Annotated in this window: 41 protein-coding genes; 32 read left to right on the forward strand and 9 right to left on the reverse strand. The window is 60.2% G+C overall.

Annotated elements, in window-relative coordinates; translation table 11 throughout:
- The first annotated feature begins 114 nt into the window (after nt 1–114).
- The 6 genes from recC to PMI37_RS17890 all read left to right on the forward strand — a co-directional run bounded on the left by recC (nt 115) and on the right by PMI37_RS17890 (nt 11,817).
- Nucleotides 115–3,567, forward strand: a complete 3,453-nt coding sequence (recC, locus tag PMI37_RS17865; RefSeq protein ID WP_008083309.1) for an exodeoxyribonuclease V subunit gamma — start codon at nt 115–117, stop codon at nt 3,565–3,567.
- A complete protein-coding gene (gene recB / locus PMI37_RS17870; protein WP_008083311.1) occupies nt 3,564–7,253 on the forward strand; it encodes an exodeoxyribonuclease V subunit beta in 3,690 nt (1,229 codons plus the stop codon). The genes recC and recB overlap by 4 nt, the downstream gene beginning before the upstream one ends.
- Entirely contained in the window at nt 7,250–9,358 is a 2,109-nt protein-coding gene (gene recD, locus PMI37_RS17875) for an exodeoxyribonuclease V subunit alpha (RefSeq protein ID WP_008083313.1), read from the forward strand. The genes recB and recD overlap by 4 nt, the downstream gene beginning before the upstream one ends.
- A gap of 118 nt (nt 9,359–9,476) precedes the next feature.
- On the forward strand, nt 9,477–10,052 hold the full coding sequence (locus tag PMI37_RS17880) for a YfiR family protein (protein WP_008083321.1): 576 nt from the start codon (nt 9,477–9,479) through the stop codon (nt 10,050–10,052).
- Nucleotides 10,049–11,317 carry a diguanylate cyclase domain-containing protein gene (locus PMI37_RS17885; RefSeq protein WP_008083323.1) on the forward strand — a complete coding sequence of 423 codons (1,269 nt, stop codon included), beginning with the start codon at nt 10,049–10,051 and terminating at the stop codon, nt 11,315–11,317. Before PMI37_RS17880 ends, PMI37_RS17885 begins: the two co-directional genes overlap by 4 nt.
- Nucleotides 11,317–11,817: an OmpA family protein gene (locus tag PMI37_RS17890; RefSeq protein WP_177323320.1), complete on the forward strand. Its 501-nt coding sequence runs from the start codon at nt 11,317–11,319 to the stop codon at nt 11,815–11,817. Before PMI37_RS17885 ends, PMI37_RS17890 begins: the two co-directional genes overlap by 1 nt.
- On the opposite strand, the gene PMI37_RS17895 is transcribed toward PMI37_RS17890, so the two are convergent.
- Nucleotides 11,814–12,761 carry a LysR family transcriptional regulator gene (locus tag PMI37_RS17895; RefSeq protein ID WP_008083327.1) on the reverse strand — a complete coding sequence of 316 codons (948 nt, stop codon included), beginning with the start codon at nt 12,759–12,761 and terminating at the stop codon, nt 11,814–11,816. The two genes, PMI37_RS17890 and PMI37_RS17895, sit on opposite strands and share 4 nt — an antisense overlap.
- Nucleotides 12,762–12,910: 149 nt before the next feature.
- On the opposite strand from PMI37_RS17895, the gene PMI37_RS17900 reads away from it, so the two are divergent.
- Together PMI37_RS17900 and mmsB are read left to right on the forward strand one after the other, a co-directional pair.
- The gene (locus tag PMI37_RS17900; protein WP_008083340.1) at nt 12,911–14,437 is read left to right on the forward strand and encodes a CoA-acylating methylmalonate-semialdehyde dehydrogenase; all 1,527 of its coding nucleotides are present in this window, start codon (nt 12,911–12,913) and stop codon (nt 14,435–14,437) included.
- 9 nt (nt 14,438–14,446) lie between these two features.
- Complete coding sequence (mmsB, locus tag PMI37_RS17905; protein ID WP_008083341.1) at nt 14,447–15,334, forward strand: 3-hydroxyisobutyrate dehydrogenase; 888 nt, start codon at nt 14,447–14,449, stop codon at nt 15,332–15,334.
- A gap of 349 nt (nt 15,335–15,683) precedes the next feature.
- On the opposite strand, the gene PMI37_RS17910 is transcribed toward mmsB, so the two are convergent.
- Complete coding sequence (locus PMI37_RS17910; protein ID WP_008083343.1) at nt 15,684–16,028, reverse strand: cupin domain-containing protein; 345 nt, start codon at nt 16,026–16,028, stop codon at nt 15,684–15,686.
- A 567-nt stretch (nt 16,029–16,595) separates the two neighbouring features.
- On the opposite strand from PMI37_RS17910, the gene PMI37_RS17915 reads away from it, so the two are divergent.
- From PMI37_RS17915 to rfbA, 5 genes are all read left to right on the forward strand, one after another.
- On the forward strand, nt 16,596–17,567 hold the full coding sequence (locus PMI37_RS17915; RefSeq protein WP_008083346.1) for an acyltransferase: 972 nt from the start codon (nt 16,596–16,598) through the stop codon (nt 17,565–17,567).
- Complete coding sequence (locus PMI37_RS17920; RefSeq protein ID WP_008083347.1) at nt 17,564–18,814, forward strand: hypothetical protein; 1,251 nt, start codon at nt 17,564–17,566, stop codon at nt 18,812–18,814. The genes PMI37_RS17915 and PMI37_RS17920 overlap by 4 nt, the downstream gene beginning before the upstream one ends.
- A 22-nt stretch (nt 18,815–18,836) precedes the next feature.
- Complete coding sequence (locus PMI37_RS17925; protein ID WP_008083349.1) at nt 18,837–21,014, forward strand: prenyltransferase/squalene oxidase repeat-containing protein; 2,178 nt, start codon at nt 18,837–18,839, stop codon at nt 21,012–21,014.
- A 64-nt stretch (nt 21,015–21,078) separates the two neighbouring features.
- Complete coding sequence (gene rfbB / locus PMI37_RS17930) at nt 21,079–22,161, forward strand: dTDP-glucose 4,6-dehydratase (RefSeq protein WP_008083351.1); 1,083 nt, start codon at nt 21,079–21,081, stop codon at nt 22,159–22,161.
- A gap of 62 nt (nt 22,162–22,223) precedes the next feature.
- Nucleotides 22,224–23,147 (forward strand): glucose-1-phosphate thymidylyltransferase RfbA, encoded by a 924-nt coding sequence (gene rfbA / locus PMI37_RS17935; RefSeq protein ID WP_008083352.1) that lies wholly within the window; start codon nt 22,224–22,226, stop codon nt 23,145–23,147.
- 91 nt (nt 23,148–23,238) lie between these two features.
- Here the strand turns inward: rfbA and PMI37_RS17940 are convergent, their stop codons facing one another.
- Nucleotides 23,239–24,384 carry an LLM class flavin-dependent oxidoreductase gene (locus tag PMI37_RS17940; RefSeq protein ID WP_008083353.1) on the reverse strand — a complete coding sequence of 382 codons (1,146 nt, stop codon included), beginning with the start codon at nt 24,382–24,384 and terminating at the stop codon, nt 23,239–23,241.
- Nucleotides 24,385–24,540: 156 nt separating this feature from the next.
- Here PMI37_RS17940 and PMI37_RS17945 point away from each other — a divergent pair, with 156 nt between their 5' ends.
- The 7 genes from PMI37_RS17945 to PMI37_RS17975 all read left to right on the forward strand — a co-directional run bounded on the left by PMI37_RS17945 (nt 24,541) and on the right by PMI37_RS17975 (nt 33,707).
- On the forward strand, nt 24,541–25,416 hold the full coding sequence (locus PMI37_RS17945; protein ID WP_008083354.1) for an NAD(P)-dependent oxidoreductase: 876 nt from the start codon (nt 24,541–24,543) through the stop codon (nt 25,414–25,416).
- A 229-nt stretch (nt 25,417–25,645) separates the two neighbouring features.
- Nucleotides 25,646–26,803, forward strand: a complete 1,158-nt coding sequence (locus tag PMI37_RS17950) for an oxidoreductase (RefSeq protein WP_008083356.1) — start codon at nt 25,646–25,648, stop codon at nt 26,801–26,803.
- Between the two features lie 135 nt (nt 26,804–26,938).
- Nucleotides 26,939–28,039: an efflux RND transporter periplasmic adaptor subunit gene (locus PMI37_RS17955; RefSeq protein ID WP_008083357.1), complete on the forward strand. Its 1,101-nt coding sequence runs from the start codon at nt 26,939–26,941 to the stop codon at nt 28,037–28,039.
- The gene (locus PMI37_RS17960; RefSeq protein WP_008083358.1) at nt 28,036–31,113 is read left to right on the forward strand and encodes a MexW/MexI family multidrug efflux RND transporter permease subunit; all 3,078 of its coding nucleotides are present in this window, start codon (nt 28,036–28,038) and stop codon (nt 31,111–31,113) included. Before PMI37_RS17955 ends, PMI37_RS17960 begins: the two co-directional genes overlap by 4 nt.
- A gap of 10 nt (nt 31,114–31,123) precedes the next feature.
- Entirely contained in the window at nt 31,124–32,575 is a 1,452-nt protein-coding gene (locus tag PMI37_RS17965; RefSeq protein ID WP_008083359.1) for an efflux transporter outer membrane subunit, read from the forward strand.
- Nucleotides 32,576–32,703: 128 nt separating this feature from the next.
- Nucleotides 32,704–33,069, forward strand: a complete 366-nt coding sequence (locus tag PMI37_RS17970) for an ArsR/SmtB family transcription factor (protein ID WP_008083365.1) — start codon at nt 32,704–32,706, stop codon at nt 33,067–33,069.
- A gap of 77 nt (nt 33,070–33,146) precedes the next feature.
- Nucleotides 33,147–33,707, forward strand: coding sequence for a chorismate--pyruvate lyase family protein (locus PMI37_RS17975; RefSeq protein ID WP_008083382.1), 561 nt, complete (start codon nt 33,147–33,149; stop codon nt 33,705–33,707).
- A gap of 33 nt (nt 33,708–33,740) precedes the next feature.
- Here the strand turns inward: PMI37_RS17975 and PMI37_RS17980 are convergent, their stop codons facing one another.
- The 3 genes from PMI37_RS17980 to PMI37_RS17990 form a co-directional block, all read right to left on the reverse strand.
- Entirely contained in the window at nt 33,741–34,016 is a 276-nt protein-coding gene (locus PMI37_RS17980) for a LysR family transcriptional regulator (RefSeq protein ID WP_008083384.1), read from the reverse strand.
- A gap of 66 nt (nt 34,017–34,082) precedes the next feature.
- Nucleotides 34,083–34,589, reverse strand: coding sequence for a flavin reductase (locus tag PMI37_RS17985; protein ID WP_045123182.1), 507 nt, complete (start codon nt 34,587–34,589; stop codon nt 34,083–34,085).
- 195 nt (nt 34,590–34,784) lie between these two features.
- Entirely contained in the window at nt 34,785–35,666 is an 882-nt protein-coding gene (locus PMI37_RS17990; RefSeq protein ID WP_008083388.1) for a LysR substrate-binding domain-containing protein, read from the reverse strand.
- A 211-nt stretch (nt 35,667–35,877) separates the two neighbouring features.
- Here PMI37_RS17990 and PMI37_RS17995 point away from each other — a divergent pair, with 211 nt between their 5' ends.
- Nucleotides 35,878–36,642, forward strand: coding sequence for a sulfite exporter TauE/SafE family protein (locus tag PMI37_RS17995; protein WP_045123183.1), 765 nt, complete (start codon nt 35,878–35,880; stop codon nt 36,640–36,642).
- Here PMI37_RS17995 and PMI37_RS18000 read toward each other — a convergent pair.
- A complete protein-coding gene (locus PMI37_RS18000; protein WP_008083390.1) occupies nt 36,632–36,946 on the reverse strand; it encodes a putative quinol monooxygenase in 315 nt (104 codons plus the stop codon). The genes PMI37_RS17995 and PMI37_RS18000 overlap by 11 nt on opposite strands.
- 185 nt (nt 36,947–37,131) lie before the next feature.
- Between PMI37_RS18000 and PMI37_RS18005 the strand changes: the two genes are divergently transcribed.
- The 8 genes from PMI37_RS18005 (at nt 37,132) to PMI37_RS18040 (ending at nt 45,579) form a co-directional block, all read left to right on the forward strand.
- Nucleotides 37,132–37,722: an NAD(P)H-dependent oxidoreductase gene (locus PMI37_RS18005; RefSeq protein WP_008083391.1), complete on the forward strand. Its 591-nt coding sequence runs from the start codon at nt 37,132–37,134 to the stop codon at nt 37,720–37,722.
- Nucleotides 37,723–38,054: 332 nt separating this feature from the next.
- A complete protein-coding gene (locus PMI37_RS18010; protein WP_008083392.1) occupies nt 38,055–38,966 on the forward strand; it encodes a LysR family transcriptional regulator in 912 nt (303 codons plus the stop codon).
- A 103-nt stretch (nt 38,967–39,069) separates the two neighbouring features.
- Nucleotides 39,070–39,963 (forward strand): NAD-dependent epimerase/dehydratase family protein, encoded by an 894-nt coding sequence (locus tag PMI37_RS18015; RefSeq protein ID WP_008083393.1) that lies wholly within the window; start codon nt 39,070–39,072, stop codon nt 39,961–39,963.
- A gap of 89 nt (nt 39,964–40,052) precedes the next feature.
- Entirely contained in the window at nt 40,053–40,721 is a 669-nt protein-coding gene (locus tag PMI37_RS18020) for a Fic/DOC family protein (RefSeq protein ID WP_238552715.1), read from the forward strand.
- Nucleotides 40,722–41,373: 652 nt separating this feature from the next.
- Nucleotides 41,374–42,723 carry a GntP family permease gene (locus PMI37_RS18025; protein WP_008083397.1) on the forward strand — a complete coding sequence of 450 codons (1,350 nt, stop codon included), beginning with the start codon at nt 41,374–41,376 and terminating at the stop codon, nt 42,721–42,723.
- Between the two features lie 15 nt (nt 42,724–42,738).
- A complete protein-coding gene (locus tag PMI37_RS18030; protein ID WP_008083399.1) occupies nt 42,739–43,599 on the forward strand; it encodes a MurR/RpiR family transcriptional regulator in 861 nt (286 codons plus the stop codon).
- 1 nt (nt 43,600) lies between these two features.
- The gene (locus PMI37_RS18035) at nt 43,601–45,076 is read left to right on the forward strand and encodes an N-acyl-D-amino-acid deacylase family protein (protein WP_008083400.1); all 1,476 of its coding nucleotides are present in this window, start codon (nt 43,601–43,603) and stop codon (nt 45,074–45,076) included.
- A 134-nt stretch (nt 45,077–45,210) separates the two neighbouring features.
- Nucleotides 45,211–45,579 (forward strand): glyoxalase superfamily protein, encoded by a 369-nt coding sequence (locus PMI37_RS18040; protein ID WP_008083401.1) that lies wholly within the window; start codon nt 45,211–45,213, stop codon nt 45,577–45,579.
- A 105-nt stretch (nt 45,580–45,684) separates the two neighbouring features.
- Here the strand turns inward: PMI37_RS18040 and PMI37_RS18045 are convergent, their stop codons facing one another.
- Both PMI37_RS18045 and gliR read right to left on the reverse strand, forming a co-directional pair.
- A complete protein-coding gene (locus PMI37_RS18045) occupies nt 45,685–46,050 on the reverse strand; it encodes a DUF6124 family protein (RefSeq protein WP_008083403.1) in 366 nt (121 codons plus the stop codon).
- A gap of 512 nt (nt 46,051–46,562) precedes the next feature.
- A complete protein-coding gene (gene gliR, locus PMI37_RS18050) occupies nt 46,563–47,579 on the reverse strand; it encodes an AraC family transcriptional regulator GliR (protein WP_008083405.1) in 1,017 nt (338 codons plus the stop codon).
- Between the two features lie 209 nt (nt 47,580–47,788).
- On the opposite strand from gliR, the gene PMI37_RS18055 reads away from it, so the two are divergent.
- From PMI37_RS18055 to PMI37_RS18065, 3 genes are all read left to right on the forward strand, one after another.
- A complete protein-coding gene (locus PMI37_RS18055) occupies nt 47,789–49,384 on the forward strand; it encodes an FAD-binding oxidoreductase (RefSeq protein ID WP_008083406.1) in 1,596 nt (531 codons plus the stop codon).
- Between the two features lie 5 nt (nt 49,385–49,389).
- Nucleotides 49,390–50,985, forward strand: a complete 1,596-nt coding sequence (locus PMI37_RS18060) for a glycerol-3-phosphate dehydrogenase/oxidase (protein ID WP_008083409.1) — start codon at nt 49,390–49,392, stop codon at nt 50,983–50,985.
- A 20-nt stretch (nt 50,986–51,005) separates the two neighbouring features.
- A partial coding sequence (locus PMI37_RS18065) for an FGGY-family carbohydrate kinase (protein WP_045123184.1) occupies nt 51,006–52,535 on the forward strand: 1,530 nt, incomplete at its 3' end.

Below are 52,535 nucleotides of genomic sequence, written 5' to 3' on the forward strand. Positions count from 1 at the left end.
TTGTTTTGCCCGCAGGAAAGTTCTTACAGCATTCACGGACGCCGTCCGGCTGCTACAACCTGCCGACAATGCTAAGGTTCTGCCCTGGCTTTCGTACTTTCCAAGGAATCCTTTATGCCGGGCGCCCAGTCCCTCAACGCTGCATTCATGGTGGTCCAGAGCAATAGCCTGGACGAACTGCGCAGCCTTGTGATCAGCATAATGCGGCGTTATCCACTGGCGCCCCTGGAAAACGAAATAGCCCTCGTGCAAAGCAACGGCATTGCCCAATGGCTGAAATTGGCACTGGCCGAGGACCCCGAAGACGACGACCTCGGTGGTTGCGGTATCGCTGCAGCAATTGATGTGCAGTTGCCCGGCAGTTTCATGTGGCAGCTCTACCGGATGGTTCTGGGTCGTGAAGAGATTCCTGCCAAGTCCCTGCTCGATAAGGCCCCGCTGACCTGGCGTCTGATGCGCCTGCTCCCCCAGGTCATCGATCGCCCTCACTTTGAACCGTTGCAGCGCTTTCTTACCCACGACACTGATTTGCGCAAGCGCTATCAGCTGTCCGAACGTCTGGCGGATCTCTTCGATCAATACCAGGTATACCGGGCGGACTGGCTTGAAGATTGGGCGGAAGGGCGACACCAGTTGCGCAATGTCAGAGGTGAAATAAAGCCACTACCTCCGACCAGCTGCTGGCAAGCCGAGTTATGGCGAGCATTGCTGGGGGACGTCGGTGAACAAGGCATGGCGCAGAGCCGTGCCGGCGTCCATCAGCGGTTCATTGAGCGCATCAACAACCTCACCGAGGCGCCGGCGGGCCTGCCCTCGCGAGTCATCGTTTTCGGAATCTCTTCGCTACCAGCCCAGGTACTCGAAGCGCTCGCAGGGCTTGCGCGTTTCAGTCAGGTTCTGCTGTGCGTGCACAACCCTTGCCGTCACCACTGGGCCGATATCGTCGCCGACAAGGATTTGCTGCGTCACCAGTACAAACGGCAATCGCGCAAGAGTGGCATGCCCGTTGTACTCGACCCGGACACAATGCATCAACACGCCCATCCGCTGTTGGCTGCCTGGGGCAAACAAGGTCGCGACTACATCAACCTGCTCGACAGTTATGATGATCCCAACAGCTATCGCGCGGCTTTTCGCGATGGGCGCATCGACCTGTTCAGTGACACGCAGCCAGGCAATCTGCTCAATCAACTGCAGAATGACATCCTTGAGTTGCGTCCCCTCGACGAGACTCGCGATCATTGGCCGGCGGTTGATCTGGAACAGGACGATTCGATCCGCTTCCACATAGCCCACAGCGCTCAACGTGAAGTTGAAATCCTCCACGATCAGCTCCTGGCACGCTTCAGCGCCAACCCGGATCTGCGCCCGCGCGATGTCATCGTAATGGTTCCGGACGTCGACAGTTATGCCCCGCACATTCGCGCCGTTTTTGGTCAGCTTGATCGGCATGACCCGCGTTTCATTCCCTTCACACTGGCGGATCAGGGCCAGCGTGGTCGTGATCCCCTGTTGATCGCCGTCGAACACCTGCTCAAATTGCCAGACAGCCGCTTCCCGGTCAGTGAGATCCTCGACCTGCTTGATGTGCCTGCACTGCGTGCCCGTTTCGGTGTGGAAGAGCGCGATCTGCCGACGTTGCACCGCTGGATCGAAGGCGCGGGCGTGCGCTGGGGCATGAACGCCGAGCAACGTGCGGGCCTCGGATTACCTGAGGAGCTGGAGCAGAACAGTTGGCATTTCGGCATGCGCCGTATGCTGTTGGGGTACGCGGTCGGCAGCGCCGATGCCTGCGCGGGTATTGAGCCCTATGACGAAATCGGTGGCCTCGACGCGGCATTGATCGGCCCGCTGGTGGCCTTGCTGGATGCGCTGGAACTCGCTCATCAGCAGCTCACACAACCGACTCAACCCAAGGAGTGGGGCCAGCGCCTGCAAGCGCTGATGCAGTTGTTTTTCAAAGCCAGCAATGAGCACGACGATTATTTGCTGACCCAACTGGAAGAGCTTCGCGAAAACTGGCTGCAGACCTGTGAAGCGGTAGGTCTGGAGGATGCTCTGCCGCTCACCGTTGTACGTGAAGCCTGGCTCGCCGGACTGGATCAGGGTCGATTGTCTCAACGCTTTCTGGCCGGTGCGGTGAACTTTTGTACGCTGATGCCCATGCGCGCCATTCCGTTCAAACTGGTCTGTCTGCTGGGGATGAACGATGGTGATTACCCTCGCGCGCAACCGCCGCTGGACTTCGATCTGATGGGCAGCGACTACCGTCCGGGCGACCGCTCCCGACGTGAAGATGACCGTTATCTCTTGCTCGAGGCGCTCCTGTCGGCGCGCCATCAGCTCTACATCAGTTGGGTAGGCCGCAGCATTCGCGACAACAGCGAGCGACCTGCTTCGGTGTTGATCGGCCAGTTGCGCGATCACCTCGCCAGCGGTTGGCGACTGCACGATGAAAGCCAGGACCTGTTGAGCGCAATGACTGAAGAGCATCCGCTGCAACCGTTCAGCGCACGCTATTTCCATGAAGGTGATCAGTTGTTCAGCTACGCCAGTGAATGGCAGGTCTTGCATCAACAGCCTGTGCCACAAACCAGCGGGCAGTTGCTCACACCTTATGTTCAGGAGGAACCGCTGAGCCTTGCTCTGTTGCAGGACTTCCTGCGTAACCCGGTACGGCATTTTTTCACTCAGCGACTCAAAGTCTATTTCGAGGCGGCCGAAGCGCCGCTGGCCGACGAAGAACCTTTCGTGCTGGACGCGTTGCAGCGCTATACGCTCAGCGACAGCCTGCTCGAAGCAGCGCTGCGGCAACCGGATAACGTCGATCAGGCCCTCGAAGCTCAGGCTCGACGTTTGCAAAACAGCGGCTTGCTGCCGATGGCAGGCTTTGGTGAATGCCTGCAACGCGAATTGATAGAACCACTGCCGGACTTGCTGCAGCGCTATCAACAGCTTTTGACGTTGTGGCCGACCCCGCTGACCAGCGCCATCCCGATCAATCTCGAGTTGCAGGGTGTACGTCTTGAAGGCTGGCTCTCAGGCCTGCATCAGCGCGCCGATGGCGGCGTGTTGTCAGTCACGACCATTCCCAACAGTATCGGCTCGATCAAAAGCCGCAAATGGCATCGACTGACCAAGTCCTGGGTCAATCATCTGGTCGCCTGCGCCAGCGGACTTTCATTGAGCACCGCGCTGGTGGCCAGTGACGATACGCTGCTGCTGGAGCCCATGGCGCGAGACCGATCCGTGAGTTTGCTCGGCGATATGCTTCTCGCCTGGCAGGCGGGCATGCGTCAACCATTGCCAATCGCAGTGAAGACCGCATTTGCCTGGCTGTCGCAGACCGACCCGCTCAAGGCCGAAACCGCTGCCCGTAAAGCCTACGAAGGTGACGGTCAGACCAGCGAAGGCGAGCGCCGCGAAAGCCCGGCGTTGTCCCGACAATATGCCAACTTTGATGCCCTGCTCGAAGACGAGACGTTCACCGGCTGGTGCGACGCTTTGTATCGGCCTTTGTTTGAAGCGCCATGGCGCTCTTTGTCCAGTGAAGGGGCGCGCGCATGAGCAGCAAAACACCGCTCGCCCTAGCCTTCCCGCTGCGTGGCAGCCAGTTGATCGAAGCCAGCGCCGGCACCGGTAAAACCTTCACCATTTCTGCGCTCTATCTGCGGCTGATCCTGGGGCATGGCGGCGAATCGAGCGGGTTTGCCCGTGAATTGTTGCCGCCGCAGATCCTCGTGGTGACGTTCACCGATGCGGCGACCAAAGAACTGCGCGAGCGGATCCGTACACGCCTGGCCGAAGCCGCTCGCTACATGCGTGACGAAATCCCAGCGCCCGACGGCTTGATCGCTGAACTGCGCGATCAATTCGATCCTCAGCAATGGCCGGGATGCGCCAACCGACTGGATATCGCTGCGCAGTGGATGGATGAGGCCGCCGTCTCGACCATTCACAGTTGGTGTCAACGCATGCTGCGTGAGCATGCGTTCGACAGTGGCAGTCTGTTTACCCAATCCCTGGAAACCGATCACAGCGATTTGCTGGGCGAGGTGTTGCGCGATTATTGGCGGCTGTTCTGCTATCCGATGCACGGCGATGCGCTGAATTGGGTGCGCAGCAACTGGGGCGGGCCGGCGGCGTTGTTGCCTCGGGTACGCGGGCTGTTTGCCAGCGAACGTGACAGTGATGAAACCGAGTCTCCGGCCGAGCTGATCGAAGAATGTCTGCTGGAGCGTCGCGCGGCGTTGGTCGAGTTGAAAATGCCCTGGCGTCAGTGGGCGGACGAGTTGCTCGCCATCTGTCATCAGGGCGTTGCGAGCAAAACCGTCGACGGTCGCAAGATGCAGGCGCGTTATTTCGAACCGTGGTTCGAAAAGCTCAAGGCCTGGGCTGAAGACGAGACCCTCGAACAACTCGACATCGGCACTGGCTTCAGTCGGCTGACCCCCGACGGCATGGCGGAAGCCTGGAAGGGCCAGGCCCCGAGCCATCCGGGCCTGGATGCCATGCCCGGGCTCAAGTCGAGTCTCGATGCCTTGCCGACGCCCGACGCAGCTGTTTTGCAACACGCCGCCAAATGGGTCGGTGCGCGCTTCGAGGAAGAGAAGCGCCGTCGCGCTGAAATGGGTTTTGACGATATGTTGCTGCGCCTGGATGCGGCGCTGCAATCAGAGGGCGGCGAGCGTCTGGCGACGTTGATCCGCGAGCAGTTCCCGGTCGCGCTGATCGACGAATTCCAGGACACCGACCCGGTGCAGTACCGGATTTTCGAGAGCATCTACCGCATCGAAGACAACAGCCCAGACACCGGCCTGTTCCTGATCGGCGATCCCAAGCAGGCGATCTACGCGTTTCGCGGTGCGGACATCTACACCTACCTGCGCGCGCGTCAGGCCACCACCGGCCGGCTGCATACGCTGGGCACCAACTTCCGCTCCAGCCACGGCATGGTCAAAGCGGTCAATCATGTTTTCGAACGCGCCGAGTCCCGAGAACAGGGGCGCGGTGCGTTTTTGTTCCGGGAAAAAAACGGTGAGAATCCCGTGCCGTTTCAGCCGGTCGACTCACAAGGCCGCAAGGAAAAACTGCAGATTGCCGGGCAAGACGTTGCGGCGCTGAACGTCTGGCACTTGTCCTCTGATCAGCCACTCTCCGGCGCTGTCTATCGCCAACAATTGGCCGCAGCCTGCGCCAGTGAAATTACCGCGCTGCTCAACGGCGGACAAACCGCCAGCGCCGGATTCACTCAGGACGGTAAGGACTTCAGAGGGCTGCGGCCATCCGACATCGCGATCCTCGTCCGTGATGGCAAAGAGGCCCAGGCCGTGCGCGGTGAACTCGCCGCGCGCGGTGTACGCAGTGTCTATCTCTCCGACAAGGACTCGGTATTCGCCGCGCAAGAGGCCCACGACCTGCTGGCCTGGCTCAAGGCCTGTGCCGAACCGGATGTCGAGCGCTCGCTGAAAGCCGCACTGGCGTGCATCACCCTCAACCTGCCATTGGTTGAACTGGAGCGGCTGAATCAGGATGAGCGGGTCTGGGAAACCCGGGTCATGCAGTTCCGCGGCTATCGCGAACTGTGGCGCAAACAGGGCGTGTTGCCGATGCTGCGGCGTCTGCTGCATGACTTCCATTTGCCGCAGAGATTGATCGCGCGCACCGACGGTGAACGTGTGCTGACCAACCTTTTGCACCTGTCGGAGTTGATGCAGCAGGCCGCTGCGGAGCTTGATGGTGAGCAGGCGTTGATTCGTCATCTGGCCGAGCTGCTGGCGTTGTCCGGTCAAGCCGGCGAAGAGCAGATCCTGCGCCTGGAAAGTGACGAGCAGCTGGTCAAGGTCGTGACCATTCACAAATCGAAAGGCCTTGAGTACCCGTTGGTCTTCCTGCCCTTCATCTGCTCGGCGAAACCGGTGGACGGCAGTCGTTTGCCGCTGCATTACCACGACGCAGCAGGCAAGGCGCATGTCAGCCTCAAGCCGACGGCCGAGTTGATCGCGCAAGCCGATGACGAGCGCCTGGCTGAAGACCTGCGCCTTTTGTATGTCGCCCTGACCCGCGCGCAGCATGCCTGCTGGTTGGGCGTGACGGATCTCAAGCGAGGCAATAACAACAGCTCGGTGCTGCACCTTTCTGCGCTGGGCTATTTGCTGGGCGGCGGCGCATCGCTGGGTGAATCCAGCGGATTGCAGCGTTGGTTGCAAGACCTGCAACAGGACTGCCCGGCCATCAGCATCGGCGAGATGCCCGCGCCTGCCGACGAGCACTACCAGGCTCCGCGCAATGAGGCCATCCTCAGTGCCACGCTGCTGCCCAAGCGCAGGGCCAGCGAAAACTGGTGGATTGCGTCCTACAGTGCATTGCGCATCAGTGACGTGTTGAGTGTCGGCAGCGATGAAGCCCCGGACAGTCCGCAAGCGCAAAAGCTGTTCGATGACGAACGCCTCGACCCGGATGCGCCGCGAGAAATCATTGCTGGCGGAGCGGACATCCATCGCTTCCCTCGCGGCCCCAATCCGGGAACGTTTCTCCACGGTTTGCTCGAGTGGGCAGGGGATGATGGTTTTGCGGTTTCCCGTGAAGCGCTGGTCGACGCGATTGCCCGTCGCTGCAACCTGCGCGGCTGGGAAGGCTGGATCACGACCCTCAGTGACTGGTTGCAGCATCTGCTCAAATCGCCGTTGCCAGTCGGCAGCGGGCGAGTACCGGTGGTGCTTGAGCAACTCAAGCAATATCGCGTCGAGATGGAATTCTGGTTCGCCAGCCACAAGGTCGATGTGCTCAAACTCGACGAACTCGTGCGCCAGCACACGCACAATGGTGTGGCCCGTGTGGCGGCGGAACCGGTGCAACTGAACGGCATGTTCAAAGGTTTTATCGACCTGACGTTTGAACACGATGGTCGTTATTACGTGGCCGACTACAAATCCAACTGGCTCGGCGTGGACGATCTGGCCTACACCGAGCAAGCCATGGAAAAGTCGATCCTCGATAACCGCTACGACCTGCAGTACGTGCTGTACCTGCTGGCTTTGCATCGTCAGTTGAAGGCGCGACTGCCCGACTACGATTACGACCGGCATGTCGGTGGCGCGCTGTACCTGTTCCTGCGTGGCACGCGAGCCGACAGTCGCGGCGTGTATTTCGCCCGGCCGCCGCGCTCGTTGATCGAACGCCTGGACCGGATGTTCCAGGGCAAACCTGAACCCAAAGCCGAACCCGCATGGGAACAGGGAGTCCTGCTATGAGCCGTACCTTTGCCGATCTGCTGCCAACGCCTTTGACCGCCGATAGCCTGTCGACGCTCTCACCGCTGAGCAAAGCCGATGATTTGCTGTTGCTGCTCACGCGTTGGGTCGAGCGTGGCTGGCTGCGGGCGCTGGACAAGGCCTTGGTCGCGTTTCTTCACGAACTTGAGCCAGGCACTGATCCGCTGGTACTGCTCGCCGCAGCCCTGACCAGTCATCAACTCGGTCATGGCCACGTCTGCCTGGATCTGTTCGAAACCCTCAAAGCCCCGGATTTCGCGCTGTCACTGCCACCCGAAGGCGATGTGCAAGGTGGCGTGTTGTTACTGCCCTCGCAATTGCTTGAAGCGCTTGATGGCGTGCATTGGTGCAAGGCCCTGGCGAGCAGCGATCTGGTCGCGCTGGCGGCCGATACCCGGCCAGCGGCGCAGCAGCGTCCGCTGGTGCTCTGCGGAAAACGCCTGTATCTACGGCGCTATTGGGCCTACGAACGGCGCATCGATACGGCGTTGCGCCAACGTCTCACCCAGGCCGAAGCGACGCCGGCTGATCTGTCGCAACGGCTGAATGAGTTGTTTGGCTCAGCCACGGCGGGTGAAGTCATCGACTGGCAGAAACTCGCCTGCGCCCTCGCCACGCGCGGCGCTTTCAGCATTGTGACGGGCGGTCCGGGCACCGGTAAAACCACCACCGTGGTGCGGTTGCTCGCGTTATTGCAGGCGCCGGCCGTCGAGGCCGGTCAGCCACTGCGCATTCGTCTGGCCGCACCGACAGGCAAGGCCGCTGCGCGGTTGACCGAGTCCATCAGTCAACAGGTGCAGTCGCTGAAAGTCAGTGAAGAGGTGCGGGCGAAAATTCCCTGCGATGTGACCACGGTGCACCGTTTGTTAGGCAGCCGTCCCGGCACCCGGCACTTCCGTCACCATGCGGGCAACCGTTTGCCGCTGGATGTTCTGGTCGTCGACGAAGCTTCGATGATCGACCTGGAGATGATGGCCAACCTGCTTGACGCCTTGCCGCCTCATGCTCGGCTGGTGTTGCTGGGCGACAAGGATCAACTGGCCTCGGTTGAGGCCGGCGCAGTGCTCGGCGATTTGTGTCGTGATGCCGAGAGTGGCTGGTACAGCCCGCAAACACGCCAGTGGCTGGAGTCGGTCAGCGGCGAATCCTTGCAGGACAGTGGTTTGCACGAAGACCTCGATGGTGCGCATCCGCTGGCACAACAAGTAGTGATGCTGCGTCACTCGCGGCGCTTCGGCGAAGGCAGTGGCATCGGTCAGCTGGCGCGGCGGGTCAATCAGCAGTTGCCGGACGAGGCGCGTCAGCTCCTCGCGGCCGGGCACTACGCCGATGTGTTTTCCCTCGCGCTCAAGGGTGAACACGATCATCACCTGGAGCGCTTGCTGCTTGAGGGCCATGGCGACGGCCCGCAGGGCTATCGACACTATCTGAGCGTGCTGCGCGATCAGCGTCCGCCGCTGGGCAGACCGCTGGAACACCCGGACTGGATCAACTGGGCGCGTGAGGTCTTGCAGGCATTCGATACCTTCCAGTTGCTGTGTGCCGTGCGCAAAGGGCCGTGGGGCGTTGAAGGTTTGAATCAGCGCGTTACCGCCGCATTGCTCAAGGCGCGACTGATCGAAAACGACCAGCAGTGGTACGAGGGCCGCCCGGTGCTGATGACCCGCAACGACTACGGCCTGGGCTTGATGAACGGCGATATCGGCATCGCCCTCAAGTTGCCCGAGCGCGAAGGGCCTGACGCTGGCAAAGCGGTGTTGCGCGTGGCGTTCCCGCGCAACGACGGGCAGGGCGGGGTGCGCTTTGTATTGCCGAGCCGGCTCAACGATGTCGAAACCGTCTACGCCATGACCGTGCACAAATCCCAGGGCTCCGAGTTCGCCCACACCGCGCTGATCTTGCCGGACGCCTTGAATCCGGTGCTGACCAAAGAGCTGATCTACACCGGCATCACGCGCGCCAAGCATTGGTTCACCTTGATCGAGCCCCGCGCCGGGGTGTTTGAGGAAGCGGTGTTACGCAAGGTCAAACGCCTGAGCGGCCTGATGCTGGAACTGGAGGAAGGCGTCGAGCCTCAGCAGTGAAAACGCGCGGGGCCGGCGACGATTATTGACCAACCGGTCAGTGGTCGGCGCCTCGCTGGCGTTTAGCCGCTGTGCTATCGTTGCGGCATCATTTCGATAGATCCAAGAGAATCCCTGCATGAAGGTGTCTGTCTGGGCGACAGGGCGCGTAGTTGGCTGCCAACACGCGTTGCTTGGCGCTCTGCTCTGGTTGTTGACGGGCTTAGCCGTCGCGCAATCACAAGCGCCGACAGGCATGGCCGAACAACGTGCCAAATCTGTCACGCAGGTGGTTCTTGGCATCCTCAGCTATGCGCGCTGGCCGGTCGAACCTGCGCAGTTGCGTCTGTGCATCGTCGGCCCCACCGAATACACCGATGACCTGGTCAAAGGCACCACGCAGGCGACCGGTCGCCCGGTCATCGTGCGTCGGCTGTTGGCCGATAACCCGGCCATCGTCAGTGAATGCGATGCGGTGTACATCGGCAAACTCACCTCGGATGAACGCAGTCGCCTGTTCGCCTCGCTGATCGGCCACCCGGTGCTGAGCATCAGCGAAGGCGACGATCAGTGCACGGTCGGCAGTCTGTTCTGCTTGCGCGTGGGCGACGATCAAGTGTCCTTCGAGGTCAATCTCGACTCCGTTGCCCGCAGCGGCGTACGCATTCATCCAAGCGTGCTGCAGTTGTCGCGTCGCAAACCGGCGGCACCATGAGACTCTTTCGATCGAATACCCGCCCAACCCTGGGCTCGGTGCTAGGCCGTGGACATTTGACCGTCGCGCTAATGGCGGTGGCGATGGCCAGTGTTTCGCTGACGCTGTTAGGCGTTCTGGCGTTGCGCGTGTATGCCGATCACAACCTGCACCTGATTGCTCGCTCGATCAGCTACACCGTTGAAGCGGCAGTGGTGTTCAACGACAAGACGGCTGCCACGGAAGCGCTGGAGTTGATCGCGTCCACTGAAGAAGTGGCCGATGCGCAGGTGCTCGATGCACAGGGGCGGTTGCTGGCACGTTGGCAGCGACCAGAGAACGGCCTGTTCTCCGAGCTGGAAATGCTCATCACCCGCGCTTTGCTGGAGCGACCGATCAGCCTGCCGATTGTCCATCAGGACCAGGAAATCGGTCGCGTGCTGCTCATCGGACACGGCGGCAGCCTGATGCGCTTTCTGTTGAGCGGTCTGGCCGGGATTCTGCTCTGCACCGCCATCAGCGCGTGCGTGGCGATTTATCTGGCGCGGCGGCAACTGCGCGAAATCATCGGCCCGCTGCGCAGCCTCGCCACCGTGGCCCACGCTGCTCGCAGCGAACGGGCGCTGGACCGGCGCGTGCCGCCGGCGCAAATCGCTGAGCTGGACAACCTCGGCAACGACTTCAATGCCTTGCTCGACGAACTCGAGTCCTGGCAGAGCCACCTGCAGAGCGAAAACGAAACCCTCGCCCACCAGGCCAGTCACGACAGCCTCACCGGTCTGCCGAACCGCGCTTTTTTTGAGGGGCGACTGATCCGCGCTTTGCGCAGTGGCGGCAAACTCAACGAGCGAGTGGCCGTGCTGTTTCTCGACAGTGACCGTTTCAAAGGCATCAACGATAATTTCGGCCACGCCGCCGGCGATGCCGTGTTGGTGGCCATCGCCAATCGCATTCGCGCGCAATTGCGTGAGGAAGATCTGGTGGCGCGCCTTGGCGGTGACGAGTTTGCCGTGCTGCTGACGCCTTTACACAGGATCGAAGATGCCGAGCGCATTGCCGACAAGATCCTCGCCAGCATGGACATGCCCATCGCGCTGCCGGGGGATAGCAGTGTCGTGACGTCGCTCAGTATCGGCATCGCGGTTTTCCCCGATCATGGCGCCACCCCCGGTGCCCTGCTCAATGCCGCCGATGCGGCGATGTATCAGGCCAAGCGCCTGTCGCGTGGCGCCCAATTCACGGCTGGGTCGGAGCACTTGGTCGATCCCGTTCAAACCAGGAGCTGATGCCCGTGTTCACACTTCCAATCCGATTGTTTTCCGCGCTGTTGTTGATGGCGGCACTGGTCCTGACCGGTTGCCAGACTGCCCCACAAAAAGGCCTGACCCCGGCGCAAGTCGCCGTGCTCAAACAACAGGGCTTCGAGTTGACCGACGAGGGCTGGGAGTTTGGCCTGTCCGGCAAAGTGCTGTTTGGCAGCGACGTTGAAAGCCTGAATGCGCAAAGCACCGAAATCGTCGAACGCATTGGCAAGGCCCTGCTGGGTGTCGGCATCGAGCGCGTGCGGGTCGATGGCCACACCGACGCGTCGGGCAAGGAAACCTACAACCAGCAGTTGTCACTGCGCCGTGCCAAGAGCGTTGCCAATGTGCTCGGCACCGTCGGCATGAAACAGGAGAACATCCAGTTGCAAGGCCTGGGCAGCAGCGAGCCAGTGGCCTCCAACGCCACGGCGGCGGGCCGTACGGAAAACCGTCGGGTGGCGATTGTGGTCAGCGCCGATTAATCGGCGAACTGCATCTCACGGCTTTCGCCCATCAACAGCGCCTGATTACGCTCGGTCACCTCACGGATGTAATCCCACAACAGGGTGATCCGCTTCAACTTCCTCAGATCCTCCCGGCAGTACATCCAGAACTGCCGGGTGATGTTGATTTCCTCCGGCAACACGGGCAGCAAACGCGGATCCTGCGCGGCGAGGAAGCACGGCAGAATCGCCAGTGAACGCCCCTGCTGTGCAGCCACGAATTGCGCGATCACGCTGGTACTGCGCAAATTCGCGTGGGCACCGGGCAGCACGTTGGCCAGGTACAGCAGCTCCGAGCTGAACGCCAGATCATCCACATAACTGATGAATTGATGCTTGCTCAAGTCGGCCGGGCGGCGGATCGGTGGGTGTTGGTCCAGATAGTCCTGGGTTGCGTAGAGCTGCAAGCGGTAGTCGCAGAGTTTGCAGCAGACGTACGGCCCGTGTTCCGGGCGTTCGAGGGCGATGACGATGTCGGCCTCGCGCTTGGACAGGCTGATGAAGTGCGGCAGTGGCAGGATGTCCACCGAGATCGCCGGGTAGGCATCGACGAAATGGCTCAGTTGCGGGGTGATGAAAAAACTGCCGAAACCTTCGGTGCAGCCCATGCGCACATGCCCGGACAGCGCCACGCCAGAGCCTGAAACCTGTTCGCAGGCCATGTGCAATGTGCTTTCAATCGATTCGGCATAACCGAGCAGACGCTGACCTTCGGCGGTCAGCACGAAACCACTGGTGCGCGACTTTTCAAACAACAACGTGCCGAGCGCCGCTTCCAGCGAACTGATCCGTCGCGACACCGTGGTGTAGTCGACAGCCAGCCGTTTGGCGGCGGTGCTGGCCTTGCGGGTGCGGGCGACTTCGAGGAAAAACTTGAGGTCGTCCCAGTTCAGCGAACCTAGAGAGGTGATGTTTTTTTGCATGATGGACGGGCTTATATGTGCGTTCTTATTAGAAGTTTGCACATCTATACTCCAAAAACAGTCCGACAACCAATTCGTGACACACGCCTCATCTCAAGGCGAACCCTTCGCCTTGGCTCCTACGATAAAAACAAGTTTCGGAGACCAGCATGAACGCATCGCTTACGCCCAACGACACCACGCTGCAAAAGGTCAAACTGCTGATCAATGGTGAGTGGGTCGAATCGCAGACCACCGAGTGGCACGACATCGTCAACCCGGCGACCCAGCAAGTGCTGGCTAAAGTCCCGTTCGCCACTGCCGCTGAAGTCGATGCCGCCGTCAGCGCCGCACAGCGTGCCTTCCAGACCTGGAAACTGACCCCGATCGGCGCGCGCATGCGCATCATGCTCAAGCTGCAAGCGCTGATCCGCGAACACTCCAAACGCATCGCCGTGGTGCTCAGCGCCGAGCAGGGCAAAACCATTGCCGACGCCGAGGGCGATATTTTCCGTGGCCTGGAAGTGGTTGAGCACGCCTGCTCGATCGGCACTCTGCAAATGGGCGAGTTCGCCGAGAACGTCGCCGGCGGCGTTGATACTTACACCCTGCGCCAGCCGATCGGCGTGTGCGCCGGCATCACGCCGTTCAACTTCCCGGCGATGATTCCGCTGTGGATGTTCCCGATGGCCATCGCTTGCGGCAACACCTTCGTCTTGAAGCCTTCGGAACAGGATCCGCTGTCGACCATGCTGCTGGTGGAACTGGCGGTCGAGGCTGGCGTTCCGGCGGGCGTGTTGAACGTGGTGCATGGCGGTAAAGACGTGGTCGATGGCTTGTGCACGCATAAGGACATCAAAGCGGTGTCCTTCGTCGGTTCGACCGCTGTTGGGACTCACGTTTACGATTTGGCCGGTAAGCACGGCAAACGCGTGCAATCGATGATGGGCGCGAAAAACCACGCCGTGGTGCTGGCCGATGCCAATCGCGAACAAGCACTGAATGCCTTGGTCGGCGCCGGTTTCGGTGCGGCCGGACAACGTTGCATGGCCACTTCGGTGGTGGTGCTGGTTGGTGCGGCGAAACAATGGTTGCCGGATCTGAAAGCGCTGGCGCAGAAACTTACCGTCAACGCTGGCAGCGAGCCGGGCACCGACGTTGGCCCGGTCATCTCGAAGAAAGCCAAGGCGCGAATTCTCGAGCTGATCGAAAGCGGCATCAAGGAAGGCGCCAAGCTGGAACTGGACGGTCGTGACATCAAGGTGCCGGGTTACGAGCAAGGTAACTTTGTCGGCCCGACCCTGTTCTCGGGCGTGACCACCGACATGCAGATTTACACCCAGGAAATCTTCGGCCCGGTGCTGGTGGTGCTGGAAGTCGACACCCTTGATCAGGCGATTGCGCTGGTCAACGCCAACCCGTTCGGCAACGGCACCGGCCTGTTCACCCAGAGCGGTGCGGCGGCGCGTAAATTCCAGACGGAAATCGACGTCGGCCAGGTCGGCATCAACATCCCGATTCCAGTACCGGTGCCGTTCTTCAGCTTCACCGGTTCGCGCGGTTCGAAACTTGGAGACCTCGGCCCGTACGGCAAACAAGTGGTGCAGTTCTACACGCAGACCAAAACGGTCACGGCGCGCTGGTTCGATGACGACAGCGTCAACGACGGCGTGAACACCACCATCAACCTGCGCTGAGGAATGGCCATGAAAATCGCATTTATCGGGCTGGGCAACATGGGCGCGCCGATGGCGCGCAACCTGATCAAGGCTGGCCATTCGCTGAACCTGGTCGACCTGAACAAAACCGTGCTGGCGGAACTGGAACAACTGGGCGGCAGCATTCGCGCTTCGGCGCGCGAGGCCGCCGAGGATGCCGAGCTGGTGATCACCATGCTGCCGGCGGCTGTGCATGTGCGCAGTGTCTGGCTCGGCGAAGATGGCGTGCTGGCCGGCATCGGCAAAGGCGTGCCGGCGGTGGATTGCAGCACGATTGATCCGCAGACGGCGCGCGATGTCGCCGCCGCTGCCGCCAAGCATGGCGTGACCGTGGCCGATGCGCCGGTGTCCGGTGGCACCGGTGGCGCGACCGCCGGGACGTTGACCTTCATGGTCGGCGCCACCCCGGAACTGTTTGCCACCCTGCAACCGGTGTTGGCGCAGATGGGCCGCAACATCGTGCATTGCGGTGACGTCGGCACCGGGCAGATCGCCAAGATCTGCAACAACCTGCTGCTGGGGATTTCGATGGTCGGTGTCAGTGAAGCGATGGCGCTGGGCGATGCGCTGGGGATTGATACCTCGGTGCTGGCCGGGATCATCAACAGTTCGACCGGGCGTTGCTGGAGTTCGGAAATGTACAACCCGTGGCCGGGCATCGTCGAAACGGCACCGGCCTCGCGTGGCTATACCGGTGGTTTTGGTGCGGAGCTGATGCTCAAGGATCTGGGCCTGGCAACGGAAGCGGCGCGTCAGGCGCACCAGCCAGTGGTGCTCGGCGCGGTGGCGCAGCAGTTGTATCAGGCGATGAGTCAGCGTGGGGAAGGCGGGAAAGACTTCTCGGCGATTATCAACAGCTACCGGAAACCGCAGTAACTCTTCAAAAACCTGAGGTGAAAGGGCTTTTTGTGGCGAGGGGATTTATCCCCGTTGGGGTGCGTAGCAGCCCCCTACAGTGTGTCAGGTAAACCGAGTGCTCAGGTTTTGCGACTGCTGCGCAGCCGAGCGGGGCGGTGCGACGTTTCGCTGAATCCCCTCGCCACAGGGTTCCTGTTTCCACAGGGATCATTGGGGTAGGTTTAAAAATTTGCAGTAGGTGTTGCCGGGAAATCACGTCGGGTGATTTCCCGGCTTTTTTGTGCCAAAAAAAGATCGCAGCCTTCGGCAGCTCCTACAGGAAACGTATCTCTGTAGGAGCTGCCGAAGGCTGCGATCTTTTGCTTTATCAGGCGAACACGAAATACTTACGCACCGTCTCAACCACTTCCCACGTACCTTTCATCCCCGGCTCAATCACAAAGATGTCGCCAGCGCGCAGGTGGATCGGCGCCATGCCGTCCGGAGTGATCACGCAGTAGCCTTCCTGGAAATGGCAGTACTCCCACTTCACGTATTCGACGCGCCACTTGCCCGGTGTGCAGATCCAGGTGCCCATGATCTTGCTGCCGTCTTCGCTGGTGTAGGCGTTGAGGTTGACGGTGTGCGGGTCGCCTTCGAGTTTTTCCCATTTGCAGGCGTCGAGTACCGGCAGCGGGTGGGTGTCGCGCAGAACGGTGATAGGGGCGGACATGGTGGCTCCAGACAAAGGACGAGTTGAATCATCACCCTAACGTCTGGTGAAGCAGCCCAGATGTCTGGGGTCGACCTCGGGATGCTTAGGAGCGCTGAGCGGAAATTTCTCGTAACGCCGGGGATTTGCACCAATGCTGTGCATATATGACGAATTTAATACAGTCTTGCTCCATAAAAGTTCAATAAATTTTTAGACTAAAACGAGATAACCATTCGGACACCTATTGCAAAAGAAAATCGTCTGTACTATAACATTCGTACTAAAGGACATTCCCACCCTGATGGAGTTACACCTGAGTCACGGACAGACTTGAACTCGCTTTTTCTCGGACCGACAACAGACTTGGCGATTGGCCCAAGTGTGAACTTTCACCTGTCGTTAATGAATAACGATAATTGAATGGAACAGTCAGTTAATAAGTGGCGCAGGCGCAATGTCATGCGTGCTTTGAGATAAGCATTTAAATAAATCGTTAATGATTGATCTGCATTGATTGACGGCGTGCGCGGTATTTCTGCGCGCATAAAATCACTTGTGCTCGGCATCATGGAATGAGGCTAGATTGTGGACGACGTAAATGTAATTGAAGTTTCAACCTCCGTTGACAGTTGCAGTGTGCTCGGCCGGCATGTGTGGGTGCGAGCAGGCACTCGTCTGCAAAATGTTCAGGTGGCGGATGACTGTTTTATCGGTTTCCGCTGCGATGTGCAGTTTGCCTCGATCGGTCAATCCAGCATGTTGGCCACAGGTGTGCAATGCAGCGGCACCGCGCAGGCACCGATTCGCATCGCCGAAAATGTCTGGCTCGGCGCCAAGGTCGCCGTCAACGCAGGTGTCAGTATTGGTGCTGGCGCAGTGATCGCCGCCGGTGCCCTGGTGACGGCAGATGTATCGGCCGACGCCATCATGGTTGGGCGCCCGGCGCGCTTTATCGGCTTCCGTTCGGTGGTCGAGGACGGTCGCCCGAGCCCCCGGCAGGTGTTGGCGAAAGTGCGGGAAAGGGCCCGTTCCGGCTTGCCTTCGATGCTTGATCGCTCAACGCAGTCGGTCTCCCGGCTCAAATCGCTGAACCCCGACACCGCGACCTGGGAAATCAGCGACGAGGCTTTGATCGACGCGGAATTACGCGGTGGTGCGTCGGTGGAAATCGCCCGCGATTGCATTCTGATCGGGCGCAGCAGCCGTCAGGGCGGGATGTCGCAACTGGGCGGCATCGAACTCGGCACGGGTGTCCGGCTCGGCGAAGGTGTGGTCATCGAAGCCGCTGGCGGCGTGTCGATCGGCGTGTTCAGCGAAGTGGCGGACAACGTCACGATTGTGGCTTCAACTCACGACCATTCATTCCGCTCGCTGCCTTGGGAAGAAGCCCCGGTGCGGATTGGAAGTCGTTGCGTGATTGGTGAAGGCGCGCTCTTGGTAGGTCCACTGAATGTCGGTGATGGTGCAGTTATAAAGCCCCACTCAGTGGTTATAAGGGATGTATTGGAAAACACTGTGGTTCATGGCGTTGTTCAACTAATGGAGATTCAAGAATGATTTTATTTGCCCCCAATCCAACCGGCTCCGGTCATAACATGCGTGCGCTGTCGATCGCTCAGGCGATTAAAAAGCAGTGTCCGGCCATGCCCCTGACCGTGGCGCTGGCTTCGTTGCAGCCGACGTTTACACCGTTGTTTGAAAAGTCCGGTGTCGAGGTGGTGGATATTGCCGGTCGTTTGGTCGATTACTCGAAAAAGAGCAACTTGTCGAAAGAACTCGACTGGGCCAATTACATCGGCGGTTATATCGCCAATACCTTCTTGTCGGGTGAGCGAATTCTTTCTTATCTGGCGCTGATCGCCGAATACAAACCGACCGTGCTGGTCTCGGACTACAACATGGCGGCCTGTTTGGCGGCGATTTTCAGCGGTACGCCGCTGGTGTTCGTCACCGAGCGATATGACTTCACCCTCTGCCAGCTGGAAGACCATGACCTGGCCGACGGCGGCTTCGAGGTCAATGCGCTGGAAATGGCCCGGGCCCGCACCGCACTGCACAGCCAGTTCAACTGGATGATCAACCAGAGCCAATTGGTACTGACCGACAAGCCGTACGTGGCTTCTCTGGATCAGGGCACACCGGTCGCCGAAGCGCTGCTCAGCGGCAAGGCGCACTTTGTCGGGCCGATGATTCGCGACATCAATGTGCAGAGCGGCCTGAACGTGCGCGAGCAACTGAACCTTGGCGATTCGCCGTTCATTGTCGCGTCGATCAGCGGCACCACCATGTTTGCGCAAAACAAGGATGCGTTGCTCGCCGCGTATCTGGACAGCTTCAAGGTCCTGCGCGAACGCAATCCGGATCTGAAACTGGTGTTGCTCGGCCGTCAGGATATCGCCGCCCAGGACGGTGTGGTGTGCGTGCCTTACTACCCCGACTGGATGGGCCTGTTGCGCGAAGCCAGCCTGCTGATTTCGGCGCCGGGATGGATCACCGTCACCGAAATTGCCGCCCTGCACATTCCGACTTTGTTCGTGCTGCCGTCCAAGTCCGAGTACCACGAGCTTGAAGCCCTGCGTCGTCTGGAGCTGCTCGGTTTTCCGACACACCTGGGACACGATCGCGACCGCCTCGTCGAACTGGTGCAAAGCGAGCTGGAGAAAGACACCCAGTCGGCGGCGTACTACGCGCCCCATCAACAGGTCGCTGCACCGGACGGCGAAGGCGCGGCCCGTGCTGCAACGCGCATCATCGAATTGTGCAACGGCGCTGTTGTGCCATTGACCGAAAGCAAAGCGGCTTAACCTCAAGGAAGAGGGATTCACCATGGCGCTGCATCCGCAGTTTCTATTTGATCAAGGTCTCAAGGACATCGAGTTCGGTGGTTTTTTTGCCGTCACCGATGCCAGTGGGCAGGTCGCGATTTCCAGCGACAAGCAGTTGCAGGATCAGATCGACGCAACGCTGTATCAGGCCGAACACGGCGATGACGCACAACTGCGTTTTGCCCATGCCGGGCTGATGCATCTGCACGATGCTCTGAACGCAGGTTTTCACGAACTTGCCGATCGCTACTGGACGCCGCATGGCTCCGGTCGCTGCAGAACCCTGGCGCTGCAACTGGATGCGCTGGCGGCATTGATCGCCTATCAACGGCGGGTGCCGGAAGACGTCACCAACCGCGCGGCGATTGCCGGTCTGCTGGAGCAGATCGAAGCGCTTTATGCCCGGTCTACCGTCGCTGGCGTGTACAGCAGCGACTGGTCGACGCCGCTGGAACTGGCGACCTCGATCGACCTCGACATCAGCGCCACGGCACTGCTGGCGCACATCGGTAACGAGCCTTTGGGCCTCGGTTTGCTCGGGCATTTGCAGGTGCACGCCGAAAACCTGATCGCCCGGGTGGCCGGCAGCGACAGCGAGTCTTGCGTTGATATTGAGTTGAGCCGTTGCGCGGTGCGAGCACACGTCAGCCTGGTGCTGGCGCGTCTGGCCAACGTGCGTGACGACAACGCGTTGTCGAACCTGGCGCGCTCGTTTGTGCTGCAAACGTTGGCACTGTTCCGCGATCCAGCTTACGGCGGCTACTGGGACCGGGTCGGCATCAACGGCAAGGTCCGCTGCGATTGGCACACGTCGTACAAACGTCATGAGTCGCCATTTCCGATCAAGACAGCGTACGACGTGGCGTTGCTGATGCAGGCGATCCAGGCGTTGCCGGGCGGTGCGAGCGAGAGTGACCGAGCCTCGGTGACGGCTGCGTTGCTGGAGTTTCACGACACCCGCAACGGTGGGCTGTTCATGGGCAAAGGCTATTTCTGGTCGACGCCCGATGACCCGACTGTGCCGTTCATTCGTCAGTTCTGGGCGCCGCCGCGTCAGCCAGGGATTTTCAGCATCGGCAACCTGACGTACTTGCCGTTGCATTTGAAGAGTCTGAAAACCCAACTGGCCGCGGCGCATGCCTTGCAGTCCATCGCGCCGGTAACGATTACGCCGGCACACGACGACGCCGAGCGGGTGAACCGCGAGCTGGAGGTCATCGATGGGCAGGGCGACGTGCAGGACATTCATCCGCGCGGCGTACCGTCGATCAATGTCGATCTGCAGCGTTATCTCGCGTGGCTGGCCAAGGCCCGGGCGTCGACTCAGACCCCTTACGGGCTGACTGCCGAAACCACGCCGCTGGGCTTTCGCGCCGACAAGACCTGGCAGGTGTTTTCCGGCCTGCATGTGATTTGCGACCTGCACGCACTGGGCCTGCCAATCGAAAACAAGGCGAGCCTGATCGATTGCATCCAGGCCTCGCAAAATATCGACGGCGGTTTTGCCGAACAGCCGGGGCACTTGAGTGATGTCTTTGCCACGTACTGCGCGGTGTTGTCGTTGCGTGTGCTGGGTGCCTTGCCGGGCGATGTCGAGGGTTGTGTGCGCTACCTGCAAGCGTGCCAGAACAGCGATGGCGGGTTCGGCGACGTGGCGGGTTTCGGCTCCGATATCTGGCACACCAACCTTGCGGTGCTGTCGCTGCACGCGCTGGGCGCCAAGGCCGTGGATGAGCAAGCGGTAATGGCGTTCGCCTTGCGTTGCCGTTCGGCCGACGGCGGATTCGGCAACAAGCCGGGTTATCCACCGGATGCGTTTTCGGTGTACCGCGTGGTGTCCACGCTGTTCATTCTCGACCGCCGCCTCGTCGATGCGCGGCAGACCGTGGAGTGGCTGCAGAGCCTGCAATTGGCCAATGGCTCGTTCCACTATCGGCCGGGCAAAGCGGTCAGTCTGGTCGGCACGTATATGGCGATTGCGGCGATGTACCTGCTCGATGCGCAGCCGACACATTTACAGGCGTCGAAAGACTGGATCGCCTCTCACCAGAAACAGGACGGTGGTTTCGGCCCGCTCAACTCGACCTCGGCGACCACCGACGAAAGCTTCGTCTGCATCCAGACGCTGCTGATTCTTGAGCAAGGCCTGTCGCAATACTGGGTGGCATTGCTGAACTGACCCGCCCCTGAAGGCGGGCAGCATCGAAGGACTGTGAATCATCATTTTGCCAGGGGAGGCGCTGATGAAAATTTTAGTGACAGGGGGCGCGGGCTTTATCGGCTCGGCAGTGGTGCGGTTTCTGCTCAATGAAACCGAGTGCGAAGTGATCAATGTCGACAAACTGACCTACGCCGGCAATCTGGAGTCGCTGGCTGAAATCGCGGACTCGCCGCGTTACCGTTTCTGCCAGGTGGACATCTGCGACAAGCCGGCGCTGGACGAACTCTTCGCGCGTCTGCAACCGGACGCGGTGATGCATCTGGCGGCCGAATCCCATGTGGATCGTTCGATCGATGGCCCTCAAGCCTTCATCGAAACCAACATCGTCGGCACTTACACCCTGCTCGAAGCCGCGCGCGGCTATTGGAACCGTCTGGACGCTGCGCGTCAGCAGGCGTTCCGCTTCCACCATATTTCCACCGACGAGGTGTACGGCGATCTGGAGCCTGACGATCCGGCGTTTACCGAAACCACCGCCTATGCGCCGAGCTCACCTTACTCGGCGACCAAGGCCGGTTCGGATCATCTGGTGCGCGCCTGGCATCGCACGTTCGGGCTGCCGGTGGTGATGAGCAATTGCTCGAACAATTACGGGCCGTACCACTTCCCGGAAAAACTCATTCCGCACGTCATTCTCAATGCACTGCAAGGCAAGCCGCTGCCGGTGTACGGCGACGGTGCGCAGATCCGCGACTGGCTGTTTGTCGAAGATCACGCCCGGGCGCTTTACGCGGTGGTCAGCAACGGTGAAGTGGGGCAGACCTACAACATCGGTGGCCACAACGAAAAAACCAACCTTGAAGTGGTGCACACCGTGTGCGATCTGCTTGAGGCGCGGGGTGCGCAGAAACCGGCCGGGGTCGCGCATTTCCGCGACCTGATCACCTTCGTCAAGGATCGTCCGGGCCACGACAAACGTTATGCCGTCGATGCCGGCAAGATCCACGCGCAGTTGGGCTGGACGCCGCAGGAAACCTTCGACAGCGGCATGAAAAAAACCGTCGACTGGTACCTCGACAATCGCGCCTGGTGGATTCGTGTGATCTCCGGCGCCTACGCCCTCGAACGTCTCGGCGACCAGTTGCAAGAAGCCCACGTGGATTGACATCACCCCCCGTCAATGACGCCGGTTGGCGTCAGTCATCTATTGCTGAAAAGGAAACAGGCATGGCCAAGTACAAGGGAATTCTGTTGGCGGGCGGCGCTGGCTCGCGGTTGCATCCAATCACTTTGGGCGTCTCCAAGCAGTCGCTGCCGGTGTATGACAAACCGATGATCTACTACCCGCTGTCGGTGCTGATGCTGGCGGAAATTCGCGAGATCCTGATCATCTCCACTCCCGAAGATCTGCCGGGCTTTCAGCGCATGCTCGGCGACGGCAGCCAATTGGGCCTGAGCCTGAGTTACGCCGTGCAACCGAGCCCGGACGGCCTCGCCCAGGCGTTCATCATCGGTCGCGAATTTGTCGGCGATGACAACGTCTGCCTGGTGCTCGGCGACAATATTTTCTACGGCGCCGGCTTCGGTGAAACGCTGTTGCAGGCTGCGACCCGCGAAGAGGGCGCGACCGTGTTCGGCTACTACGTGGCGGACCCGGAACGCTTCGGCGTGGTGGAGTTCGACGCCAGCGGCAAGGCCCTGAGCATCTGTGAAAAACCGAGTGAGCCGAAGTCCAACTTCGCCGTTACCGGCCTGTATTTCTACGACAACGAAGTGCTGCGCATTGCCGCCGAGATCCAGCCGTCGCCGCGCGGCGAACTGGAAATTACCGACGTCAACAATGTCTATCTGCAACGTGGGCAATTGAACGTGTCGGTGATGGGCCGCGGCATGGCCTGGCTGGACACGGGAACGCACGATGCGCTGATGGAGGCGGGCAATTTCGTCCAGGCCATCGAGAAACGTCAGGGCCTGAAAATCGCCTGCCTCGAAGAGATTGCCTACAACAAGGGCTGGATCGATGACGCGCAGTTGCTGGTGCTGGCGGGGAGCATGAGCAAGACCGGTTACGGTCAGTATCTGGCACGACTGATCAACGATGACGTGCTGACGGTGCTGGATGCCCAGCGTTCGCTGAAGGGCGCGGCCTGACTGTCCGGGCATTTCAGTGCGCGGGCCAAGCGCTCGGCAGGGTCAACACCCCGCACGAGCGCACTGGCGAGCAAGCTCGCTCTCTGCGGTTTTAGTGGCCGGTTACGCTGTCCGCTTGTGGCGTTTTAGCGTTCGGGTGTGAGTCGGCTGGCGGCATCTGCAGCGATTGCAGATGTGCCAGGCGATTGGCGTGAGTCGGTGCTTCGGCGGCCAGCGGCGAGCGGCGTTTGCGGGTTTCTTCACGCAGCACCGGCAGCACTTCCTTGCCGAACATGTCGAGCTGTTCCAGCACGGTTTTCAACGGAATGCCGCCATGGTCGAACAGGAAGAGCTGGCGCTGATAGTCGCCGAAGTACTCGCGGAAGGTCAGCGTCTTGTCGATGATTTCCTGCGGGCTGCCAACGGCCAGCGGGGTCATCTCCATGAACTCTTCCAGGGATGGACCGTGGCCATACACCGGCGCATTGTCGAAGTAGGGACGGAACTCGCGGCGGGCATCCTGGGAATTGCGGCGCATGAAAATGTGCCCGCCAAGGCCGACGATGGCTTGCTCCGGCGTGCCATGGCCGTAATGGGCAAAACGCGCCCGATAGAATTCGACCAGGGCCATGAAATGCTCGCGCGGCCAGAGGATGTGACTGGCGAAAAAGCCGTCACCGTAATACGCCGCTTGTTCAGCGATTTCCGGGGTGCGGATCGAGCCATGCCAGACGAAGGGCGGCAGGTCGTCCAGCGGCCGCGGAATGGAGGTGAAGTTGTTCAACGGGGTACGAAAACGACCGCTCCAGTTAATGTCTTCTTCGCGCCAGAGCCGATGCAGCAGGCGATAGTTTTCCATCGCCAGCGGCAGCCCGTCGGTGATGTTTTTGCCGAACCACGGATAGACCGGTGCGGTGTTGCCGCGCCCAAGCATCAAGTCCATGCGCCCGCCGCAGAGGTTTTGCAGCAGCGAATATTCTTCAGCCAGGCGCACCGGGTCGTTGGTGCTGATGAGGGTAGTGGACGTCGACAGAATGATGCGTTGGGTTTTCGCGGCGATGTAGGCCAGCAGCGTGGTGGGAGAGGAGGTGATGAATGGTGGATTGTGATGCTCGCCGGTAGCGAACACATCCAGCCCGATGTCTTCGGCTTTCTGCGCAATTTGCAGGGTGGCCTGGATGCGTTCCGATTCGCTGGGGGTACGGGCGTTGGTAGGGTCTTGTGTGACGTCGCCAACGGTGTAGATCCCGAATTGCATAAAGCCTCCTTGCCTTGGGTAAAGGGTATGTTTGAAACCCTGCCGCGAAGGTTAAATCGTCGCGGCACTTGAAATGTACGCCTGTACACGTACAATCGCAATTGTGCATCATCGTTCGAACGGATTTCGACCACCTCATCTAGACGGGAGCGCGACATGGAACTGGGATTTATCGGCTTGGGCACGATGGGCGCACCGATGGTGCTGAACCTGCTGAAGGCTGGGCATCAGGTGCGTGTGTGGAATCGCTCGGCGGCGCCGTTGCAGGCGCTGGTCAATGCCGGTGCCGAAGCCGTCGACAGCCCGGCGCTCGCGGCTCGCGCCGAGGTGCTGATTTCGATGCTGGGCGACGATGCGGCGATTCGTGCGGTGTTTCTGGATGCCCACGCCATCGACGGTCTGGCGCCCGGCAGCGTTCACGTCAACATGTCCACGGTGTCTGTCGCCCTCGCCCGGGAAATGGCGGCCCTGCACAAGGTGCGCGGTGTGGCTTATGTGTCGGCACCGGTGCTGGGGCGTGTGGATGTCGCGGCCGCCGGCAATCTGAATATCCTCGCCTCAGGCGATGCCGAGGCGCTGGCGCGGGTGCAGCCACTGTTCGATGTGCTGGGGCGCAAGACCTGGCCATTCGGCGAAGACGCAGAACGCGCCTGCGTAGCCAAACTCTCGGCCAATCTGATGATTGCCGCAGCGATTGAATCAACCGCCGAGGCGTCGACCCTGGCCAACGGCTACGGCATCAGTCGCGCGGATTTCATCGAGATGATCACCTCGACCCTGTTCGCCGTGCCGGTGTATCAGGGCTACGGAAAACTGATGGTCGACAAACAATTCGAGCCCGCCGGGTTCAAGCTGTCGCTGGGGCTCAAGGATGTCCGCCTGGCGCTGGAGGCCGGCGAAGCTGCGCACGTGCCGCTGCCGTTTGCCAGTGTGTTGAAGGACAACTTGCTCGATGGCATGGCCCACGGTCAGGCCGACCAGGACTGGGCGTCACTTTCGCAGGTCAGTGACCGACGCGCTGGCTCAAAGTAATCATGCGGTAGGGCAAGCCGTAACTTCAGTGCAAGTTCGGTGGGCACTTTGCGCCTTGAGTATTAGTTTGAGTGTTAGTTGTCTTTTTCTGAAATATGCAAGAAGTCTGATAATAACGCTTGTCAATGTACGACTGTAGACGTACATTTTTGCCGGGGTTTAACAACAATAAAAGTTCTGTCTGTTTTTTCATCTGCTGACCCTCAATAAATAATAGCTAGGAGCCGTTATGAAGAATCTAATGCAATGGAACAGCCTTCCCTCCGAATCCAATGAATGGCTCGAGAAGGTGCGTGCACTGAACCCGCTGATCGTTCAGCACCGAGATTACAGCGAGCAGACGAACGCGACGCACAAGGACGTGATGTCTCAATTTTTCAAGGATGGTTTTGGCCGCACTTCAGTGTCCAGGGCATTCGGCGGATCCCAGGTCGACATTCAGACCACCTCGGCGCTGTTGCTGGAATTTGCCCGGCATGACGCTTCGCTGTCCTGGCAGCTGGCCGTGCAGGTGGCCATGGGCCGACTCTCCGATTACTTGCCGGAAAGCACCTCCGAAGCGATCTACAACCACTGCGATGGTTTTGTGATCGGCGCCATTCACTCCGGTGGCGAAGCGCTGCCGATGGGCGACGATTACCTGCTCAGCGGCCGTTGGGCGTTCGCCAGCGGTTCGGCGCATGCCGACTGGCTGGTCTGCACTGCAACCGTCAAAGGCACGGAAAACAACACCACACCCGAAGTGCGGATGTTCTTTGTGCCGGCCAGCCAGTGCAAGATCCTGCCGACCTGGGACACCCTTGGCATGCGCGGCACCGGCAGCCATCACTTCGAATGTTCGCAGGTGCTGGTCAACAAGGCCTTCTCCCTGAACACCGAAAGCCTCAAGCAATCGCCCGAAGCGCGCAGCTCGCGTGCCTATGCCACCGGTTACTACGAGTTCGGTACGCTGGCAGCGATGTCCACCGTGCTGGGCGTTGCCCGCGCGGCGGTCGACCACTTCCGCAACGACCGCGCCGTCAACTCCGATCCAGGCCTTGAAGGGGTAATTTTCGAAAAAACCGGCCGGGCGATCTCTTCGGTGCACACCGCCCAGTTGCTGCTCGAAGACGCGATTCACCAAGTGATCAATCGCGGTGAAACCTTCGGTGAACCGGTCAGTGCGCGCGTCGGCCTGGCGGCGTCAGTGCTCACCGAAAACTCGGTGAACGCGGTCAATCAGATCTTTTCGATGGCCGGTTCGAAGGCGGTTTACAAGTCGCACTTTCTGGAACGTTGCTTCCGCGATATTCATACCGGTTCGAAGCACTTCACCTTGTCGCCTTTGAACTTGCACGGTATCGGTAAATATTATCTGGATAAAACCAATGCGCTGGCAGCGGCTTGACAGATAACTAACAAAACAGGCGCGTTACACGTGAATTGCCACAGGGATATATAGCGCGCCTGTTTTGTGCAACAGCCTTTATTTTCTTAATAACTGAACTTTTGTGCTCGCAATAAAGAGTCAAGGGAGTGCCATATGCTTGCCCGAAATATCATTAAATCGCTGGTTTTTCTTCTCCTCGTACTGATCTTTTCCGCTGTGCTCGGCTGGCGCTTCTGGGCGCCACCGCAAGCCGCTGCCGACCAGCGCATCCCGAGTACGCGGGTCGGTCTGGCCGTGGCCAAAAAACAACCGTACACCTACTACCTTGAAGCGATCGGCAAACTGGAAGCGCAGCGCCAGGTGCTGGTCTCGGCCGAAGTCAGCGGCAAAGTGGTCGACATCGATTTCGAGTCCGGCGATCAAGTGGCGGCGGGGCAGGTGTTGCTCAAGCTCAACGACGCGCCGGAGCAGGGTGAACTGGTGCGCCTCAAAGGCGAGTTCGAATCGGCCAAGGCGCAATTTGCCCGGGTTCAGGAACTGGCCAAAAGCGGTGCAGAAAGCCGCCGCGCCTTCGACAGCGCCCGAGCGCAATACGACGCGGCCAAAGGCGATATGGAACGCATGCAGGCGCAGATCGCCCAGCGTCATATCCGTGCGCCATTTGCCGGCACCCTCGGTATTCGCCAGGCGCACCTCGGCCAATATCTGCAGGCTGGCAGCGCTGTGGCAACCCTGACGGATCCCGGCGTGCTGCGGGTCAATTTCACCCTCGCCGAGCGCGATGGCTCGCGGGTGCAACTGGGCCAGACCGTGCAGGCCAAGGTCGATGCCTGGGCGGATCAGACGTTTGCCGGGAAGATCGTTGCGGTCGACCCACAGATCAACCAATCCCACACCATCAATGTGCAAGCGGTCATCACCGATACCAAAAAACTCCTGCGCCCAGGCATGTATGCGCGGGTCTCGGTGACGTTGCCGCAGACCGCCGAATTGCTCATCCCGGAAACCGCCATCACCTACAACGCCTACGGCGAGAGTGTGTTCTCGGTCTACACCGACGAAGCCGGTGTGCAGAAGGTCAAGCGTGAAAGCATCAAGGTCGGCGAGCGCCGCGACGGTTGGGCCGTGGTCGACAAGGGCCTGGACGACGGTGCGCAGGTGGTGACTTCGGGTCAATTGAAACTGCATGACGGCGTGGCCGTGGAAGGTATCCCGGACACCATTGCTCTCAAACTCAGCGGGCTGGAAAAATGAATTTCACCGACCTCTTTCTTCGCCGGCCGGTGCTGGCCGTGGTGGTCAGCACGTTGATTCTGTTGTTCGGTGTCCGGGCGCTGATGAACCTGCCGATCCGCCAGTATCCGATGCTGGAAACGTCGACCATCACGGTCACCACCCAGTACCCGGGCGCCTCGTCCGAACTGATGCAAGGCTTCGTCACTCAGCCGATCAGTCAGGCGGTGGCCTCGGTCGAAGGGATCGATTATCTGTCTTCGGCTTCGACCCAGGGGCGCAGCCAGGTAACGATCCGCATGGCGCTCAACAGTGATTCCATCGCGGCGCTGACCGAGGTCATGGCCAAGGTCAACCAGATCAAATATCGCTTGCCCAAGGATGCCTACGACCCGGTGGTGGAACGCACCTCGGGCGGTTTCACCAGCGTGGCTTACGTGGCGTTTGCCAGTTCCAACCTGACCATTCCGGAAATGTCGGACTACATTTCCCGCGTCGTCGAACCGATGTTCGCCGGCATCGAAGGCGTGGCGAAGATCAACATCATGGGCGAGCAGAAACTCTCCATGCGCCTGTGGCTCGACCCGCAACGCCTGGCCGGCTACGGCATGACCGGCCAGGACGTTTCGACCGCCATCGAGGGCAACAACTTCCAGGCCGCACCCGGCCAGGTCAAAGGTTTGTATGTGGTCAGCAACCTGCGGGTCAACACGGACCTGAACAGCGTGGAAGACTTCCGCGACATGGTGCTGCGCAACGATAACGGCCACATCATTCGTGTGCGCGATGTCGGCACGGTCGAGCTGAATGCGGCGTCCACCGATACCAGCGGCGCGATGAGCGATGTGCCGGCGCTGTTCCTCGGCCTCGACGCGGCGCCGACCGGCAACCCGCTGGTGATCGTCAAGCGTGTGCGCGAATTGCTGCCACAAATTCAGGAAACCCTGCCACCGGGCGTGACCGTACAGATTCCTTTCGAAGTGGCGCACTTCATTCAGTCGTCGATCGATGAGGTGTCTTACACCCTGCTCGAAGCGCTGGTGATCGTGGTGCTGGTGATCTACCTCTGCCTGGGCACGTTCCGCACGGTATTGATTCCGTTGGTGACGATTCCGCTGTCGATGCTCGGCGCGGCGATGCTCATGCAGATGTTCGGCTTCAGTCTCAATTTGTTGACCCTGCTCGCCATGGTCCTGGCCATCGGGCTGGTGGTGGACGACGCCATCGTCGTGGTGGAGAACGTCCACCGGCATATCGAGGAGGGCAAGACTCCGTTTGATGCGGCGTTGATCGGTGCGCGGGAAGTGGCCGGGCCGGTGGTGGCGATGACCTTCACGCTGGCGGCGGTGTATGCCCCGATCGGCTTGATGGGCGGCCTGACCGGCACGCTGTTCAAAGAGTTCGCGTTGACCCTGGCCGGCGCCGTGGTGATTTCCGGCATCGTCGCGCTGACCTTGTCGCCGATCATGAGTACGCGTTTGCTGGATGCGAAAACCAGTGAAGGGTTCATGGCGGTCAAGGCCGATCGCTTCTTCCAGAATCTGGCTCGCCGTTACGGCGCGTTGCTCGGCGGTTCGCTGGCGAAGCGCTGGATCAGTCTGACCGTGGCGCTGGTGATCTTCTTCAGCCTGCCGTTCCTCTATCGCTCGGCGCAGACCGAACTGGCACCGCTGGAAGACCAGAACATTCTGCTGACTGCGATCAAGGCGCCGCAGCACGCCAACCTCAATTACCTCGAAGCGTACGCGCACAAACTCTACGAGACCTTCAACGAAATTCCCGAGGGTTACAGCAACTGGGTGGCCAACGGCACTGACGGTCTGTCCAACAGCGTCGGCGGGATCAACCTGGTCGATTGGGAAAAACGTGGCCGCGATGCCAATACCATTCAGCCGGACTTGCAGGCCCGGGTGAACCAGATCGAAGGCACGAGCATTTTCGTCTTCCAGATGCCGCCTCTGCCGGGCTCCACCGGTGGCTTGCCGGTGCAGATGGTGATTCGCAGCGATCAGGAATACCTGGCGCTGTTCAACGTGATGGATCAGCTCAAGCAAGCGGCGCAGGCCAGCGGTCTGTTCGCGGTGGTCGACAGTGATCTGGACTTCAACAATCCCGTGGTGGAGATTCAGGTCGATCGCGCCAAGGCGAACGCCTTGGGCATTCGCATGCAGGACATTGGCGAGACGCTGAACAGTCTGATCGGCGAAAAGTACGTCAACCGGTTCTCCTTCCACGGGCGTTCGTATGACGTGATTCCACAGTCGATCTCTTCGGACCGCCTGACCCCGGAAACCCTCAAGCTCTACTACGTCAAGGATCAGAAGGGCAATCCGGTGCCGTTGTCGACGCTGGCCACCCTCAGCGTCAAGGTCGAACCGAACCGCCTGACCCAGTTCAACCAACAGAACTCTGCGACGTTCCAGGCCATTCCGGCACCGGGCGTGACGTTGGGTGCTGCGGTGGAGTTCCTGCAAAAACAATCGGAAAGTTTCCCCGCCGGTTTCAGTTTCGACTGGCAGTCCGACGCGCGCCAATACGTGCAGGAAGGCAACAGCCTGGCGTTCACCTTCGGTCTGGCCCTGGTGATCATCTACCTGGTGCTGAGCGTGCAATACGAGAGCTTCCGCGATCCGTTCATCATCCTGATCAGCGTGCCGCTGTCGATCTGTGGCGCATTGGTGCCGCTGGCGCTGGGCATGACTTCGATGAACATTTACACGCAGATCGGTTTGATCACGCTGATCGGCTTGATCAGCAAGCACGGGATTCTGATGGTCGCGTTTGCCAACGAACTGCAACGCAAGCAGGGCATGGACCGCGTGCAAGCCATTCAGCACGCCGCGCAAGTACGCCTGCGGCCAATCCTGATGACCACCGCGGCGATGGTGGTCGGTCTGGCGCCGTTGTTGTTCGCCAGTGGTGCCGGCGCCAACAGCCGTTTCGGCCTGGGCCTGGTGATTGTGGTGGGGATGCTCATCGGTACGTTGTTCACCCTGTTCATTCTGCCGTCGGTCTACACCCTGCTGAGTTCGATCAAGCAGCCGGCCCGCGTCACTGAAGCCGCCATGGCCGGTGCGCCGCAACCCACCTTGTGAGGACGTTTTCATGTATCGGATTACACGCTTCATGCTGGCGCCCCTGGCCGTTTCCATCCTGTTGTCGGCAGGCTGTGTGAACTACGCCGGGATCAATCACCAGGGCAAATTGTTGTCGCTTGGCGAGGCGTACTCCGACAGCCTCAAGGACACCCTGCCGCCGGCCGCATGGCCGCGCAGCGATTGGTGGGCGACGCTGGGCGATCCACGCCTCGGCGCGCTGATCGAGGAGGCCTATGCCAGCAACCCGGACCTACAGGAAGTCACGGCGCGGGTGGCCAAGGCCAATGCCTTTCTCGACTTGCGCGACGCCGAGCGCTACCCGCAAATGGACGCGGCGGCCGGAGTCACTCGTGGTCGCCTGTCGAAGTTCGAGGACTACAGCGGCGAGGGGCACCAGTACTTCACCGCGCGCAATCTGGCGGTCAATTTCAACTACACCTTCGACCTCTGGGGCGGCCAGCGTGCCGCCTGGGAGTCGGCGCTCAACGGCGCGATGGCGGCCGAAGTCGATCTGCAATCGTCGCGCCTGATTCTGACGGTCAACGTGGTCAAGGCCTACAACCAGTTGGCTTACGCCTGGCAGGTTTCGGAGCTCAATCGCCGCGACCTGGAGCGCCTGAGCAAACTGGTCGAGCTGACCGATTCACGCTACGGCTCGGGGCTGGATAACCTGTCGCAACTCAAGCAGGTACAGAGCCTCAAGGCGCGTTCGGAGTCGACGCTGATCGGCGCCAACGAGGACATCGAAATCGCTCGCTTGCAGTTGTCGGCGCTGATCGGCAAAGGCGTTGATCGTGCGCACACCATCGAGCGTCCGGCGAGTCTGCAAGCCAGCGTCGTGGCGTTGCCCGCGCAATTGCCGGCGCAACTGCTCGGACGCCGTCCGGACATCGTGGCGGCGCGCTGGCGCGTCGAAGCCGAGAACAAAAACATCGAAGCGGTGAAGACCACGTTCTACCCCAACATCAACCTGGTGGCTGCGGCGGGTTCGCACGCGCTGACGGGGGACGCGCTGTTCGCCGGGGTCAGCAAGTTCTGGAACGTTGCGCCGACCGTGACGCTGCCGATCTTCGATGCCGGGCGCCTGCGCTCCGACCTAAAGGCTGGCAATGCGCAGCTGGACAGTTCGATCGCGCAGTACAACCGCGTGCTCAGTTCGGCCCTGCACGAAGTGGCGATTTCGGTGACGCAACTGCGCTCTTTCGAGCAGCAGATTGTCGTGCAGCGCGATGCCTGCACGATTGCCCAGTCGTCTTACGATCTGTCGCAGTCGCGCTACAAGGCCGGGGAGGACACGTTCCTCGATGCGCTAAACATCGAGCAACAATTGATTCAGGACGAAATGCGTCTGGCGTTCCTCAACAGCAAGCACATCGACAGCTCGATTTCGTTGATGGCAGCGCTGGGCGGCGGGTTCCAGGAGCAACCGTTGCAGGCGGCGCAGAGCGCCGGGCTGTAGTGACAGACGTGGCGTAGCCAGCGGGACGGCTGTCGCCGGGAGGGGCTTGTTGTGTATAGTCTTACTGTTCTCGTATAGACGAATTCAAGCAAGTTTTCTCCCGCCTATATCATCAAAGGTACCTACCTATGAACGTCCCGAATCACCCCAATCAGGACCAGATCCTTTTGGAGAATGTTCTGTCCGCATTGGGCAGTCCGTTGCGTCTGACTGTCTTGAAAGTCTTGGCCGATGGCCAGGAACATCCTTGCGGCCGGATCCTCAAGGGCGCCTCGAAGTCGACCATGACTCACCACTGGCGGGTCCTGCGTGACAGCGGTCTGATTTGGCAACGGCCGTACGGTCGGGAAAACCTGCTGTCGCTGCGTCGCGAAGACATGGACCTGCGGTTTCCCGGCTTGCTTGATTCGCTGCTCACGGCGGTCAAGTTCGACGAGCAGACCGTCGATGTCATCAGCAAGCACGAAGTGACCGAAGACAGCAGTACGCAATGACCACGACGTTACGCTGAAGGCCTTGTTCTTCAGCGCCAGCAATACAATGACGATCAACAGGGAGGTTGAGTGCGGGTATGGATACGAGTCATTACTGGTCGTCACGACCACTGGCGCAATTGAGCGGTGCGGAACAGCACTGGCTGTTTTTGCCGGGAGCGCTGACGCCGCGTCTGAAAGCCATGGGCGCCTATTCGATCGAAGTCGTCGAGCAGTTCCAGGGCGCGCTCAACCCGGATGAGGCGCAAGCCTTGAACGTCCCCGCGGCCAGCACGGGCTGGGTGCGTGAAGTGGTGATGAAACTCGATGGCGAGGCGTGCGTGACCGCGCGCAGCCTGACCAGCATGCCGGCATTGCACAGCGACTGGTCGGAGTTGAACAACTACGGCGGACGACCATTGGCGGAGATTCTCTACACGTCGGAGCAGACCCTGCGCGAGCCGTTTCAGTGCGCCGTGTTAGCCCCCGGCGCGCCGCTGACGGCACTCTCCCATCGCTTCGCACCGCAGGCCAAACGCCTGCTGGCGCGGCGCTCGCGTTTCACCCGCAATGGCTCGCCGCTGTTGGTCAGTGAATGTTTTTTGCCCGCGTTCTGGGCGCGGGTCGAGTACGCCTCGGGCCTGAAATCCGCCTCATGAGTTGAAGCCTTGCGGGAGCCAGCTCCCGCAAGTTCAGAGCCGAATCACCGCTTCGATCTGGCTGATCGCCGGCGTCAATGCCTGCGCCAGTTGCTGGGCTTTGCAGGTGGGGTGCATGGTTCTCGACGAGCGCAGAAACAGCGGGTCATCAAAGCGCTTGCGCAACCGCGCGAGCGACCCGCTGATGGCCGGTTGTTTGACGTTCAGCCGCTCGGCCGTGCGCGATACGCTGCGTTCGCGAAACAACACCAGAAAGATGATGATCAGGTTCAGGTCGATATCCGCGAAGTTGTCTTCATTGAATAGCATGGTCACTTCCCTGTTTAGACCTGGAGGCCGGCGTGCAGACTGCCGCACGCCGGCCTCCAGGGATAATCACTGATCCGGGGCCAGGCGCAACTCGTCGTTCAGACGGTAGTAATTGCGATTGAAATAGACGAGGCCTTCCGTGGCTTCGCTGTGCTGCAGTTCGAGGATTTCACAGTAAAAGATGCTGTGAGTGCCGACCTCGTCGATCTTCGCGACGCGGCAGTCAAGGCTGACCAACGCCTCGGCGATAACCGGCGAACCGGTCACCAGGGTCTGGCAGTTCACGCTGGAAAAGCGCTCCTGCATGGTCAACTGTCGGTTGGCGAACGCCCCGGACGTCGACTGATGCCCACCGGTCAAGACGTTCACACACAGCACACCGTTGGTTTTGAAATGCTCGTGATTGGACGACGAGCGATTGACACACACCAGCAGCGTTGGCGGCGAATCCGTCACGCTGCACACCGCCGAAGCGGTAAACCCGAAACGCCCGGCAGGGCCATCGGTTGTGACGATGGTGACGGCACTCCCCAGCATCGCCATTGCATTACGAAACTCCGTTGAATCAACCACAGCGTCACCTCATTCCATGTAGGTCATTGGGAGCCGATCCGTTCTTCCTTGTCCGTTGTCGTTGTGCGAAAACGGTATCGGGCAACACGTTCGCTCTGCCGATATAGTACGTATGTATACGTACCTTGCAAGCTATTCCTTGTGCTTATTTTGCAGAAAAATATGCCAGCCTGATCGGTCGCCAATGCTCTGTTCTCAAGTGTCAGACAAGGCCTGCAGCAGGGACTTGGCATACGCCGGCAACGTGTCGAATTCGCGGGCGCACAGCAGCAGTTTTCGTCGCGCCCACGGCTCGTTCAGCGCCAGGCTTTTCAACGATTGCGAGGGCGCGCGCTCGATGGCTGCCAGGGGCACGATGGCAATGCCTGCGCCCATCGCAACCATGCGCAGCACGCCATCAAAACCGTCGGCGCGGATGCGAATCTGCATCCGTACGCCGGCGTGCAGCGCTTGCTCTTCCAGGTACACCGCCAGTGCGCTGTCGGCGCGCAGCCCGACGAAGTCGTGGCGCAAGGTGTCGCTGAAACTGACTTCGCTTGATCCGGACAAAGGATGATCGCAGGGCAGGATCAGCACCAGTGGATCGTCGCGAAATGGTCGGGTCTGCAAATCGGTGGTGTCGACCGCGTCGGAAACGATGCCGATGTCCGCCGCGCCCTGGCGCAATGCGTGGGTAATGCGCGCGCTGGGCAGCTCCTGCAGATCGATGTCGAGATTGCGATGGTGTTGCAGGAATTCGGCGAGCACTTCCGGCAAGTATTCAGTGATCGCTGTGGTGTTGCACAGCAGGCGCACCTGGCCTTTGACACCTTGCGCGTAATCCGCCAGATCCTGCTGCATGCGTTCGGCCTGTTGCAGGAGCACGCGAGCATGTTGCGCCAGCGCGGTGCCGGCGGGTGTGGGGGTGACACCGCGACGGCCACGCTGGAGAAAATCAACGCCCAGCGAGGCTTCCATCGCACGGATTCTGGCGCTGGCGGCGGCGAGGGAAAGATGGCTGCGAGCGGCGCCGGCGGTGATGTTGCCGGTGTCGAGGATGTGCAGGTAGAGGCGCAGGTCGGTGAGGTCGAAGTGCATGTCGGCAGCCGGTTTTGTGGTGATTATGCCGGCCTCATCGCTGGCAAGCCAGCTCCCACAGGTTCAGCGTTGATCACAAGTTTTGTGCACGACACAAAACACTGTGGGAGCTGGCTTGCCAGCGATGAGGTCTTCAGCCTCTCGAAATTCCAGAGGCAGCCTCAGTATATGGCAGATTTTCACCCCGTCCCGACTGGCGCACAGTAACGCCATGAACACACTCGCAGACTTCTACCAGAATCTCGGCCTGACCCTGTCCTTGCTGGTCATCGCCACCTTCATTCTCGCCGGCCTGATCAAAGGCATCATCGGCCTCGGCCTGCCCACCGTCGCCATGGGTCTGCTCGGTCTGGCTATGGCACCCTCGCAGGCAGCCGCGCTGTTGATCATCCCGGCGACGCTGACCAACCTCTGGCAACTGGCATTCGGCGGACATCTGCAAGGCCTGATCAAACGCCTTTGGCCGATGTTGCTGATGATCTTCCTCGGCACCGGCATCGGCACCTTGTGGATCGGCATGGCCGGCGGACATTGGGTGGTGCGCGGACTCGGCGCGGCGTTGTTGCTGTATGCGCTGAGCGGCTTGTTGCTGCCGACGCTCAGCGTAAACCCCCGCCATGAAGGCTGGCTTGGCCCGGTCTGCGGTTTGATCACCGGCATCATCACCTCCGCCACCGGCGTGTTCGTGATTCCGGCGGTGCCCTATCTGCAGGCGCTGGGTTTGAGCCGTGACGAACTGGTGCAGGCGCTTGGCCTGTCGTTCACCGTCTCGACCCTGGCGCTGGCCGGCGGCTTGCTCTGGCGTGGCGCACTCGGCGGCGGTGAATTGAGCGCTTCGTTGCTGGCGCTGATTCCGGCGGTGCTGGGCATGTTGCTCGGCCAATGGCTGCGGCAACGCATCAGCGCTGTGTTGTTCAAGCGGGTGTTCTTCATTGGACTGGGCGCGCTCGGCGCCCATTTGTTGATCAGCGCTTAGCCGAGGCTGCGCTGAGCATGTCGATCGGGCGGATATCGAAATCGCGCTCCAGATAGTCCATACGCTCGGCGAAAAATGCCTTCATGTGCGGCAGGTTCGAGTGCACATCCAGGTGCGCCTGGCTCTCCCAGATCTCGTAAAAGATAAACAGCGACGGATCTTCCTTGTCGCGCAGCATGTGGTATTCGATGCAACCAGGCTCGGCGCGGCTTGGTTCAACATAGGCGCGAAACAGCGCCTCGAAGGCCGCGGATTTTTCCGGGCGGGTCTTGGCGTGCAGGATGAAACCCTGGCGTTCACTCATCTCAAATACCTCCTCAAATGCAGATGGCCGCGCATGCTATGGCAATAATCGGCATTCGATTCGTGCTTTTCAGTCAAATGTATTTTGCGTAATCACGGCTTATTCCGCGCGAGGCGGACGGTTAATCTGCCGCCATTCCAGTTTCTCTTCTCACCCCAGCCCAGTGGCTGCGCCGAGGTTTTGTCATGAAAAAAGTGCTGTTGCTCAATGGCGGTAAAAAATTCGCCCACTCCGACGGTCGCTACAACGCCACCCTGCACGAAGCTGCGCTGAGCGTGCTTGATCGTGGCGGGCTCGACGTTAAAACCACTTTCATCGACGAGGGTTACGACGTCGCGGAAGAAGTGGCCAAATTTCTCTGGGCCGACGTGATCATTTATCAGATGCCGGGCTGGTGGATGGGCGCACCGTGGACGGTGAAAAAGTACCTCGACGAAGTCTTCACCGAAGGCCACGGCAGCCTCTACGCCAGCGATGGCCGCACCCGTTCCGATGCGTCGCAGAAGTACGGCAGCGGCGGTCTGATTCAGGGCAAGCAATACATGCTGTCGCTGACCTGGAACGCACCGCAGCAAGCCTTCGATGACCCGACTGATTTCTTCGAGGCCAAAGGTGTTGATGCGGTGTACTTCCCGTTCCACAAGGCCAACGAATTTTTGGGCATGACCGCATTGCCGACGTTCTTGTGCGTGGACGTGATGAAACGCCCGAACATCGAGGGTGATGTGGCGCGTTATGAGCAGCATCTGACCGAGGTTTTTGGCCTTAAGGCTTGAGGCTGCCACCTGTGCCCAGGGGATTGATCTGGGGTTATGGGTTTTATTGTGGTGAAGAGATTTATTGTTGAGGGGATGTACCTGTGGTGGTGGGATTTATTGTTGAGGGGATTTATCTGTGGTGATGGGATTTATTGTGGCGAGGGGATTTATCCCCGATGGGTCGCGCAGCGGCCCCGCGCTTGATCCTGAAACAGAGCGGGCCTGCTGCGCAGTCCATCGGGGATAAATCCCCTCGCCACAAGTGGATCTCTGTGAACAGAAAATTCCCCACCCGCTCAAGCCATTCCTTCACCACAATACAGGGGTGATGACCATCCTAAGGGACACCCGTGAAAGCCAGATCCGATGAGTTGCAGATTTTCGTCTGCGTGATCGAGTGCGGTTCCATCTCCGCCGCTGCCGAGCAGGTCGGGCAAACGCCTTCGGCCGTCAGCCGCACGCTGTCGAAGCTGGAAGCCAAACTCGACACCACGCTGATCAACCGCACCACGCGGCGCATGGATCTGACCGAGGAGGGCAAATACTTCTTCGAACACGCCAAGCTGATTCTCGATCAGATGGATCAACTCGAAGAACGCCTGTCCTCGCGCCAGCAAACCCCGTCCGGGCGCCTGCGCATCAACGCCGCGTCGCCATTCATGCTCCACGCGGTTGTCCCCTACATCGACGAGTTTCGCCAGCTCTACCCGGACATCCAGCTCGAACTCAACAGCAATGACCTGATCATTGACCTGCTGGAACAAAGCACCGACATCGCCATCCGCATTGGCACCCTCGCCGATTCGACGCTGCACGCGCGTTCGCTCGGTTGCAGTCCGCTGCTGATCGTCGCCAGCCCTGCGTATCTGGAAAAACACGGCGCGCCACAGCAAGTCGCCGATCTGAGCGAGCACACCTTGCTCGGCTTCACTCAGAACGAAGGCCTCAACCAATGGCCGCTGCGCTACGTGCACGGCGATCGCTGGCCGATCACCCCGGCGATCAGCGCCTCCAGCGGCGAGACCGTGCGGCATCTGGCGCTGGAAGGGCAGGGCATCGCTTGCCTGTCGCACTTCATGACCATCGACGACATCCGTGCCGGCCGTTTGAAAGTCCTGCTCGGCGAATTCAACAGCGGTTATCGCCAGCCGATCAACGCGGTGTACTACCGTAACTCGCAATTGGCGTTGCGCATTCAGTGCTTCCTCGACTTTATCCAGAGCAAACTCGCCGCCTACGCCAGCGCCGATTTCAAGGGCTGATTCGTGACCTCTGCGCAAGAGTGAATTGGCCGAGGGCGGGTTTTTCCCCCGGGCTCACGGGCCGATACTCGTCCCATCACTTATTCACGCAGGGAGTTACTCCATGAACGTATTCGTCACCGGCGCTGCCGGTTTTATCGGCGGCTCGATCGCTACCGGTCTGGTTCAGGCCGGGCATAACGTCACCGGTCTGGTGCGCAGCACCGAACAGGCTGCTGAGCTGAAAGCACTCGGCATTACCCCGGTCATCGGCACGCTGGATGACAAAGCACTGCTCGCCGAACAGGCCAGCGCCGCTGACGCCGTTATCAACGCCGCCAGCAGCGACCATCGCGGTGCCGTCGAAGCCTTGCTCGATGCTTTGCGCGGTACCAACAAAGTCTTTCTGCACACCAGCGGTTCGAGCATCGTCGGTGACGCGTCGGGCGGTAAATCCAGCGACGTCATCTACTTTGAAGAGAACCTGCCGGAGCCGACCGTCGACAAGGCCGCACGCGTGGCCATCGACAACCTGATCCTCGCCGCGGCAAAGGATGGCGTGAATTCCGCCGTCATCTGCAACACGCTGATCTACGGCCACAGCCTGGGCGTCAATCGTAACAGCGTGCAATTGCCGCGACTGCTCAAACAGGCGCGCAAAAGCGGCGTGGTGCGCCACGTCGGCACAGGCCAGAACATCTGGTCCAACGTGCACATCGAAGACGTCGTCGCCCTCTACCTGCTGGCACTGACCAAAAACGTTCCGGGCACGTTCTGCTTCGTCGAAAGCGGCGAAGCGTCGTTCATCGACATGACCACTGCCATGGCCCAAGCGCTGAACCTGGGCCAACCGCAAGACTGGCCATTGAAAGACGCCGAAGCCGAGTGGGGCTACGAAATGGCCAACTACGGCCTCGGCTCCAACAGCCGAGTGCGCGGCAAACATGCGCGCGAACTGCTGGGCTGGGCGCCGAAACGCACGTCAGTGGTTGAATGGATTCGTAACGAAATGGTGTGATGGGTGTTTGAGCCCCGCCGGGCTTTGCTATCACCCTTCAGAACGGCTGCCATCGGGCAGCCGTTTTCGTTTCAGGCTTTGCGCTTGTATTGCGCCAGACCTATGGTGCTCTGAACATCGCCAATTCAGCAGGTACAGGGATGATTAACCGTTACGACGCAGAAGGGGCACAGAGCACTTTTCAGCCTGGCTCGAATGAGCAAGTGCTGAGCAATAAGCTGGGAATTACCGATCCTGAAGACATGGACGATGCAGAGCTGGTTTTGTTGGAAAAGCTTTACCAATCGGTACTCATCGAGCATTTACCTGATCGACCACTGACAGTTCAGGATTTAAAAGATTGGCATCGACAATGGCTCGGGAACATCTATCCATGGGCTGGCGATGTCCGTGCGGTAAATTTGGGCAAGGATGGATTTTTCTTCGCCGCTGCGCCGCAGATCCCTCGGTTGCTCGATGGATTTGAAAGGGACTGTCTTGCCAAATACACACCGTGCAGGCCCGAACTGGACGAGAACCTGATTCGCGCCATCGCTGTAACGCACGTGGAGTTCATCCTTATTCATCCCTTTCGCGAAGGTAATGGACGCTTGTCGCGATTATTGGCGGACGTCATGGCCGTGCAGGCGGGCTACGTGCCGCTGGATTACAGCAGTTGGGAACGAAACAAAGAGGCTTATTTTGCAGCGATCAGTCAGGGGCTGAACTGCAACTACGAACCCATGGAGTATTGGGTTCGGCAGGCATTGTGGACTTGAAGTCGACGCTACTTGGCCAGGGACAAATTTAGAAACTTACTGGATCTGACTTTGAGTTTGCGCTCAATTGCCTCGACACTTTGGCCCGTCTCTATGGCTGTCGAGCTGGCGATTGCGCGGATCAGAGTATCGGCTGTCAGTTTTTTTCGGGTGCGACGCGCGGAGGTCATGGCGGGGACTCTACGGAATTTGTAAGGCGAGTATAGCGCTTGGCTGGCTTAGAGAAACACAACGTAAGGCTGGACGCGAACCTGTGGGAGCTGGCTTGCCAGCGATAGCGGTTCACCAGTCAGCATCTAAGTTGAATGTGCAGCCGTCATCGCTGGCAAGCCAGCTCCCACAGGTTATCCGCGTTCTGTCTGACGCAATGCGCTCAAACTGTAGGAGCAAAGCTTGCTCGCGAAAGCGCCGTGTCAGTCGGCAGTGATTTTGGATGTGACACCGTCTTCGCGAGCAAGCTCAGCTCCTACAGGTCTTGTGTGGACATGAAAATTCGCTGGGTAGATTTTCATTAATCACGACAAGACATATCCATTTACGACATCTCTTGCCTCTCCACGAAAATTACTTTCATGCGGTTTGAAATCTCGATCTCGAAATGATTTATGAGTTTCACAACCCATTCGAACGTGACCCTTTCGAGGAGTACCGCATGACGCCTGACTTCGGCTATTGGCTGCTGGTTTATGCAGCCGTTGCCATCATTGCTCTGATCGTTCTGATCGCCCGTTACCGGCTCAATCCGTTCATTGTCATCACCTTGATTTCCATCGGTCTGGCGCTGGTGGCCGGGATGCCGGCCTCCGGGGTTGTCGGGGCATATGAGGCCGGGGTGGGCAAGACGCTGGGGCATATTGCGCTGGTGGTGGCGCTGGGGACGATGCTCGGCAAGATGATGGCCGAATCCGGCGGTGCCGAGCAGTTGGCGCGCACGTTGATCGATAAATTCGGTGAAAAGAACGCGCACTGGGCGATGGTCTGCATCGCGTTTCTGGTCGGGCTGCCGCTGTTCTTCGAGGTTGGTTTTGTCTTGCTGGTGCCGATTGCGTTCACCGTGGCGCGCCGCGTGGGTGTGTCGATTCTGATGGTCGGTTTGCCGATGGTCGCCGGCCTGTCGGTGGTGCATGCGCTGGTCCCGCCGCACCCGGCGGCGATGCTCGCTGTGCAGGCTTATCAGGCGTCGGTCGGGCAGACCTTGCTGTATGCGATCGCCATCGGCATTCCGACGGCGATTATCGCCGGCCCGCTGTACGCCAAATTCATCGTGCCGCGCATTAACTTGCCGGCGGATAACCCGCTGGAAAAACAATTCCTCGACCGCGAACCGCGCGACAAGCTGCCGGGGTTCGGCATCACCATGGCGACCATTCTGTTGCCGGTGGTGTTGATGCTGATCGGTGGCTGGGCCAACCTGATTTCCACGCCGGGCAGCGGTTTCAACCAGTTCCTGCTGTTCATCGGCAACTCGGTGATCGCGCTGTTGCTGGCGACGTTGCTGAGTTTCTGGACGCTGGGTATCGCTCAGGGTTTCAGCCGTGAATCGATCCTCAAATTCACCAACGAATGCCTGGCGCCTACGGCCAGTATCACTTTGCTGGTCGGCGCTGGCGGCGGTTTGAACCGCATTCTGGTCGACGCGGGCGTCACCGATCAGATCGTCGGCCTCGCTCACGAATTCCACCTGTCGCCGCTGATCATGGGCTGGCTGTTTGCTGCGCTGATGCGCATCGCCACCGGTTCGGCGACCGTGGCTATGACCACCGCATCGGGCGTGGTCGCGCCGGTGGCCATTGGTCTGGGATATCCCCACCCTGAGCTGTTGGTGCTGGCGACCGGCGCCGGGTCGGTTATCTTTTCCCACGTCTACGACGGCGGCTTCTGGTTGATCAAGGAATACTTCAACATGACGGTCGCCCAGACTTTCAAGACCTGGACTGTATTGGAGACCCTGATTTCGGTGGTCGCTTTTGCAATGACCCTCGGTCTTTCTTACCTGCTGTAACCGGAGCCAGCCGTCATGGACATCCTCTATCAGATCCGCGCTCGTCAGGATTCCTTCAGCGCCGGCGAAGGCCGTATCGCCCGGCTGATGCTCGACGACGTCGGTTTCGCCGCGAGTGCCAGCCTCGAAGACCTCGCGCAACGCGCCGAAGTCAGCACCGCCACGCTGTCGCGTTTCGCCCGCACGGTTGGCTGTCGTGACCTGCGTGATCTGCGTCTGCAACTGGCCCAGGCCAGCGGGGTTGGCAGCCGTTTTCTCGACCCTGCCGGTACGCCCGAGCAGTCAGCTTTCTACGGGCAAATCGTCGGCGATATCGAAACCACCTTGCGTCAGCATCTGGCCGGTTTCGATGAATCACGCTTCGCCGATGCAGTGAGATTGCTCGGCCAGGCGCGGATGATTCACGCCTTCGGCATGGGCGGTTGTTCGACCCTGTGCAGCGATGAATTGCAGGTGCGGCTGGTGCGCCTCGGCTACCCGGTTGCGGTGTGTCATGACGCGGTGATGATGCGCGTCACCGCCGCCAGCCTGAACGCCGAGCAAGTGCTCATCGTCTGCTCGTTGACCGGCATCACTCCGGAGCTTTTGGAAACTGTCGAACTGGCGCGCAACTACGGCGCACGCATTCTGGCGATCACCCGCGCCGACTCGCCGCTGGCCGAACTGGCCGACGTCGTGCTGCCGCTGCAGAGCGCGGAAACCTCGTTCATTTTCAAACCGACGGCGGCGCGCTACGGCATGCTGCTCGCCATCGACGTGCTCGCCACCGAGCTGGCGCTGGCCAATCCTGAAGACAATCAAGAACGTCTGCGGCGGATCAAACTGGCCCTCGACGAATACCGTGGCGGCGACGATCACCTGCCGCTGGGAGACTGACATGTTGTACGACACCCTGATTCGCAATGCCCTGATCATCGACGGCAGCAACACGCCCGGCTACCAGGCCGACGTGGCAATCCGCGATGGCCGTATCGAGCGCATCGGCGATTTGTCCGAGGCCACGGCGACCGAAGAAATCGACGCCGCCGGCCGCGTGCTGGCGCCGGGTTTTATCGACGTGCACACCCATGACGACACGGTAGTGATTCGTCAGCCAGAGATGCTGCCAAAACTCAGCCAGGGCGTGACCACAGTGATTGTCGGCAACTGCGGGATCAGCGCTTCGCCGGTGACGCTGCAGGGCAATCCGCCGGACCCGATGAACCTGCTCGGCACCGCGGCGGCGTTCGTTTATCCCCGTTTCAGCGATTACCGCGCGGCAGTCGAAGCGGCGAACACCACGCTGAACGTCGCCGCACTGATCGGCCACACGGCGCTGCGCAGCAATCATCTGGATGACCTGTTGCGCACCGCGACCCCGGATGAAATCGCCGCGATGCGCGAGCAATTGCGTGAAAGCCTTGAGGACGGTGCGTTAGGTTTATCCACAGGTCTGGCCTACGCCAGCGCCTACAACGCGTCCACCGATGAAGTCATGCAACTGACTGAAGAACTCACGGCATTCGGCGCGGTGTACACCACCCATTTGCGCAGCGAGTTCGCCCCGGTTCTGGAGGCGATGGACGAGGCGTTTCAGATCGGTCGTCACGCCAAATCGCCGGTGATCATTTCCCACCTCAAATGCGCCGGCGTGGGTAACTGGGGGCGCAGTCCCGAGCTGCTCGCATCATTGGAAGAAGCCGCGAAAACCCATCCGGTCGGCTGCGATTGCTATCCGTATGCGGCGAGTTCTTCGACGCTGGATTTGAAGCAAGTTACCGATGCGCATCGCATCACCATCACCTGGTCGACGCCGCATCCGGAAGTCAGCGGTCGCGACTTGATCGACATCGCCGCCGAATGGAATCTGCCGCTGCTCGACGCCGCCAAACGCCTGCAACCGGCGGGCGCGGTGTATTACGGGATGGACGAGGCGGATGTACGAAGAATCCTCGCGCATCCGTTGTCGATGGTCGGTTCCGACGGACTGCCGGAAGATCCGTTCCCGCATCCACGCCTGTGGGGCGCTTTCCCACGGGTGTTGGGCCATTTCAGTCGCGATGTCGGCCTGTTTCCGCTGCACACCGCCGTACACAAGATGACCGGGTTGTCGGCGGCACGGTTTGGTTTGAAGGCGCGCGGCGAGATTCGTGAAGGCTATTGGGCGGATCTGGTGTTGTTCGACCCGGCGACGGTACGTGATGTCGCCGATTTCAACGATCCGCAACGAGCGGCGCAGGGCATTGACGGGGTTTGGGTTAATGGCGTGTTGAGTTACCGCGACGGGCAGGCGAACGGGCGCAGGGAAGGGCGGTTTCTGGCGCGCGAAGGTGATTTACGCAAAGGATTTCATCAGTCGAAATCCCCCCTGTAGGAGCTGCCGAAGGCTGCGATATTTTGATCCACATCTCATAGTGGCACTGTGCAATTAAAGATTGTCGACACCAAGCCGAAGTGCTGACATCCAGCCCAACTACACTGTCGGGCCAACCAGTCAGGGAGCACCCCATGAGCTTCGGCAAAACCACCCCGATCCTGCGGATCTTCGATGAAGCCAAAGCCGTTGAATTCTACGTCGACTTCCTCGGCTTCAAAATCGACTGGCAGCACCGTTTCGAAGCGAATTTCCCGTTGTATCTGCAGGTGTCTCGCGGTGAGTGCGTGCTGCATCTGTCCGAGCATCACGGCGATGCGAGCCCGGGTTCGGCACTGCGTATTGAGACGGATGAGCTGGAGGTGTTTCAGCAGCAACTGCTGGCCAAGGACTACAAGTTCTCGCATCCGCAGATTCAGGCGATGCCGTGGGGCAGCCAGGACATGACCATCGCCGATCCGTTCGGCAATCGGTTGGTCTTCACCAACGCAATCAGCTCGTAAAAAACGCAGGCGCAAAGCTTGCTCGCGAAAGCATGGGTTCAGTCAGCACAGATGCTGAATGCCATGGCGCATTCGCGAGCAAGCTTTGCTCCTACAGGGCTGTCGTTATTCGGTTGGTACTAATTGGTCCAGCACGCGATTGACCGCCATTTCCGCCACCATCACCACTTGCGCAATGCCCTGCAAAGTCTTGCGATGGGTGCCTTCAACCTGCGCGGCATGGTTGTTGAGCATGACGGTGGCCGAGCCAAGGGTTTCACTGGCGTCGGTCAGCAGGGATTCGGTGTTCGCCGCGGGGTTGGCCATGTACAGCGTGTTGGGCGAGTAGGGCGTGGCCATGAGGTCGGCGTTCGTCGGACCGAGGTAGTGGTCGAGCGCGCGCTCGGCGGCTTCGTGGAATTTTCTGGAGTCGGGGGATTCGTAGGGGGATGCCGGGTCGGTGGCCGGCGGGTTTGGCGTTATCTTGAACATAGCTGTGTTCCCTTTGTTGAGCGGCAACCCTTTGGCTACTAAACGAAAGGGTGGCAGCTGTACGCAGGTTAGTAGACCGGGGAACTCAGCTAAGCCGGCGCGCCGAAGCGCCCTGCGTACAGCCACCATCAAGCTCAGGTATGCAAGCACCTGTGATGAATGTACGACCAGCCGAGTTACCACCGGGCTACTAAACCCGATCACTGGAAATCAGTGACGCAATCAAGTTACGCAGCATGCTCAGGGCGCACAAGCCGGCGGATTCTGGCGTAGGCGTAGGTTATGGCGCAAGGATTTGTGGGCTGTTTCGCGTAACGCCGGGTGTCCTTAAACAGCTGCGCTGCAGGATGTTTAATGCGCTCAGGTATCGAAGATTTGCTTGTAGGAATTGTGGGCTGCAACTGACGCCATCGCTGGCAAGCCAGCTCCCACAGTGTTTTGTGTCGTGCATAAAATTTGTGATCACCGCTGAACCTGTGGGAGCTGGCTTGCCAGCGATGACGCCGGTGCATTCACCCCCGATGCATCTGCCGAAACTCCCCCGGCGGCATCCCTCGTCGGCTCTTGAATGTGCGGTGAAACGACCTCGGTTCGGTAAACCCCAGATACTGCGCAATGTCCTGAATCGGCAACGTACTGTTGAGCAAATAATGCTCAGCCAGTTCCTGACGCAAATCATCGAGAATCTGCTGATACGACGTCCCCGCCTGATGTAACTGGCGCTGCAACGTACGCACCGACACCGCCAGATGCTCGGCCACCTGTTCCTTGCGCGGCAAGCCTTCCTTGAGCAACTGCCGCAGAATGTTCTTCACCTGCTGCTCCAGCGACGCATCCTCCAGCGTTGCCATCAACCCCAGCGCATGTTCCTCCAGTGTGCGCAGTAACTGCGCATCGGCCTGACGCAGCGGCAACTGCAAATACGCCAGCGGCACGATCAGCGCCGAATACGCCTGATCAAACACCACCGGGCAATCGAAAAACGCCTCGTACTGCGCAGGCGTCGCCTCGGCCGGGCATGAATGTTCGAGCCAGACTGCGGCCGGCGACATCTGCGTGTCGGCGATCCAGCGTGCATATTGCAGCCATGAACCGAGCACGTTTTCCACCAGATGTCGGCGAATCCGTGGGCGCTGATAACGGCATGTCCAGATCAAATGCACTTGGCCATCCAGCACCTCGGCGCGACTCACGCCCATGTCGCCGACCAGTTTTTCGAACGGCATGATCCGGCTCATCGCATCGCCCAACGTCGCGCAGTTCATGGTGATGTAACCGAGCACGCTCCACGAATTGGGCAGGACGAAATTCGCCGCGTTGAGCCCGAACAACGGATCGCCCGAGTGTTCGCAGAAATAATCCAGCAGCCGCTCATGCGCCTCACCGGGCAAACGCAGGGTGTTGTCGCTCAACTGCTGCGCCTGCAAACCCGCCGCCGCCAACGCCGGTTCGACGGCCATGCCCAGTTGTTCGGCGTGGCGCAGGTATTTGAGCAGGGGCGGAACTGAGGTGAAGCCGAGCGATTGCATGATCCCTTCCTTTGATCGACGGCCGCGTGGGCGGATGAATGCCTGAAAGGTAATTTGAAACCCCGACTAAAGTAAATGGCTGACGCTTGCGCGACGTTTGACTCAATTGGCTACACGAACTGGCCGGATGCGACCGTGACACTTTGCGGCCGCTGGCTAGTATGGGGGCCTGAAATATCACTGATCTGACGGTAAAAAAGGACACACGCATGCGACGCTGGAACGGCTGGGGAGATGCAACCACGGTGGTCGAACTGCCGGCCCAGGGCGCGGAGTTTCTTCATGAGCGACTGGGCGAGGGGCGCGCGCTGCCCGATGCCACGCTTGAAGCCGCATTGGCGCGTGTGCCGGCCTCGCGGTTGTCGGCGCACACTTTGTACAGCATCGATGCTCATGATCGTATGTTGCATGCGCGGGGCCAGAGCCTGCCGGACTGGCTGGCGTTGCGCGAAGGTGCGCTGGGCAATTATCCCGATGCAGTGGCGTTTCCCGAGACCGCTGAACATATTCGCCAATTGCTGGCGCTCGCCCACGAGCAGGACTTGTGCCTGATCCCGTATGGCGGCGGCACCTCGGTGGCCGGGCACATCAATCCGCCGGATTCTGCGCGGCCAGTGGTGACGGTATCACTGGCGCGGATGAATCGGCTGATCGATCTCGACGAACAAAGCCTGCTGGCGACGTTCGGCCCCGGTGCGAGCGGGCCGCAGGTGGAAAGTCAGTTGCGTGCGCGGGGCTACACGCTGGGGCATTTTCCGCAGTCGTGGGAGTTGTCGACGTTGGGCGGTTGGGTTGCCAGTCGTTCCAGTGGTCAGCAGTCGTTGCGCTATGGCCGGATCGAGCAGTTGTTTGCTGGCGGCACTTTGGAAACGTTCGCCGGGCCTTTGGAAATTCCAACTTTCCCGGCTTCGGCTGCCGGGCCAGATCTGCGCGAAGTGGTGCTCGGTTGCGAGGGCCGTTTCGGGATCATTTCCGAGGTCAAAGTGCGGGTCAGCGCGCTGCCCGCCGATGAACGTTTCTACGGCGTGTTTCTGCCCTCTTGGACCAAGGCCCTGCAAGCCATCCGCCAATTGGCCCAGGCACGCGTACCGCTGTCGATGTTGCGCCTGTCCAACGCCGTGGAAACCGAAACGCAACTGGCGCTGGCCGGTCATCCACAACAAATCGCCTGGCTGGAAAAGTATCTGAAGCTAAGGGGGGCAGCTGAGGGCAAATGCCTGCTGACCTTCGGCGTCACCGGCAATCGCCGACAAAACGCATTGTCGCTGACACAGGCGCGGCAACATCTGAAGGCGTTCGGCGGCGTGTTCACCGGCACCTTGCTCGGCAAGAAATGGGCGCAGAACCGCTTCCGTTTCCCTTACCTGCGCGAGAACCTGTGGAACGCCGGTTACGTCGTCGACACCCTCGAAACCGCCACCGACTGGAGCAACGTCGACAACCTGCTCAACCTCATCGAAAACAGCCTGCGCGAGGCCTTGGCGGCCGAAGGCGAGCGCGTGCATGTGTTCACCCACTTGTCCCACGTCTACGGCGAAGGTTCGAGCATCTACACCACTTACGTGTTTCGTCCGGCCGCAGACTATCCGGCGACACTCGCGCGCTGGAAAGCGCTCAAACACGCGGCCAGCCAGACCATCGTCGACAACCACGGCACCATCAGCCATCAACACGGCGTCGGCAAGGATCACGCGCCGTACCTGTTGCGCGAGAAGGGCGCACTGGCGATGGATACCTTGCAGGCGCTGAGCAAATACTTCGATCCGGCCGGGCGCCTCAACCCCGGCACGCTGTTGCCGGAGTGACGGCCATGAGTCATGACTGGAACGCCGCATGGCGCCAGCAGATTCTGCCAACACTGGCGGATGAAACCTGGGATCTGATCGTCATTGGTGGCGGCATCAGCGGCGCCGGCATCCTGCGTGAAGCAGCGCGTCGAGGCTGGCGCTGCCTGTTGCTGGAACAGCGCGACTTTGCCTGGGGCACCTCCAGCCGATCGTCGAAAATGGTCCATGGCGGTTTGCGTTACATCGCCAAGGGCCAGTGGCGTCTGACCCGCGATTCGGTACGTGAGCGCCAACGCTTACTCGACGAAGCGCCGGGGCTGGTCGAGCCGATGAGTTTCATGATGCCGCACTATCGCGGCGGCTTTCCCGGGCCTCGGGTGTTGGGTGGTTTGCTAAGCATTTACGACGCCTTGGCGGGGCGGCGCAGCCATCGTTTTCATGATGCGCAGCAGCTGCGTTATCTGGCGCCGGGCGTGAAGGAAAGTGACTTGCTCGGCGGCACCAGTTTTGTCGATGCGCTGACGGATGACGCGCGACTGGTGATGCGCGTGTTGAGCGAGGCGCGGGCGGATGGCGCTGTCGTGGTCAATGGCGTTCGCGTCGAGCATTTGCTGCGAGAAAACGGGCGAGTGTGCGGCGTTCAGATCGAAGACTGCGAGGCCGGGGCGACCCTGCAATTGCGTTGTGGCGTGCTCGCCGTGGCCACTGGCGCGTGGGCTGAACGCTTGCGGCCGACTGAGGCACCACGGCAATTGCGGCCGTTGCGCGGCAGTCATTTATTGCTGCCGAACTGGCGTTTGCCAGTGGCGCAGGCGTTCACGTTTCTGCATGAACGCGACCGGCGTCCGGTGTTCGTTTTTCCTTGGGAAGGCGCGACGGTGGTCGGCACCACTGATCTCGATCATCGCGAAGATCTCGATCACAGCGCGAGCATCAGCATTGAGGAACTCGACTATCTGCTGTCGGCCTGCACACAACAATTTCCCGGTGCTGAAGTGACGGCGAATGACGTGCTGTCGACATGGTCGGGCGTACGTCCAGTGGTTGGCAGTGCGGCGGGTAATCATCAAGACAAACCGTCGAACGAAACCCGTGAACATGTGCTGTGGCAGGAGCCCGGTTGCGTGACCCTGGCCGGCGGCAAACTGACCACGTTTCGCCCGCAAGCCATCGAAGTGCTCAAGGCCTGCGCGGACATGCTCGAACGTCCCTTCGTCGATGATGCCGCGCCGGTGTTTGCCGCCGTTCCTGCGCTGCCGATTCCAGAGTTGAGCAACCAGCAGTGGCGACGCTTGGCCGGACGGCATGGCCGCAACCTGCCGAAGCTGGCGCAGATGATCAAAGACATCGGCCACGAAACGGTCGGCGCCTCGGACACCTTGTGGGCGGAACTGGCCTTTGCCTGCGAAGCGGAAATGGTTCTGCACCTCGACGATCTGCTGTTGCGCCGCACGCGTCTTGGCCTGCTGCTGCCTCACGGTGGCGAAGACTATTTCACCGCCATCCGCCAAATCTGCCAGCCACGACTCGGCTGGAGCGACGAATACTGGCAGCAGGAAATTCAGCGTTATCGGGCGTTGTGGCAACGCCATCACGGTCTGCCGGATGCCACGCCTTGATGCCCCTTGAAGAGAGCTCCATGGATAACCACCCGAACAAGCGTTACCTGCTGGCCATCGACAACGGCACCCAGAGCGTGCGCGCGTTGCTCTTCGATCTGCAGGGCAATCTGCTCGGTAAAGGCAAGGTCGAACTGCAGGCGTATTACTCGACGCAACCGGGTTGGGCCGAGCAGGATCCGGAGTATTACTGGGCGAAACTCGGCGAGGCGTGTCAGCAGGTATGGGCGCAGACGGGCATCGATCGCTCGCAAATTGCTGGCGTTTCCCTGACCACTCAGCGCGGCACGGTGATCAATGTTGATGCCGAGGGCAAACCGCTGCGCCCGGCGATTTTGTGGCTTGATCAGCGCCAGAGTGAAGTCGAGGGCGGGATCAAAGGGCCGTGGGGCTGGCTGTTCAAACTGGTCGGCGCGCAGGGCACGGTGAATTATTTTCGCGCCCAGGCTGAGGCGAACTGGATTGCGCAGCATCAGCCAGAGGTGTGGGCGGCGACCGACAAGTTTTTGCTGCTGTCGGGGTTTCTCACGCATCGACTGTGCGGACGTTTTGTCGACTCGGTGGGTTGCTGCGTCGGCTACCTGCCGTTCGATTTCAAACGGCTGAAATGGGCCGCGCCGAGTGACTGGAAATGGCAGGCGCTGGCGGTACGTCCGGAGCAATTGCCGACCCTGCACAAACCCGGTGAAACCCTCGGCTACATCACCGCTGAAGCCGCTCGCCACACCGGCATTCCCGAGGGCTTGCCGCTGATTGCGGCGGGCGCCGACAAGGCTTGTGAAGTGGTCGGTGCCGGCGTGGTCGATGCGAGCACGGTGTGCCTGTCCTACGGCACCACGGCGACGATCACCAGCACCCGTTCGCGCTATCTGGAAATCGTCCCGTTGATTCCGCCGTACCCCTCGGCGGTGCCGGATCAGTTCAACTGCGAGGTGATGATTTATCGCGGTTACTGGATGGTCAGTTGGTTCAAGAACGAGTTCGGCTTGCGCGAGATGCAGCAGGCCAAAGAGCAGGGCATCGAGCCGGAGCAGTTGTTCGATGCGCTGGTCGATGCGGTGCCGCCGGGGTCAATGGGTTTGATGCTGCAACCGTACTGGTCGCCGGGGATTCGCGAGCCCGGCGTGGAGGCGAAGGGCGCGATGATCGGCTTCGGCGATGTGCATACCCGAGCGCATATTTACCGGGCGATTCTTGAAGGACTGGCGTATGCGTTGCGCCAAGGCATGGAGAACATCGAGCGGCGTTCGAAGGTGTCGATCAAGCGCCTGCGCGTGGCCGGTGGCGGATCGCAGAGCGATGCGGCGATGCAGCTCACGGCGAATATTTTCGGCCTGCCGGCGGAGCGTCCGCATGTCTACGAAGCATCTGGCTTGGGGGCGGCGATCTGCTGTGCCGTGGGGTTGGGATTGCACACAGATTTCCCCACGGCCATCGCGGCAATGACCCGAGTAGGCGCGGTCTTCCACCCCCAACCCGAGGCACAAAAAATCTACGAGCAACTGTACAAAGACGTCTACCTGCGCATGTACCGCCAACTCAAACCGCTG

Origin of the sequence: Pseudomonas sp. GM80 (assembly GCF_000282515.1) — a bacterium.
In the GTDB taxonomy this organism is placed as follows: Bacteria; Pseudomonadota; Gammaproteobacteria; order Pseudomonadales; family Pseudomonadaceae; genus Aquipseudomonas.

Excerpts from the sequence above, each read along its gene's own strand:
- PMI37_RS18055 (WP_008083406.1), top strand. The coding sequence starts at position 47,789 with ATGCGACGCTGGAACGGCTGGGGAGATGCAACCACGGTGGTCGAACTG.
- mmsB (WP_008083341.1), top strand. The coding sequence starts at position 14,447 with ATGAAAATCGCATTTATCGGGCTGGGCAACATGGGCGCGCCGATGGCG.
- recC (WP_008083309.1), top strand. The coding sequence starts at position 115 with ATGCCGGGCGCCCAGTCCCTCAACGCTGCATTCATGGTGGTCCAGAGC.
- PMI37_RS18040 (WP_008083401.1), top strand. The coding sequence starts at position 45,211 with ATGAGCTTCGGCAAAACCACCCCGATCCTGCGGATCTTCGATGAAGCC.
- PMI37_RS18015 (WP_008083393.1), top strand. The coding sequence starts at position 39,070 with ATGAACGTATTCGTCACCGGCGCTGCCGGTTTTATCGGCGGCTCGATC.
- PMI37_RS17885 (WP_008083323.1), top strand. The coding sequence starts at position 10,049 with ATGAGACTCTTTCGATCGAATACCCGCCCAACCCTGGGCTCGGTGCTA.
- PMI37_RS17910 (WP_008083343.1), bottom strand. The coding sequence starts at position 16,028 with ATGTCCGCCCCTATCACCGTTCTGCGCGACACCCACCCGCTGCCGGTA.
- PMI37_RS17880 (WP_008083321.1), top strand. The coding sequence starts at position 9,477 with ATGAAGGTGTCTGTCTGGGCGACAGGGCGCGTAGTTGGCTGCCAACAC.
- PMI37_RS17960 (WP_008083358.1), top strand. The coding sequence starts at position 28,036 with ATGAATTTCACCGACCTCTTTCTTCGCCGGCCGGTGCTGGCCGTGGTG.
- PMI37_RS17920 (WP_008083347.1), top strand. The coding sequence starts at position 17,564 with ATGATTTTATTTGCCCCCAATCCAACCGGCTCCGGTCATAACATGCGT.
- PMI37_RS17890 (WP_177323320.1), top strand. The coding sequence starts at position 11,317 with ATGCCCGTGTTCACACTTCCAATCCGATTGTTTTCCGCGCTGTTGTTG.
- PMI37_RS17995 (WP_045123183.1), top strand. The coding sequence starts at position 35,878 with ATGAACACACTCGCAGACTTCTACCAGAATCTCGGCCTGACCCTGTCC.
- PMI37_RS17990 (WP_008083388.1), bottom strand. The coding sequence starts at position 35,666 with ATGCACTTCGACCTCACCGACCTGCGCCTCTACCTGCACATCCTCGAC.
- rfbB (WP_008083351.1), top strand. The coding sequence starts at position 21,079 with ATGAAAATTTTAGTGACAGGGGGCGCGGGCTTTATCGGCTCGGCAGTG.
- PMI37_RS18045 (WP_008083403.1), bottom strand. The coding sequence starts at position 46,050 with ATGTTCAAGATAACGCCAAACCCGCCGGCCACCGACCCGGCATCCCCC.
- PMI37_RS18005 (WP_008083391.1), top strand. The coding sequence starts at position 37,132 with ATGAAAAAAGTGCTGTTGCTCAATGGCGGTAAAAAATTCGCCCACTCC.
- PMI37_RS17975 (WP_008083382.1), top strand. The coding sequence starts at position 33,147 with ATGGATACGAGTCATTACTGGTCGTCACGACCACTGGCGCAATTGAGC.
- PMI37_RS17965 (WP_008083359.1), top strand. The coding sequence starts at position 31,124 with ATGTATCGGATTACACGCTTCATGCTGGCGCCCCTGGCCGTTTCCATC.
- PMI37_RS17950 (WP_008083356.1), top strand. The coding sequence starts at position 25,646 with ATGAAGAATCTAATGCAATGGAACAGCCTTCCCTCCGAATCCAATGAA.
- PMI37_RS17940 (WP_008083353.1), bottom strand. The coding sequence starts at position 24,384 with ATGCAATTCGGGATCTACACCGTTGGCGACGTCACACAAGACCCTACC.
- PMI37_RS17925 (WP_008083349.1), top strand. The coding sequence starts at position 18,837 with ATGGCGCTGCATCCGCAGTTTCTATTTGATCAAGGTCTCAAGGACATC.
- PMI37_RS18000 (WP_008083390.1), bottom strand. The coding sequence starts at position 36,946 with ATGAGTGAACGCCAGGGTTTCATCCTGCACGCCAAGACCCGCCCGGAA.
- PMI37_RS17970 (WP_008083365.1), top strand. The coding sequence starts at position 32,704 with ATGAACGTCCCGAATCACCCCAATCAGGACCAGATCCTTTTGGAGAAT.
- PMI37_RS18035 (WP_008083400.1), top strand. The coding sequence starts at position 43,601 with ATGTTGTACGACACCCTGATTCGCAATGCCCTGATCATCGACGGCAGC.
- PMI37_RS17895 (WP_008083327.1), bottom strand. The coding sequence starts at position 12,761 with ATGCAAAAAAACATCACCTCTCTAGGTTCGCTGAACTGGGACGACCTC.
- PMI37_RS18060 (WP_008083409.1), top strand. The coding sequence starts at position 49,390 with ATGAGTCATGACTGGAACGCCGCATGGCGCCAGCAGATTCTGCCAACA.
- recD (WP_008083313.1), top strand. The coding sequence starts at position 7,250 with ATGAGCCGTACCTTTGCCGATCTGCTGCCAACGCCTTTGACCGCCGAT.
- PMI37_RS18025 (WP_008083397.1), top strand. The coding sequence starts at position 41,374 with ATGACGCCTGACTTCGGCTATTGGCTGCTGGTTTATGCAGCCGTTGCC.
- gliR (WP_008083405.1), bottom strand. The coding sequence starts at position 47,579 with ATGCAATCGCTCGGCTTCACCTCAGTTCCGCCCCTGCTCAAATACCTG.
- PMI37_RS17955 (WP_008083357.1), top strand. The coding sequence starts at position 26,939 with ATGCTTGCCCGAAATATCATTAAATCGCTGGTTTTTCTTCTCCTCGTA.
- PMI37_RS17980 (WP_008083384.1), bottom strand. The coding sequence starts at position 34,016 with ATGCTATTCAATGAAGACAACTTCGCGGATATCGACCTGAACCTGATC.
- recB (WP_008083311.1), top strand. The coding sequence starts at position 3,564 with ATGAGCAGCAAAACACCGCTCGCCCTAGCCTTCCCGCTGCGTGGCAGC.
- rfbA (WP_008083352.1), top strand. The coding sequence starts at position 22,224 with ATGGCCAAGTACAAGGGAATTCTGTTGGCGGGCGGCGCTGGCTCGCGG.
- PMI37_RS18030 (WP_008083399.1), top strand. The coding sequence starts at position 42,739 with ATGGACATCCTCTATCAGATCCGCGCTCGTCAGGATTCCTTCAGCGCC.
- PMI37_RS17900 (WP_008083340.1), top strand. The coding sequence starts at position 12,911 with ATGAACGCATCGCTTACGCCCAACGACACCACGCTGCAAAAGGTCAAA.
- PMI37_RS17945 (WP_008083354.1), top strand. The coding sequence starts at position 24,541 with ATGGAACTGGGATTTATCGGCTTGGGCACGATGGGCGCACCGATGGTG.